The organism is Pseudomonas sp. B414, from assembly GCF_055408445.1.
The window spans coordinates 57,062-114,323 of the sequence record NZ_JBUZTQ010000014.1; the positions used below are offsets into that span (position 1 = coordinate 57,062).

General features: G+C 56.0%; 54 protein-coding genes (2 of these 54 cut by a window edge). 18 read left to right on the forward strand and 36 right to left on the reverse strand.

The annotated features are described in order from the left end of the window. Both zigA and ACZRMH_RS13860 read right to left on the reverse strand, forming a co-directional pair. Nucleotides 1-558: the 5' portion of a zinc metallochaperone GTPase ZigA gene (gene zigA, locus ACZRMH_RS13855; RefSeq protein WP_464013855.1), read on the reverse strand. It extends 651 nt beyond the left edge of the window; only the first 558 of its 1,209 coding nucleotides appear in the window; its start codon is at nt 556-558; the stop codon falls past the left edge of the window. Nucleotides 559-651: 93 nt separating this feature from the next. Then, nucleotides 652-1,872, reverse strand: a complete 1,221-nt coding sequence (locus ACZRMH_RS13860) for an N-acetylmuramoyl-L-alanine amidase (RefSeq protein WP_464013856.1) — start codon at nt 1,870-1,872, stop codon at nt 652-654. Nucleotides 1,873-2,000: 128 nt separating this feature from the next. Between ACZRMH_RS13860 and folE2 the strand changes: the two genes are divergently transcribed. Genes folE2 through ACZRMH_RS13885 form a run of 5 tightly spaced genes read left to right on the forward strand, consistent with a single transcriptional unit; the run spans nt 2,001 to nt 5,878 of the window. Beyond that, on the forward strand, nt 2,001-2,897 hold the full coding sequence (gene folE2 / locus ACZRMH_RS13865; RefSeq protein WP_464013857.1) for a GTP cyclohydrolase FolE2: 897 nt from the start codon (nt 2,001-2,003) through the stop codon (nt 2,895-2,897). Next, nucleotides 2,894-3,553 (forward strand): metal ABC transporter ATP-binding protein, encoded by a 660-nt coding sequence (locus ACZRMH_RS13870; protein ID WP_464013858.1) that lies wholly within the window; start codon nt 2,894-2,896, stop codon nt 3,551-3,553. Before folE2 ends, ACZRMH_RS13870 begins: the two co-directional genes overlap by 4 nt. After that, entirely contained in the window at nt 3,553-4,419 is an 867-nt protein-coding gene (locus tag ACZRMH_RS13875) for a metal ABC transporter permease (protein WP_464013859.1), read from the forward strand. Before ACZRMH_RS13870 ends, ACZRMH_RS13875 begins: the two co-directional genes overlap by 1 nt. A gap of 11 nt (nt 4,420-4,430) precedes the next feature. Continuing rightward, nucleotides 4,431-5,321: a metal ABC transporter substrate-binding protein gene (locus ACZRMH_RS13880; RefSeq protein WP_464013860.1), complete on the forward strand. Its 891-nt coding sequence runs from the start codon at nt 4,431-4,433 to the stop codon at nt 5,319-5,321. Beyond that, complete coding sequence (locus ACZRMH_RS13885; RefSeq protein WP_464013861.1) at nt 5,318-5,878, forward strand: gamma carbonic anhydrase family protein; 561 nt, start codon at nt 5,318-5,320, stop codon at nt 5,876-5,878. Before ACZRMH_RS13880 ends, ACZRMH_RS13885 begins: the two co-directional genes overlap by 4 nt. On the opposite strand, the gene ACZRMH_RS13890 is transcribed toward ACZRMH_RS13885, so the two are convergent. Further along, complete coding sequence (locus ACZRMH_RS13890; protein ID WP_464013862.1) at nt 5,879-6,397, reverse strand: DUF3617 domain-containing protein; 519 nt, start codon at nt 6,395-6,397, stop codon at nt 5,879-5,881. It abuts the gene before it with no gap. A gap of 136 nt (nt 6,398-6,533) precedes the next feature. On the opposite strand from ACZRMH_RS13890, the gene cls reads away from it, so the two are divergent. Both cls and ACZRMH_RS13900 read left to right on the forward strand, forming a co-directional pair. Beyond that, nucleotides 6,534-7,973 carry a cardiolipin synthase gene (gene cls / locus ACZRMH_RS13895; RefSeq protein WP_464013863.1) on the forward strand — a complete coding sequence of 480 codons (1,440 nt, stop codon included), beginning with the start codon at nt 6,534-6,536 and terminating at the stop codon, nt 7,971-7,973. 123 nt (nt 7,974-8,096) lie between these two features. After that, nucleotides 8,097-8,588 carry a hypothetical protein gene (locus tag ACZRMH_RS13900; protein WP_464013864.1) on the forward strand — a complete coding sequence of 164 codons (492 nt, stop codon included), beginning with the start codon at nt 8,097-8,099 and terminating at the stop codon, nt 8,586-8,588. Here the strand turns inward: ACZRMH_RS13900 and cfaB are convergent. The 4 genes from cfaB to ACZRMH_RS13920 form a co-directional block, all read right to left on the reverse strand. Continuing rightward, entirely contained in the window at nt 8,579-9,760 is a 1,182-nt protein-coding gene (gene cfaB, locus ACZRMH_RS13905; RefSeq protein ID WP_464013865.1) for a C17 cyclopropane fatty acid synthase CfaB, read from the reverse strand. The genes ACZRMH_RS13900 and cfaB overlap by 10 nt on opposite strands. Before the next feature lie 291 nt (nt 9,761-10,051). Beyond that, on the reverse strand, nt 10,052-10,399 hold the full coding sequence (locus tag ACZRMH_RS13910) for a DUF6124 family protein (protein WP_464013866.1): 348 nt from the start codon (nt 10,397-10,399) through the stop codon (nt 10,052-10,054). Between the two features lie 330 nt (nt 10,400-10,729). Further along, the gene (locus ACZRMH_RS13915; protein WP_464013867.1) at nt 10,730-12,061 is read right to left on the reverse strand and encodes a serine hydrolase domain-containing protein; all 1,332 of its coding nucleotides are present in this window, start codon (nt 12,059-12,061) and stop codon (nt 10,730-10,732) included. Between the two features lie 96 nt (nt 12,062-12,157). Next, nucleotides 12,158-13,072, reverse strand: coding sequence for a LysR substrate-binding domain-containing protein (locus ACZRMH_RS13920; protein ID WP_464013868.1), 915 nt, complete (start codon nt 13,070-13,072; stop codon nt 12,158-12,160). Nucleotides 13,073-13,328: 256 nt separating this feature from the next. Between ACZRMH_RS13920 and ACZRMH_RS13925 the strand changes: the two genes are divergently transcribed. After that, the gene (locus ACZRMH_RS13925) at nt 13,329-14,291 is read left to right on the forward strand and encodes a bifunctional GNAT family N-acetyltransferase/nucleoside diphosphate kinase regulator (RefSeq protein WP_464013869.1); all 963 of its coding nucleotides are present in this window, start codon (nt 13,329-13,331) and stop codon (nt 14,289-14,291) included. 104 nt (nt 14,292-14,395) lie between these two features. Here ACZRMH_RS13925 and glmS read toward each other — a convergent pair whose 3' ends face one another. The 22 genes from glmS to rpmH form a co-directional block, all read right to left on the reverse strand. Next, complete coding sequence (gene glmS / locus ACZRMH_RS13930; RefSeq protein ID WP_464013870.1) at nt 14,396-16,231, reverse strand: glutamine--fructose-6-phosphate transaminase (isomerizing); 1,836 nt, start codon at nt 16,229-16,231, stop codon at nt 14,396-14,398. A gap of 9 nt (nt 16,232-16,240) precedes the next feature. Continuing rightward, nucleotides 16,241-17,008: a DeoR/GlpR family DNA-binding transcription regulator gene (locus ACZRMH_RS13935; protein WP_464013871.1), complete on the reverse strand. Its 768-nt coding sequence runs from the start codon at nt 17,006-17,008 to the stop codon at nt 16,241-16,243. Nucleotides 17,009-17,278: 270 nt separating this feature from the next. Continuing rightward, complete coding sequence (glmU, locus tag ACZRMH_RS13940) at nt 17,279-18,646, reverse strand: bifunctional UDP-N-acetylglucosamine diphosphorylase/glucosamine-1-phosphate N-acetyltransferase GlmU (protein ID WP_464013872.1); 1,368 nt, start codon at nt 18,644-18,646, stop codon at nt 17,279-17,281. Between the two features lie 115 nt (nt 18,647-18,761). Further along, complete coding sequence (locus tag ACZRMH_RS13945; protein WP_095027836.1) at nt 18,762-19,181, reverse strand: F0F1 ATP synthase subunit epsilon; 420 nt, start codon at nt 19,179-19,181, stop codon at nt 18,762-18,764. Nucleotides 19,182-19,237: 56 nt separating this feature from the next. Then, on the reverse strand, nt 19,238-20,617 hold the full coding sequence (atpD, locus tag ACZRMH_RS13950; RefSeq protein WP_019828667.1) for a F0F1 ATP synthase subunit beta: 1,380 nt from the start codon (nt 20,615-20,617) through the stop codon (nt 19,238-19,240). Nucleotides 20,618-20,644: 27 nt separating this feature from the next. After that, entirely contained in the window at nt 20,645-21,505 is an 861-nt protein-coding gene (atpG, locus tag ACZRMH_RS13955; protein ID WP_019828666.1) for a F0F1 ATP synthase subunit gamma, read from the reverse strand. A gap of 50 nt (nt 21,506-21,555) precedes the next feature. Then, nucleotides 21,556-23,100, reverse strand: a complete 1,545-nt coding sequence (gene atpA, locus ACZRMH_RS13960) for a F0F1 ATP synthase subunit alpha (protein WP_086799496.1) — start codon at nt 23,098-23,100, stop codon at nt 21,556-21,558. Between the two features lie 21 nt (nt 23,101-23,121). Continuing rightward, the gene (locus ACZRMH_RS13965) at nt 23,122-23,658 is read right to left on the reverse strand and encodes a F0F1 ATP synthase subunit delta (protein ID WP_464013873.1); all 537 of its coding nucleotides are present in this window, start codon (nt 23,656-23,658) and stop codon (nt 23,122-23,124) included. Between the two features lie 12 nt (nt 23,659-23,670). Continuing rightward, nucleotides 23,671-24,141, reverse strand: coding sequence for a F0F1 ATP synthase subunit B (locus ACZRMH_RS13970; protein WP_016782874.1), 471 nt, complete (start codon nt 24,139-24,141; stop codon nt 23,671-23,673). Nucleotides 24,142-24,198: 57 nt separating this feature from the next. Beyond that, nucleotides 24,199-24,456: a F0F1 ATP synthase subunit C gene (gene atpE / locus ACZRMH_RS13975; protein WP_002555987.1), complete on the reverse strand. Its 258-nt coding sequence runs from the start codon at nt 24,454-24,456 to the stop codon at nt 24,199-24,201. A gap of 122 nt (nt 24,457-24,578) precedes the next feature. Beyond that, nucleotides 24,579-25,448, reverse strand: a complete 870-nt coding sequence (gene atpB, locus ACZRMH_RS13980) for a F0F1 ATP synthase subunit A (protein ID WP_086799500.1) — start codon at nt 25,446-25,448, stop codon at nt 24,579-24,581. A gap of 16 nt (nt 25,449-25,464) precedes the next feature. Next, entirely contained in the window at nt 25,465-25,872 is a 408-nt protein-coding gene (locus ACZRMH_RS13985; protein ID WP_003437994.1) for a F0F1 ATP synthase subunit I, read from the reverse strand. A 148-nt stretch (nt 25,873-26,020) separates the two neighbouring features. Then, nucleotides 26,021-26,893 (reverse strand): ParB/RepB/Spo0J family partition protein, encoded by an 873-nt coding sequence (locus tag ACZRMH_RS13990; protein WP_464013874.1) that lies wholly within the window; start codon nt 26,891-26,893, stop codon nt 26,021-26,023. A 9-nt stretch (nt 26,894-26,902) separates the two neighbouring features. Next, nucleotides 26,903-27,694: a ParA family protein gene (locus ACZRMH_RS13995; RefSeq protein WP_464013875.1), complete on the reverse strand. Its 792-nt coding sequence runs from the start codon at nt 27,692-27,694 to the stop codon at nt 26,903-26,905. Between the two features lie 18 nt (nt 27,695-27,712). Continuing rightward, entirely contained in the window at nt 27,713-28,357 is a 645-nt protein-coding gene (rsmG, locus tag ACZRMH_RS14000) for a 16S rRNA (guanine(527)-N(7))-methyltransferase RsmG (protein ID WP_046809501.1), read from the reverse strand. After that, the gene (gene mnmG, locus ACZRMH_RS14005; RefSeq protein WP_464013876.1) at nt 28,354-30,246 is read right to left on the reverse strand and encodes a tRNA uridine-5-carboxymethylaminomethyl(34) synthesis enzyme MnmG; all 1,893 of its coding nucleotides are present in this window, start codon (nt 30,244-30,246) and stop codon (nt 28,354-28,356) included. The genes rsmG and mnmG overlap by 4 nt, the downstream gene beginning before the upstream one ends. A gap of 504 nt (nt 30,247-30,750) precedes the next feature. Next, complete coding sequence (locus ACZRMH_RS14010) at nt 30,751-32,367, reverse strand: ABC-F family ATP-binding cassette domain-containing protein (RefSeq protein ID WP_464013877.1); 1,617 nt, start codon at nt 32,365-32,367, stop codon at nt 30,751-30,753. A gap of 208 nt (nt 32,368-32,575) precedes the next feature. Next, nucleotides 32,576-33,943: a tRNA uridine-5-carboxymethylaminomethyl(34) synthesis GTPase MnmE gene (gene mnmE, locus ACZRMH_RS14015; protein WP_464013878.1), complete on the reverse strand. Its 1,368-nt coding sequence runs from the start codon at nt 33,941-33,943 to the stop codon at nt 32,576-32,578. Nucleotides 33,944-34,022: 79 nt separating this feature from the next. Continuing rightward, complete coding sequence (gene yidC / locus ACZRMH_RS14020) at nt 34,023-35,705, reverse strand: membrane protein insertase YidC (protein ID WP_464013879.1); 1,683 nt, start codon at nt 35,703-35,705, stop codon at nt 34,023-34,025. A gap of 13 nt (nt 35,706-35,718) precedes the next feature. After that, nucleotides 35,719-35,952 carry a membrane protein insertion efficiency factor YidD gene (gene yidD, locus ACZRMH_RS14025; protein WP_464013880.1) on the reverse strand — a complete coding sequence of 78 codons (234 nt, stop codon included), beginning with the start codon at nt 35,950-35,952 and terminating at the stop codon, nt 35,719-35,721. Beyond that, a complete protein-coding gene (gene rnpA, locus ACZRMH_RS14030; RefSeq protein ID WP_464013904.1) occupies nt 35,945-36,346 on the reverse strand; it encodes a ribonuclease P protein component in 402 nt (133 codons plus the stop codon). Before rnpA ends, yidD begins: the two co-directional genes overlap by 8 nt. Nucleotides 36,347-36,362: 16 nt before the next feature. Beyond that, nucleotides 36,363-36,497: a 50S ribosomal protein L34 gene (gene rpmH / locus ACZRMH_RS14035; protein WP_003213577.1), complete on the reverse strand. Its 135-nt coding sequence runs from the start codon at nt 36,495-36,497 to the stop codon at nt 36,363-36,365. A gap of 563 nt (nt 36,498-37,060) precedes the next feature. Between rpmH and dnaA the strand changes: the two genes are divergently transcribed. From dnaA to ACZRMH_RS14065, 6 genes are all read left to right on the forward strand, one after another. Further along, complete coding sequence (gene dnaA / locus ACZRMH_RS14040; protein ID WP_464013881.1) at nt 37,061-38,569, forward strand: chromosomal replication initiator protein DnaA; 1,509 nt, start codon at nt 37,061-37,063, stop codon at nt 38,567-38,569. A 38-nt stretch (nt 38,570-38,607) separates the two neighbouring features. Beyond that, nucleotides 38,608-39,711 carry a DNA polymerase III subunit beta gene (gene dnaN, locus ACZRMH_RS14045; protein WP_016782864.1) on the forward strand — a complete coding sequence of 368 codons (1,104 nt, stop codon included), beginning with the start codon at nt 38,608-38,610 and terminating at the stop codon, nt 39,709-39,711. A gap of 21 nt (nt 39,712-39,732) precedes the next feature. Continuing rightward, complete coding sequence (gene recF / locus ACZRMH_RS14050; RefSeq protein WP_464013882.1) at nt 39,733-40,836, forward strand: DNA replication/repair protein RecF; 1,104 nt, start codon at nt 39,733-39,735, stop codon at nt 40,834-40,836. Nucleotides 40,837-40,841: 5 nt separating this feature from the next. Beyond that, nucleotides 40,842-43,259, forward strand: coding sequence for a DNA topoisomerase (ATP-hydrolyzing) subunit B (gyrB, locus tag ACZRMH_RS14055; RefSeq protein ID WP_464013883.1), 2,418 nt, complete (start codon nt 40,842-40,844; stop codon nt 43,257-43,259). Between the two features lie 179 nt (nt 43,260-43,438). Further along, entirely contained in the window at nt 43,439-44,596 is a 1,158-nt protein-coding gene (locus ACZRMH_RS14060; protein ID WP_464013884.1) for an XRE family transcriptional regulator, read from the forward strand. A gap of 67 nt (nt 44,597-44,663) precedes the next feature. Continuing rightward, nucleotides 44,664-45,191 carry a hypothetical protein gene (locus ACZRMH_RS14065; protein WP_464013885.1) on the forward strand — a complete coding sequence of 176 codons (528 nt, stop codon included), beginning with the start codon at nt 44,664-44,666 and terminating at the stop codon, nt 45,189-45,191. Between the two features lie 11 nt (nt 45,192-45,202). Here ACZRMH_RS14065 and ACZRMH_RS14070 read toward each other — a convergent pair whose 3' ends face one another. After that, on the reverse strand, nt 45,203-46,090 hold the full coding sequence (locus ACZRMH_RS14070; protein ID WP_464013886.1) for a LysR family transcriptional regulator: 888 nt from the start codon (nt 46,088-46,090) through the stop codon (nt 45,203-45,205). A gap of 131 nt (nt 46,091-46,221) precedes the next feature. On the opposite strand from ACZRMH_RS14070, the gene ACZRMH_RS14075 reads away from it, so the two are divergent. Together ACZRMH_RS14075 and ACZRMH_RS14080 are read left to right on the forward strand one after the other, a co-directional pair. After that, the gene (locus ACZRMH_RS14075; protein WP_464013887.1) at nt 46,222-47,883 is read left to right on the forward strand and encodes a GMC family oxidoreductase; all 1,662 of its coding nucleotides are present in this window, start codon (nt 46,222-46,224) and stop codon (nt 47,881-47,883) included. A gap of 90 nt (nt 47,884-47,973) precedes the next feature. Further along, entirely contained in the window at nt 47,974-49,596 is a 1,623-nt protein-coding gene (locus tag ACZRMH_RS14080) for an MFS transporter (RefSeq protein ID WP_464013888.1), read from the forward strand. Between the two features lie 188 nt (nt 49,597-49,784). On the opposite strand, the gene ACZRMH_RS14085 is transcribed toward ACZRMH_RS14080, so the two are convergent. The 4 genes from ACZRMH_RS14085 to glyQ form a co-directional block, all read right to left on the reverse strand. Next, a complete protein-coding gene (locus ACZRMH_RS14085) occupies nt 49,785-50,555 on the reverse strand; it encodes a lysophospholipid acyltransferase family protein (RefSeq protein WP_464013889.1) in 771 nt (256 codons plus the stop codon). Nucleotides 50,556-50,631: 76 nt separating this feature from the next. Continuing rightward, complete coding sequence (gmhB, locus tag ACZRMH_RS14090) at nt 50,632-51,171, reverse strand: D-glycero-beta-D-manno-heptose 1,7-bisphosphate 7-phosphatase (protein WP_464013890.1); 540 nt, start codon at nt 51,169-51,171, stop codon at nt 50,632-50,634. Between the two features lie 4 nt (nt 51,172-51,175). Beyond that, complete coding sequence (glyS, locus tag ACZRMH_RS14095) at nt 51,176-53,230, reverse strand: glycine--tRNA ligase subunit beta (RefSeq protein ID WP_464013891.1); 2,055 nt, start codon at nt 53,228-53,230, stop codon at nt 51,176-51,178. Next, nucleotides 53,227-54,180, reverse strand: a complete 954-nt coding sequence (gene glyQ, locus ACZRMH_RS14100; protein WP_029611650.1) for a glycine--tRNA ligase subunit alpha — start codon at nt 54,178-54,180, stop codon at nt 53,227-53,229. Before glyQ ends, glyS begins: the two co-directional genes overlap by 4 nt. An 81-nt stretch (nt 54,181-54,261) precedes the next feature. On the opposite strand from glyQ, the gene ACZRMH_RS14105 reads away from it, so the two are divergent. Both ACZRMH_RS14105 and ACZRMH_RS14110 read left to right on the forward strand, forming a co-directional pair. Next, complete coding sequence (locus ACZRMH_RS14105; protein WP_464013892.1) at nt 54,262-54,819, forward strand: DNA-3-methyladenine glycosylase I; 558 nt, start codon at nt 54,262-54,264, stop codon at nt 54,817-54,819. A 139-nt stretch (nt 54,820-54,958) separates the two neighbouring features. Further along, nucleotides 54,959-55,846, forward strand: a complete 888-nt coding sequence (locus tag ACZRMH_RS14110; protein WP_464013893.1) for a lysophospholipid acyltransferase — start codon at nt 54,959-54,961, stop codon at nt 55,844-55,846. Nucleotides 55,847-55,972: 126 nt separating this feature from the next. Here the strand turns inward: ACZRMH_RS14110 and ACZRMH_RS14115 are convergent, their stop codons facing one another. Together ACZRMH_RS14115 and trkA are read right to left on the reverse strand one after the other, a co-directional pair. Continuing rightward, nucleotides 55,973-56,287 carry a hypothetical protein gene (locus ACZRMH_RS14115; RefSeq protein WP_464013894.1) on the reverse strand — a complete coding sequence of 105 codons (315 nt, stop codon included), beginning with the start codon at nt 56,285-56,287 and terminating at the stop codon, nt 55,973-55,975. A gap of 10 nt (nt 56,288-56,297) precedes the next feature. Further along, on the reverse strand, nt 56,298-57,262 hold the 3' portion of the coding sequence (gene trkA, locus ACZRMH_RS14120) for a Trk system potassium transporter TrkA (protein ID WP_464013905.1). The gene runs 421 nt beyond the window's last position; 965 of the gene's 1,386 nt are visible here — the last part of the coding sequence; its start codon lies beyond the right edge, outside the window — the gene reads right to left on this strand; it ends in the stop codon at nt 56,298-56,300.

Below are 57,262 nucleotides of genomic sequence, written 5' to 3' on the forward strand. Positions count from 1 at the left end.
ATCAATTTTGCTGATCAAAATAACGTCCGCGAACTCGATTTGCTCGATCAACAAATCGGTAATTGACCGCTCGTCGGATTCTCCAAGCGTTTCCCCCCGGGAATCCAGGCTTTCCGCGGCCTGATAATCCTGCAAAAAATTGAGGCCATCCACCACCGTGACCATGGTGTCCAATCGGGCAATATCGGCCAGGCTTTGACCCGATTCATCGCGAAAAGTAAAGGTTTCTGCCACCGGTAGCGGCTCTGAAATGCCGGTTGATTCGATCAATAAATAATCAAATCTACCGTCCGTCGCCAAAGCGCTGACCTCTTGCAGCAAATCCTCACGCAAGGTGCAGCAGATGCAGCCATTGCTCATTTCTACCAGTTTTTCTTCAGCGCGGTTCAAGGTCACGTCGCGCTGAACCTCCCCACCATCAATATTAATTTCGCTCATGTCATTAACAATAACCGCCACCCGCAGGTTGTCGCGGTTACGCAAAATATAATTCAGCAGAGTACTTTTGCCTGCGCCTAAGAAACCTGAAAGCACAGTTACAGGGAGACGATTCGACATCGTGGTACTTCCTCATCAGGGTCGCAGGTCAAAATGCCCGCTTGGCAGTGCATTCGATAATGAATCTGCAAATGATACATTATAACAATGCCATTACGTCAAACCTGTTGAGGTAATTTCATCTCCACCCTGATCGCCGACCCAGGCCAGGTAACTGTTTGCAGGCGGTTTTTTCTCGAAATATTTTTTTAGTCCGTTAAATAAACCATCAGCCACTGCCTGCTGATGGCGGGCCGTGATCAAGCGATCGCTGTCGCGAGGGTTCGACATAAAACCCGTTTCAACCAGAATTGAAGGGATATCAGGCGACTTGAGCACAGCAAAACCCGCCTGTTCTACCCGTTTTTGATGCAGTGAAGTGATGCCCGAAAGGCTGCGCAGCACCGTATTGCCCAACTGCAAGCTGGCCGCAATGGTGGCGTTCATGGACATGTCGAGAATGACGCCGGCAAGCATCGGATCCTTGTCTTTGAGGTTCAAAAGGCGGGTTGCACCAAGCAAATCCACACCGTTTTCCCGTTGTGCCATATACCGCGCCGTGGCCGATGTAGCACCGCCCTCCGATAAGGCATAGACCGAGGCTCCGCAGGCCGTTAGACGCGGCGCAGCGTCCGCATGCACGGAAATAAACAGGTCGGCATTGTGCTTGTGGGCAACTTCAACCCGTTTGCGCAGCGGTACAAAAAAATCGTCATTGCGCACCAATCGCGCATCAAAGCCTTTTTCACGCTTGAGGCGCTTGGCCAGCAACTGCGCGATGGACAGCACCACATCCTTTTCGCGATGACCTTTAGCGCTGGTCGCCCCCGGATCCTTGCCGCCGTGGCCAGGGTCAATCACCACAATAATGTCGCGCTTGGGGTGGGCAGCCCGGGCTGACGCCGCAACCACGGGCGTAACGTTCTGTAGTGGCGCAGGCGCCTTGATCAGGTCAAGTACCAGCCGGTGGCCTTGTCCGTCCTTGGGCGGCAGCAGAAAGCTGCTGAGTTGAACCAGCTCATCCAGGTCCAGCACGATGCGGGTATCGCCCTGGCCAAAATGCCCGGAGCGGATGGCGCGAAGGCCCGTATTGGCGAGTTTCAACTCACTGAAATCGCCCCTCAAGCTGGCCCCGCTCACATCAATGATGAGGCGCTCGGGGGCCGTCAAAGAAAAAGTTTTGTACTGCACCGGCCCGCTCAAATCCAGAACCAGACGCAAGGTATTGCCGTTGCGCCATAGCCTTGCGTGCTGGATCTGGGCGGCCGAAACACCCAAGGGCAATGTGAGGACAGAACTGGCAAGCAGCCAGTTAAGCAATTGACGTCTGTGCATGGCATGTACCGCAGATAAGGGAGCGTCCGTACTCAACATTGCTGTGTGTTTGCTCCAGCAAAAAAAGCATCGTCGACCTAATCGTTATAATATAACATGTCGAAATACTCTGTAACGGGATCTCTCTTATGAATGCGCTGACTTTGCCGGATGTCGCCGCGCAGTCATCCCAGCAAGCCATTGCGCTTGAGTGGGTGGGCATGTGTGGCATTGCTTCCCCCGTGTTAATTGAAGGCCAACGTCTCAGCGCGAAAATTGACGCAGGGGTGAATCTCAAAGATGCCAGTGCCCGAGGGATTCATATGTCCCGCCTATATCTGGCGCTGGATATGCTGGAAACAGAAAACCTCTCACCTGCCCTGCTGAGAGGGCTTCTACATAGTTTTCTCGAAAGCCACCAAGGTTTATCGGATAAGGCTTATGTGCGAATTCACAGCGATTTACTGCTTAAACGACCCGCATTGGTCAGCCCATTGGCAGGCTGGAAAAGCTACCCGGTATGCATTGAAGCGCGTTTGAAAAACGGAATGTTCCACGTGGAACTAAAAATACACGTGAGCTACTCCTCCACCTGCCCCTGCTCAGCAGCACTGGCCCGGCAATTAATTCAGCAACAATTCATCGATGATTTTGCCAACCAGTCTCTACAGCACGCCGATGTCCTGGCATGGCTTGGCAGTTCTAAAGGCATCGTAGCCACGCCACACAGCCAACGTAGCTCCGCAGATTTGACGATCCTTTTGGATCATCAGTACTCGCACCTGCCCCTGATAAACATTATCGACGAGGCCGAAAGCTCGCTGGGCACTGCCGTGCAAACCGCAGTTAAGCGTGCAGATGAACAAGCCTTCGCCCTGGCCAACGGGCAAAACCTGATGTTCTGTGAGGACGCTGCTCGACGGCTCAACACTGCATTGCAGAAAACTCAGGGGGTAGAAGCCTTCAAACTTAAAGTTACTCACGCTGAAAGTTTGCACAGCCATGACGCCGTAGCTGAAAGCTTCTGGAACTGGGAGGCTGCATGATCCGCTGCCGGAACTTGACCTGGGGCGCGCCCGGTCAGCCGCTGACCCCGGCACTTGATGTGGCGTTGGACAAAGGCAGTCTTACAGCCGTAATTGGCGCCAACGGATGCGGTAAAAGCAGTTTGCTTAAAGTCCTGGCAGGGTTGCAAAAACCGCTCACGGGCAAAGTTCTGCTGGATGTTCCACGCCGTGGCAACGTGGCCTTTTTGCCACAGCAGCAATTTTTGGATAGGCAGTTCCCCATCAGTTTGCAAGAGTTGGTAGCCGCAGGTTTTTGGGGGAAGAAGCAAACAGCCCAGCAGCGAAGTGCTCGATTAGAAGCGGTGTTGCAAGACTGGCATTTGAATGGCCTGGAACATCGCCCGCTGATGGCCTTGTCAGGTGGTGAATTACAGCGCTCATTACTGGCTCGTTTATGCGTGGCTGACGCGCCGTTGTTATTGCTCGATGAGCCCCATGCGGCTCTGGATGAACTGGGCCAAAAGCTGCTCTGGCAACACATCCAGACCTGGCACACCGAGGGTCGAACAGTGATCGTGGTCTGCCATGATCTGGCCGCAGTACGAAAACACATTTCCCAAACGCTATTAATCAAAAGCAGCGGCAGCGTCCTGGCGCCAAGTAGCCAACTGATAAAACCACCGCAGGTGGCCTGATGATTATCGCCAGCCAGTTATGGCAGCCGTTTCAAGAATTTGTATTTATGCGCCGCGCATTATTCGGCGGCCTGGTTCTGGCCTGCAGTACCGCACCTCTTGGCGTGTTTCTGATCCTGCGCCGCATGAGCCTGATTGGCGATGCCGTTGCACACGGGATTCTCCCCGGAGCAGCTTTGGGGTTCTGGTTCGCCGGGTTGAGTTTGCCCGCTCTTACCTTTGGCGGCCTGGGTGCAGGTTTAGGGATGGCCGGCCTTGCGGCCTGGATCACACGGCGTACGGGCTTACGAGAAGATGCCAGCCTCGCCGCGATTTATCCGATCTCATTGGCCAGCGGGATTTTGATCCTGGGGATCGCGGGCAAACGTCTGGACTTGCTACATCTGTTATTTGGCTCGGCATTGGCGGTCGACAGTCAGACGTTGACAGGCATGCTCTGGGTAACCGGGTTCAGCACACTGCTGATGGGAGCGATCTACCGCCCACTCTTACTCGACACCCTCGACCCGTTGTTCCTGCGCAGTGTTAGCCGATTGGGACCGCTAGCCCATGGTCTATTCCTGACCTTGGTGGTGCTGAACCTGGTGATCGGCTTTCAAGCCATCGGCGCACTGATGGTGGTGGGCCTGATGATGCTACCCGCAATCGCCTCACGCTTCTGGAGCCGGCGGCTGCCGGTGCTGATTCTGATCTCGGCGGGCATTGGCTGTATTTCAGTTTGGCTGGGGCTACTGCTGTCGTTTCATTACTCACTGCCCAGCGGTCCGGCCATCGTGCTGATAGCTGGCAGCATGTACCTGCTGTCTGTGATTTTCGGTCCGGTACACGGTTTGTTGCGCCGACCGCCTTTGCTGTCATCCCCATGAGGTGCTACACGATGCGCGCTCTACCCGTGATATTCAGTGTGTTTCTGGTAATGGGTTCTTCGCTCTCATTCGCCACAGAAAAACCAAAAATCCCTGTGGTCACCAGCTTCAGTATTCTTGGAGACATCACCCAAAAAATTGGCGGTGAACATATTCAAGTCATCGCGTTAGTCGGCCCCGATGAAGATGCTCATACTTACGAACCCTCACCGGACGATGCCAAGGCGCTGCTCAATGCCAAAGTGATTGTCAAAAATGGCTTGGGCTTTGAGCCCTGGCTCGATCGCCTGATAACCAGCACTGAAACCAAAGCCACGGTAGTCACCGCCAGCGAGTGTGTTGCCGCACACTCAATGGAGGACGATGGCGAAGTCATTCCGGACCCCCACGCCTGGCACGATCTGGCGAACGCCAAACTGTATGTAAACAACATTACCCGGGCGCTGATCAAAGCGGACCCTGCCGACCAGGCCGACTACACCCGCAACAGCCAGACTTATCTAAAAGCACTTGATAGCCTGCAAGCCCAAGCAAAAATCAAACTCAGCGGGCTGCCCGCAGGCAATCGGCGCATCGTGACGTCCCATGATGCCTTTGGCTATTTAGGCCAGGCCTATGGCATCGACTTTATGGCACCTCAAGGTCTGTCGACTGAGCGAGAACCCTCTGCTGCCGAAGTCGCGGCACTGATTCGCCAGATCCGCGACGACAAGGTCAAAGCCGTATTTATGGAGAACATCAAAGACTCGCGCCTGCTGCAACAAATCGCGGATGAAAGTGGCGCTCACATAGGTGGCACGCTTTACTCCGATGCTCTGGCCAGCAAAGGTCCCGCCAGTACCTTTCTGGGTCTCTTCGAGTACAACCTCAACACCCTGCACACTGCGTTGAGCCAGCCATGATCCGAAAAAACCCGTCGGGTGATTTGCCCGTGATTGCAGAGTCCGCCTATGTAGACCGTACGGCCATCATCTGCGGCAAGGTGGTGATTGGCGAGAACGTGTTTGTCGGCCCCTATGCGGTGATCCGCGCAGACGAGGTAGACCAGGACGGCGGCATGCTGCCGATCACCATTGGCGCGAATTCCAATATTCAGGACGGTGTGGTTATTCACTCGAAGTCGGGGGCTGCGGTGACTATCGGTGAAAGCACTTCCATCGCGCACCGCTCTATCGTTCACGGGCCATGCCGTGTGGGCGACCGAGTATTTATCGGTTTCAACAGTGTGCTGTTCAATTGCGAGCTGGGTGATGGTTGCGTGGTGCGGCATAACTCGGTCGTCGATGGCCGCGACCTGCCGGAGAATTTTTATGTACCGTCCACAACCCGTATCGGACCAAACACTGACCTGAGCCAGTTCGCTCCAGTCAGTGTCAGTGCATCGGAATTTTCAGAGGATGTAGCGCGCACCAATGTCGATCTGGTACGCGGCTATAAAGCGCTGCAAAACGAGTTTTGATCAGGTACGCGGTTTGACTGTTCCACAGTTTTGCCCCAACCAAACAGCACGGGTATCCATGCTGCCCTTCTGCTGAATCCCGGTCGCATTAAAGGTGCCATTCACTTGGGTGGTGAACTCCCGATCACTGGCAAAAGTTGCCACACCTGCGCCCTGGGCTTTTGGACAACTAAAGCGAAACTTCCACTGATTTCCACTACGCTCAGTGATCTGCTGGTTGCACCCTGACTTGGGGTCCGTCAGCGGAATGTTGTCCGTCTTCACCTGTTCGGGTGTCAGGCACACCCGAACACCTTTGCCGGCCATAGTCAGCCCCTGGCTTTCCAGCTGGGCTTTTTGTTCCGGAGTCAGCATATTCTGTAACTGGCCTAACATTACCTGCAGTTCAGGTAACTGTTGGCCATCTACCTGCATATTGCTGGAGCTCAGTTCCCAAAGCCCCGGTTGCAGCATTTGGGCCTGAGCCACCGGGATCGACAAACCACAGGCCATGAACAGCCCAAGCAGACGAACATTCATCAAGTAACTCCTACGCAGTTGTCAGCGTTAGACGTCGAAAATGGGCGAGTGTTGCACTCGTAATTAAATAGGGACACTTCACTGCAGAGCCTGGTCTGTTAGAACTGGCATTGAACATTTAGGAGCAAGGATACGCATGGATTATCTAGGCCCGCACGTATTTGGTTATCTGATTTTATTAATCCACAGCTTAGGCTTGATTGCCGCCGTGCACGCAGTGTTAACCGTCAGGACGGCGCAGGGTTCGATTGCATGGGCCATGTCATTGTTCTTTATTCCTTACCTTACGCTGATCCCGTATCTGATTTTTGGCCGCAGCACTTTTGACGATTACATACGCGCCCGGCGCGATGCCAACCAGGAAATGCGCGAAGCCATCACTCACCTGAGCTGGCGCCCCTGGGTAGAAGAAGCACTTGCGGCACGCAACTCCAAGGCGTACGCCTCGCTACGGGCAATGCCAAGGCTGGGGCGCATGCCGTGTCTGGCTAACAACTCGGTACGCTTGCTGATCAATGGCACGGCCACTTTCGACGCGATCTTCGCTGCCATCCGTGGTGCGAAAGAAGTCGTACTGGTGCAATTTTTTATCGTCCACGACGATGACCTGGGCATGAAGCTGCACGCACTGCTCCTTGAAAAAGCCGCCCAAGGGGTCGCGGTGCATCTGCTCTATGACAGCATCGGTAGCCATGCGCTGCCCAAGAGTTATGCCGAGACCTTGCGCGCCGGTGGTGTCCAGACCTATGCCTTTGCCACCCGTGGCGGCTGGATCAGTCGCTTCCAGGTGAACTTTCGCAACCACCGCAAAGTGGTGGTCGTGGATGGTGTGCGCGGATTTGTCGGCGGGCACAACGTAGGGGATGAATACCTGGGGGCCAAACCACCTCTGGCACCGTGGCGCGATACTCATGTGGAAGTGACCGGGCCAGTGGTTGCCTGCCTGCAGGAATCCTTTGCCGAAGACTGGTTCTGGGCCGCACGCAAACTGCCACCCCTGCTCCTGCCACAGAGCTACCCCGACGGTGGTGTGCTCTGCCAGTTTCTGGCCAGCGGCCCGGCCGACCCGTATGAAACCTGTTCGCTGTTTTTCGTGGAAGCCATCCACGCTGCCAACCAACGGGTATGGATAACCAGTCCCTACTTTGTACCCGACGAAGCCGTGTTCTCCGCGCTCCGACTCGCCGTTCTGCGGGGTGTGGATGTACGCATCCTGATCCCTTCGCGCCCGGACCATAAGATTGTTTACGCAGCCTCCAGCCTCTATGCCTTTGAAGCCGTACGCGCAGGCGTGCGGATCTTCCGCTACCAGCCCGGTTTTGTGCATCAGAAAGTGGTGTTGGTGGATGACGAGATCAGCGCCATTGGCAGCGCCAATATGGACAACCGCTCGTTCCGTCTCAACTTTGAAGTGATGTTGCTTACCGTCGATCAAACCTTTGCCAGAGAGGTCGAGCACATGCTGCTCGATGACTTCGCCCTGGCCCGAGAAATCACGGAAGCAGATATCAAGTCAACTCACCGATTGCAGCAACTGGGCATGCGAGTGGCCCGTCTGGTTTCGCCTGTTTTATAGGCTGGGTAAGCAGTAACTGTAGGAAGGGTCTGAATCGCTCGGAGCAGTCAAAAGAGTCAAACAGGATTCCATAAACTGAGCGGCCCGGAATCATCCGGCCGCTCAGTTCAAGGAATAACAACAATGAAGTTCTCGTTTATGGGTTTGCTCTTCAGCATCAGCGCACTGGCTCCCGTTCAAGCCAAGACAACTGCCGCAGCGCCTTCATCTCCTTTTATCAACGTCGAAGTCGGTCAGCCGACGTATATCCACCGGCTGCACTACAAGAAAATGTACAGCGAAAAACCCTTCGAAGAAGCGGTGTTGTATTACTACGACAACGGCCTCTACAAAATCATTTCTCCTGGCGAGAACCACTACGGCGTGTATGTGGTAGAGGGAGACTTCACTGACGAGCAGTACCGCATCAGCTACATCTCCCTCCCCTCAGCGGACTGGGGCGGCAACGTTGCCCGCCACGACCTTGTGTTCAACAAGAGCGCACTGACGTTTGAGCAGAAAGCCCTGGCCAAGGTTGATCAAAACATTGGCCTGCAGGACGGGCGCTTCGTCCTGGACAAAAACCCGGTCCAGGACCCGCAACCCATCACATGGGAAAACCACACTCAGCGATAAATATCCGCCCGGGTCGGTGGCAGCTCCAGCGAGCCATCGGCATGGGGCTTGGTCGCCAGGATCTGGTCGATGTTGATCCAGCCATGAGCGAAAGCGTAGGCACAACCTGCCAGATACAGGCGCCAAATCCGCAGGGCCTGTTCCGGGACTTGTTTGGCTGCGGCGTCCAGCTTTTGCTCCAGACGCTGGCTCCAATGATCCAGCGTGCGCGCGTAATGCAGGCGCAGGCTTTCAACATCGACCACTTCCAGCCCGGCTTCACTGATCTCGGCAGTCATCATCGACAGATGGGGCAACTCGCCGTTAGGGAACACATAGCGATCGATAAAATCCCCCGCACCCCGGCCCACCTGACGACCATCAGTGTGCTTGGAGGTGATGCCGTGGTTCATCACCAGCCCGCCTTCGCGCACGGCCCGGGACAGGATCTCGCAATACTCACGCAGGTTGGCGTGCCCTACGTGCTCGAACATGCCGACACTGACGATTTTATCGAAGCGGCCATCTTGGGGCAGATCACGATAATCGAGCAGCTGCAGGTCGACCTTGTCTTGCAGGCCTTCTGCCTTGACCCGCTCGCGAGCCAATTTGAGTTGCTCTTTGCTCAAGGTAATCCCGAACACCTTGACGCCGAATTCCCTCGCAGCAAAACGCGCCAGCCCGCCCCAACCACACCCCACATCCAATAAGTATTCACCGGGTTTGAGCCGCAGCTTTCGACACAAGAGACGAAACTTGGCTTGCTGCGCTTCATCCAGGCTTTCCTCCCCGGTTTCAAAATACCCACAGGAATAGGCCATGTCGCGGTCAAGCCACAGCTGGTAGAAGTCGTTGGACAGGTCATAGTGATAAGAGATCGACTCGGCGTCGGTAGCCTTGTCGTGATACACGCGAGGGGGCGTGTTGTCTTCATCGTCAACCAGCGCCTGGCTCAGCTCATCACAGACCCGGATCGCTTCGCTGATTGAGCCTTCTAGCTCAAGGCGGCCCTCAACAAAAGCGCTGCCCAGCAAGTCGAGGCTGGGCCTCGTAAATTGCGACACCAGGGCCGGGTCTTTGACCACGATCGTGACGCTGGGCGTCGGGCCGAAATTGAACTCGTGTCCGTCCCACAGCCTTAGCCGTAATGGAAGTTGAAGTTTCTGTAAGGCCGGCGGAAGTTGCGCGAGCATCTGTGTTCCTCCTTCATTTCAGATAACAAAACTATAGGTTAGACGAATAACGAAAACTGTCAGCTTCGCAGACAAGAGGTAGGTATTAGAGCCTGCGCGACCGTTTATCTGGATCAATCTCCAACCTGTTAGAGGGCGGGATCAGCGCGTATGCAAGCGCTAGCTCTGAAGTATCTCGTTTCGATGGAGTAGAAATGATGAAACCTTTGTCGAGCCCAGGGTTGCTTCATTCTGATTAATGCAAGGAGGGGTAATCAATGACGCGCCTGCCGCACTCAGGCGCGTGCTGCTTCAGTGCGTTGCCAGTGTATCCAGCGATTTGTCGACATAACCCTTGGCCAGCTCCACCAAGTGCATGACCGACAACACCAGGTCGCGCGCAGGCCCGCTCAAGCCATTCCCCGCCTCATTCGCGCAGGCGCCAGCACAGCGCAACAAGTCTGACGCTTGGGCCAAAGCCGCTTCTGAATTGACACTGTCCGGGATGGCATACATCGCCGTGCCCATTGGGCGAACGGGCTTATGGCCCTGCAGGTAGAAATTGAGTGCACGTTCGGTGGCGGCACGATCCAGCAACGGTTCGTTACTGCCAGCAGCAGCAAGGGGGACAGCAGGTGGATCGGGGGTGATCTTTTTCATGGGGTTCTCCAAATTTATGGAGCTGCCACGTATCGCTACTAAACGAATGGAGAGGCAGCCGTACGCAGGTTAGTAGACCGGAAAACTTGGAAACCGGCGCACACAAAGGTGCCCTACGCACGGCCACCATAACGATGGCACTTTGCGTCAAGTTTACCAGCCGGGCTACTAAACCCGACCGCTGATTGGCAGCGATAGGCCGAGACTATTCCCCGATTTGGACAGGCGCAAGCGAGCTGGATTTTCTCGGATGTTTCACGACAATGAAAGCGAAACGTCGTACGAAACAGCTGATATTCAACGCCAAATAACGTGTCGATACCGTCGTAATTACGGGTGGGCGATCAACTGCTTGGCCAAGGCTTCAAATGCCGGAATGGTCACCGGATCATTCGCCGAGTTGCTGGCAATCGGGTTGGAGGCATAACGCACGATAACCATTTCAGCTTTCGGGTCGATGTACGTGCGTTGGCCGTAAACACCGCGCGCCATAAAGGCACCGTCAGCGTTGTGCGTCACCCACCACATATCGCGATAGCTGCTGCCCTTGAGCAGGTCATAGCCAGCTTTGGAAAACGCAGTTTTATCACCACCGGCACGAATATCATCGACCACCGACTTTGGCACAATTTGCTGGCCCAGATACTGGCCGTCGTTGCGGATCATTTCACCAAACCGTGCCATATCACGCAGCCCGGTGTTCAGGCCGCCGCCCGCGAACGGAGTGCCGATGGAGTCGACGGTGAAATAAGCGTCCTGTTCAACGCCCATACGCTGCCAGATTTTTTCCGACATCAACTGCGCCACATTACGCCCGGTTACCTTGGCAATTACCCAACCCAGCACATCGGTGTTCACGGTTTTGTAAGCGAAGGCCTCGCCGTGCTCCCCTTGCGGTTCAACGGTCTGCAAATATTCCATATAGCTTTGCGGGCCGGTGTAATCCTTGGGCTTGGGTAGAGGGTTGCCCGCCTGTGCGTGCTTCCAGACCTCAGCATTGGGGTCTGCGTAGTCTTCGCTGTATTTGAGCCCGGTGGTCATGTCCAGCACCTGGCGCAAGGTGGCGCTGCCAAAGGCGGATTTGGCCAGTTCCGGTACATAATCGGCAATTTTCTTATTGGCATCCAGGGTGCCATCGGCCACCAGCATCGCCCCCATGGTGCCCACTACTGATTTGGTCATCGACATTGCGCCGTGCTGACCTTGGGGGTTCAACACACCAAAGTAGCGCTCATAAATTATTTTTCCGCGATGCAGCACCACAATGCCATCGGTGTAGTTCGCTGCCAGTGACTGCTCCCAGGTCATTGGCTGCTTGCTGCCCAGCGGCACGAAGGTCAATGCGTCGATATCCGTACGCAAGGCTTTCTCCAGCGGCACCGGCGCACCCAGGCCACGGGAAACGTTGGTGGTGGGCATCAATTGGCGAAAGTTGGACACGCTCCAGCGCATGGCCGGGAACTTGAAATAACTGCCATCGGCAAAACGTACGATGCGATCAGGCGGTGGTGGCGCACCTACCATCCAGCCCATGGTCGCCGGGTCGCTGGCGGCGGCATCGGGGTAGCTGGTTTTATCGGCGGCGCAGGCAATGGAGGCTGCCAGGCAAGACAGCAAAAAAACCGCGCTGGCGCGGGCGGGTTTGATAATTTTTTTAAACATTGAATATTCCTTTTCAGCCCAAGGCCACACACATCACCTTGCGGTATAAACAGTCGGAATGTATAGCGCACTGCGGGTTGTTCTGCGGAACGAGATTTAAATTTTTATTTTTTCAATCAACGCTTCCAGCTGATGGAAGTCGTTGTGGATATGTCTTTCACGGCTCCAGATCATATCCAGAGTAAAAGTCGGAAAACCTGTTGGCGGTTCGAGAACTTTTATTTTTGGAGAAATATTCAGGGTGGCTACTATTTTTTTTGGGATCACGATCAGGGCAGGCACTGACAATAAAATATTGACCCCGGCGTGATAGGAGTTGGCCCGGGTAAAAATATTTCTGCGGCGCGACTGTTTTTCCAACCAGCCATCCACCATGTTTTTTTCCGACAGCCACGGCGTTGGAAATATGTGCGGCGCGTCACAAAACTCATCAATATCCAAAGCGGATTTTGGCTGATGTTTTGCCACGCTGGACAAGCACACAAAAGAATCTTCATTCAGGCTGCGATAGCCCAGCAGCGGATGGCGCTGGTGATATCCCGGGCCGAAGCCAAAGCAAACGTCGATGTCTGAGGCCAATAGCTCATTGATCGGTAAATCCTTGCCAAGACGGCTCACACTCAACGACCCGTTACGCCCGCTTGATCGCACGTGCTGCAACAACGTGGGCAGCATCAGGATTTCGAAATATTCGGGAGCGGTAATGTTCCACTGCCGCAGCACGCTGCCCTGATCGGCCCCCTCTTTGGCGCACTGATTAATGCACTGCATGATGTTTTGCAGATAAGGCTTGATCGCCAGCACCCGAGCCGTGGGTTGCATGGCGCCATCACTGTTTTCGAACAGTTTGTCGTCGAAACAGTGTCTGAGTTTTTTCAGGCTGTAGCTGATGCTCGACTGACTTAGATTCAACATCTCGGCAACGCGCTTGGCACTGCGGTTTTCGATCAATAACAAGACAATCGAAATATCCTGCATATCCAATTGTTTTAGCGCATTGGTGTAAAGCATGTCAGCTCCTTGCTGAGGTTATCCACAGGCCAGAAACCACTCGACCCGCAGTGCGGGTCGAGTGGGTGCTGAATGTAGAGAATTAAAACTGTTGCTCCCCGTAATCACAAGACATCCACGTACATTTGATGGAACCGCTTGCGGCGAACCTCTGAGGCGGATCAAGGGGGCAAAACGATGATTTCCTCGAACGCCCCAGGCTGTTCGGCTTTACGCGCGTAATGTCTTAAAATAGCCGGTTGCCGAAAGAACCGTCATGGCCATAGCCATGAAGGGCTTTCATCCCTTGAAAATAAGTGTGGTGAAGATGAACAAGCCTTTCATTTCGCTGTGCCCTGAAATTACTCGGGCACATGCGTTGACGTTGATGGACTGGTTGGAGGATGAGCGCGTCACCTGCTATCTGAGCGATTCACGTCATGTCTCCCGCTCCATCGAGCAAGCCATCGATCGGACCCAATCGCCAATCCTGACCCATCTGTTCAACCAGGGCGGTCGATTCTTCATGGCTTATGACCGGCATGACGCCCCGGTGGGCTTTGTCCGCTTAATCAAGACTGGCTCAAATTGCGAGATAGTCCTGGTCATCGGAGACAGCGACAAATGGGGCCGAAACCTTGGCGCCCGCACGATCCGCGAAGGCATGAAACTGGCCTTCCTCGACATGCGGGCCAAGAAGCTCATCGCCAAGATCCACCCGGACAATGCGCGCTCGCTGAAAGCCTTTCTGCGCAGCGGCTTTGTGCTTGAGAGCGAAACGCCGACATTGAAGTCATTTTCCATGACGTTGGGCCGCTATCTTCAGTACTTGCGCGAAGGTACCGTTGGCGACGCCAACAGGATCTACATCACTGAAATCGACAAGGCCAGGCTCGAGAGTCTGATCGCGCTCGAGCAAGGCCCGACCGTTGTTGAACTCGAACATGAGCTTGAGCGAGCGATTGTGGTCACGCCGCAGCAGGTGGCGTGCAATGTCGTCACGATGAACTCCAGGGCGTTGCTGCAGCTGGACGACGAAGAGATCGAAGTGGCCTTGGTCTACCCTGAAGACGCGGACAGCAACGCAGGGAAGCATTCCGTGTATTCCGACATTGGCGCTGCCATTCTGGGCTATCAGGAGGGGGACGCCATCGACTGGCGAATTGCTGATCGGACCCGCCGGATTGAGATCAGGAAAGTGCTTTACCAGCCGGAGGCTGCAGGCGATTTCCACCTGTAATTGCTGCGCTTTTTGCTCAGTGGCAGGAGGCGGTAGGTCAGACCTGACCGGCTCCTGCGACAGTTTTAACTCTCTAAATCCACTATTGAATTTCGCAGTGGAATTTATTCCACGGTAACCGATTTGGCCAGGTTACGTGGCTGGTCAACGTCGGTGCCTTTGAGCACGGCAACGTAGTACGACAGCAATTGCAGCGGGATGGTGTAGAGGATCGGCGCCAGCACATCGTGGATATGCGGCATGTTGATCACGTGGGTGCCTTCACCATTGGTCATGCCGGCTTGCTCGTCGGCAAACACGATCAGCTCGCCACCGCGGGCACGCACTTCCTGCAGGTTGGATTTAAGTTTCTCCAACAGCTCGTTGTTCGGTGCCACAGTCACTACCGGCATATCGTTATCCACCAGCGCCAGAGGGCCGTGCTTCAACTCGCCCGCCGGGTACGCTTCAGCGTGGATATACGAAATTTCTTTGAGCTTGAGTGCGCCTTCCATTGCCACCGGGAACTGAGCCCCACGGCCCAGGAACAGGGTGTGGTGTTTGTCGGCGAACAATTCAGCGACTTTTTCGACAATCGAATCCATCGCCAGGGCTTCGCCCAGACGCGCTGGCAAACGACGCAATTCTTCAACCAGCTGAGCTTCAACGCCCGCTTCCAGCGTACCGCGAACCTGGCCCAGGGACAGGGTCAGCAGCAACAGGCCTACCAGTTGGGTGGTGAAAGCCTTGGTAGATGCCACGCCAATTTCACGACCAGCCTGGGTCAGCAGAGTCAGATCAGACTCACGCACCAACGAGCTGATACCTACGTTGCAAATCGCCAGGCTGCCAAGGAAGCCCAGTTCTTTGGCATTGCGCAGTGCAGCCAGGGTGTCAGCGGTTTCGCCCGATTGCGAGATCGAAACAAACAGGGTGTCCGGTTGCACAACAACTTTGCGATAACGGAACTCGCTCGCCACTTCAACCTGGCACGGGATACCCGCCAGGCTTTCCAGCCAGTAACGGGCAACCATACCGGCGTGGTAGCTGGTGCCGCAGGCAACAATCTGCACATTGCGTACTTTGGCGAACAATTCCTTGGCTTGCGGGCCAAAGGCTTGCACCAGTACATGGTCAGCGCCCAGGCGGTTTTCCAGAGTGCGCTGTACCACGGCTGGCTGCTCGTGGATTTCCTTGAGCATGTAGTGGCGATATTCACCTTTGTCGGCCGCTTCTGCGCCATCGCTGTATTGCACGGTTTCGCGCTGAACGCTTTGGCCATTTACATCCCAGATCTGCACGCTGTCACGGTGGATTTCAGCGATGTCACCTTCTTCCAGGTACATAAAACGGTCAGTGACCTGGCGCAGTGCCAATTGGTCGGAAGCCAGGAAGTTTTCACCCAGGCCCAGACCAATCACCAGCGGGCTGCCGCTACGTGCAGCAACCAGACGGTCCGGCTGTTTGGCGCTGATCACAGCCAGACCGTAGGCACCGTGCAGTTCTTTGACGGTGGCCTTGAGGGCCGAGGTCAGGTCGCTGTTGTCCTGCAGTTTGTGATTGAGCAGGTGGGCAATGACTTCGGTGTCGGTGTCCGACGTAAAGACATAACCCAGGCCTTTAAGCTGCTCACGCAGGGCTTCATGGTTCTCGATGATGCCGTTATGCACTACGGCCAGATCAGAGCCGGAGAAATGCGGGTGAGCGTTACGCTCGCACGGCGCGCCGTGGGTGGCCCAACGGGTGTGGGCAATACCCAGGCGACCGACCAGAGGTTCACCGGCCAGGGCTTGTTCCAGCTCGGCCACTTTACCGTTGCGGCGCATGCGCTCCAGGGTGCCGTTATTGGTGAAAACAGCTACGCCTGCGCTGTCGTAACCACGGTATTCAAGACGTTTCAGGCCTTCCAGCAGAATGGCCGTGATATTACGTTCAGCGACTGCGCCAACGATTCCACACATAAAGTTCTCCTAGCTTAGGGCCGCGCATAACAGTGTTATGCCCCGGGCCTGAATCTGTTCGCGTGCCTCTTGCGGCAGGCGATCATCGGTAATAAGGGTATGGACGCTGCTCCAGGGCAGTTCCAGGTTGGGTATCTTGCGACCAATCTTGTCCGACTCGACCATCACGATCACTTCACGCGCAACGTCAGCCATGACCCGGCTCAGACCCAACAACTCGTTAAAAGTTGTCGTGCCGCGCTGCAGGTCTATGCCGTCAGCACCGATGAATAGTTGATCGAAGTCGTAGGAGCGCAACACCTGTTCAGCAACCTGTCCCTGAAAGGACTCCGAATGCGGATCCCAGGTGCCCCCGGTCATCAGCAACACAGGCTCGTGTTCAAGCTCGCTGAGTGCGTTGGCGACGTGCAGGGAGTTGGTCATCACTACCAGGCCGGGCTGCAGGCCCAGTTGTGGAATCATCGAGGCGGTAGTGCTGCCGCTGTCGATGATAATGCGCGCATGCTCTTTGATCAGGGCAACCGCCGCTCGGGCAATGGCTTGCTTATAGAGAGAAACTGGCTGGGGGACATCACTGACCAGTTCTTGCGGCATGGTGATCGCGCCGCCATAACGGCGCAATAAAAGCCCGTTACTTTCGAGTGCAGCCAGATCCTTGCGAATCGTAACCTCGGAGGTTTCGAAGCGCTTGGCCAGTTCATCCACACTGACTTCGCCTTGCTCGGCAAGCAGGGCCAGAATGTTGTGTCTGCGTTGTGGCGTATTGCGTTTAGACATAACGGGCTTAAGTTTCGTTTCGAAAGATAACGAAAGCAATGAAACCTTATCTCGAAATCTTCGTCAAGAAAATATTGCTGGTTATTTTCTGTGGGTAACTCGTTTCAGCCCTGTATTTATTGGCTAAATAAGCAATTTATCATGGCCAAAAATAAAGCCTTATCCACAGATAGTCGATAAGGCTTTAGGTAACTTATTGATTTAAAACAGTTATAGGATGACTTGTTAATAACCACAGATCACGGGATGCTATCTGTGGATAACTTCAAATCAAGACTTTGGCTGCTTTACCGGACGCTTCCATCCATCAATATTGCGCTGGCGCGCACGACCAACGGCCAGTTGCTGCGGGGCAACATCCTGGCTGATGGTTGAACCGGCTGCGGTGGTTGCACCATTGGAGATATCCACAGGTGCGACCAGCGAGTTGTTGGAACCGATAAACACATCAGCCCCCATCACGGTCTTCCACTTGTTGGCGCCATCGTAGTTACAGGTGATGGTGCCCGCGCCAATGTTGGTGCGTGGCCCAACTTCGGCATCCCCCAGGTAAGTCAGATGGCCGCACTTGGCATCTTCACCCAGATGGGCGTTTTTCAATTCGACAAAGTTACCCACATGCGCGCGGGCATCCAGCACGCTGCCCGGACGCAAACGGGCAAATGGACCAGCATCGCTGTTCTCGCCCATTACGGCACCGTCGAGATGGCTGTTGGCCTTGACCACCACACCTTTGCGCAAGGTGCTGTCCTTGATCACGCAGTTAGGGCCAATGATTACGTCATCTTCAATGACCACACGGCCTTCAAGTATCACGTTGATATCAATCAGCACATCACGGCCAACGGTCACTTCACCGCGTACATCGAAACGGGCCGGGTCACGCAAGGTCACACCCAATGCCATCAGGCGGCGCCCTTCACGCAACTGGTAATGACGCTCCAGCTCGCTGAGCTGCTTGCGGTCATTAGCGCCCTGCACTTCCATCGGGTCCAGTGCATGCTCAGTGGCCACCACCAGCCCATCGTTCACCGCCATTGCGATCACATCGGTCAGGTAATACTCGCCCTGTGCATTGTTGTTGGACAGACGGCTCATCCAGTCAGCCAGACGCTGGGTCGGCAATGCCAGAATCCCGGTGTTGCCTTCGGTGATGGCACGTTCAGCTTCGGTCGCGTCCTTGTGCTCAACGATGGCGCTGACCTTGCCGCTGGCGTCGCGCACGATACGGCCATAGCCGGTCGGGTCTGCCAGGTTAACGGTCAGCAGGCCCAGTTGCTCGGAGCCAACTTGCTTGAGCAGACGCTGCAAGGTCTCAACTTCGATCAGCGGCACATCGCCGTACAGGATCAACACATTCTGCGCAGTCAGAAACGGCAGTGCCTGAGCCACGGCATGGCCGGTGCCCAGTTGCTTGTCTTGCAACACAAAGTTCAGATCATCAGCGGCCAGACGTTCACGGACCAATTCGGCACCGTGGCCGATAACGACATGGATACCGGTCGGCTTGAGCTGACGGGCGCTGTGGATAACATGCCCGAGCATGGAATTGCCTGCCACGGGGTGCAGAACCTTGGGCAGGGCAGAACGCATGCGGGTGCCCTGACCTGCTGCGAGAATAACGATATCGAGAGACATGACTGGCTACCAATCCTGGGTGGTCAGCGGGTGCGACCAAAAAGTATTTCGCGGAAAAAGAAAAAGGGTAGCCGAGGCTACCCTTTTTAATCAATCACACAATAAGACAGGAGGCTTAGCCGCCGAACTTTTTGCGGATTTGCTGGACGGTGCGCAGCTGAGCTGCGGCCTCGGCCAGACGTGCAGCAGCAGATCCGTAATCGAAGTCTGCGCCTTTTTCGTTCAGTGCCTTCTCGGCAGCCTTGACGGCTTCCTGAGCGGAGGCTTCATCCAGGTCGGCAGCACGTTGCACGGTGTCGGCAAGAACCTTGACCATGTTCGGCTGAACCTCGAGGTAACCACCGGAGATGTAAAACACCTCGGCTTCACCGCCCAGCTTGATCAGGCGGATCGGGCCCGGCTTGAGTTCAGTGATCAGCGGAGCATGACCCAGAGCGATACCAAGATCACCCAGGCTGCCGTGCGCAATCACCATCTCGACCTGACCGGAAAAGATTTCTCCTTCCGCACTGACGATATCGCAATGGACTGTCATCATATTAGCCATCTGATTGCCTCAACCTGATTAGCGCCCGTTGCCGGGCGCTGGAATTACAGTTTCTTGGCTTTCTCGATCGCTTCTTCGATGCCGCCGACCATGTAGAACGCTTGTTCTGGCAGGTGGTCGTAGTCACCGTTGAGGATGCCTTTGAAGCCAGCAATGGTGTCTTTCAGGGAAACGTATTTACCCGAAGCGCCAGTGAAGACTTCAGCCACGAAGAACGGCTGAGACAAGAAACGCTGGATCTTACGAGCGCGGGATACCAACTGCTTGTCGGTTTCCGACAGCTCGTCCATACCCAGGATCGCAATGATGTCCTTCAGTTCTTTGTAACGCTGCAACACGTACTGAACGCCGCGAGCGGTGTCGTAGTGTTCCTGGCCGATTACGTTCGGGTCCAGCTGGCGCGAAGTCGAGTCCAGTGGATCGACCGCTGGGTAGATACCCAGGGAGGCGATGTCACGGGACAGTACAACGGTAGCGTCCAAGTGGGCGAACGTGGTCGCAGGCGACGGGTCAGTCAAGTCATCCGCAGGTACGTATACCGCTTGGATCGAAGTGATCGAACCGTTCTTGGTCGAAGTGATGCGCTCTTGCAGAGTACCCATCTCTTCAGCCAGAGTCGGCTGGTAACCTACTGCCGAAGGCATACGGCCCAGCAGTGCGGATACTTCAGTACCGGCCAAGGTGTAACGGTAGATGTTGTCAACGAACAACAGTACGTCGTTACCTTCGTCACGGAACTTCTCGGCCATGGTCAGGCCGGTCAGTGCTACGCGCAGACGGTTACCCGGCGGCTCGTTCATCTGACCGTAAACCAGTGCCACTTTGTCCAGTACGCTGGAATCCTTCATCTCGTGGTAGAAGTCGTTACCCTCACGGGTACGCTCGCCCACACCAGCAAACACAGAGTAACCGCTGTGTTCCATGGCGATGTTACGGATCAGTTCCATCATGTTTACGGTTTTGCCTACACCGGCACCACCGAACAGACCAACCTTACCGCCTTTTGCAAACGGGCAGATCAGGTCGATAACCTTGATGCCTGTTTCCAGCAGGTCGTTGCCGCCAGCTTGCTCAGCGAAGGACGGTGCAGGACGGTGAATGCCCCAGCGCTCTTCGGTGTCAATCGGGCCAGCTTCGTCGATCGGGTTGCCCAGAACGTCCATGATCCGGCCCAGAGTCGCTTTACCGACTGGAACGGAGATGGCTGCGCCAGTGTCGGTGACTTCCAGACCGCGCTTCAAGCCCTCGGTGGAACCCATCGCAATGGTACGAACCACGCCGTCGCCCAGCTGCTGCTGAACTTCCAGAGTGGTCCCGGCCGCGCTTTGTACTTTCAGCGCGTTGTAGATGCTCGGTACGTTTTCGCGTGGAAATTCCACGTCGATCACGGCGCCGATGATTTGAACGATACGTCCGCTACTCATAGCTGGATCCTCTGAATATTTGAACCGTTAAACCGCGGCAGCGCCGCCGACGATTTCCGAGATCTCTTGGGTGATCGCAGCCTGACGCGCCTTGTTGTAGATCAGCTGCAAATCGCTGATCAAATCACCGGCGTTATCAGTGGCGTTCTTCATTGCGATCATCCGCGCAGCTTGTTCAGCTGCACTGTTCTCGACCACCGCCTGGTACACCTGCGACTCCACGTAGCGCACCATCAAGCCGTCTAGCAGCTCTTTGGCATCCGGTTCGTAGAGATAGTCCCAGTGGTGCTTGAGTTTTTGATCCGGGGTCGCCACCAGTGGAATCAATTGTTCCACAGTAGGCTGTTGCGTCATGGTGTTGATGAACTTGTTGGATACCACGGACAGGCGGTCAATACGGCCTTCCAGGTAAGCATCCAGCATCACCTTAACGCTGCCGATCAAATCATTGATCGACGGTTCTTCACCCAGATGGCTGATAGCAGCGACGACGTTACCGCCGAAGTTACGGAAAAATGCCGCACCTTTGCTGCCGACCACGCACAGATCAATCTCGACGCCGTTTTCACGGTTTACCGCCATGTCCTTGACCAAAGCCTTGAACAGGTTGGTATTCAAACCACCGCACAAACCACGGTCACTGCTCACAACCACATAACCCACACGCTTAACTTCGCGGTCGATCATGAACGGGTGGCGGTATTCCGGGTTGGCGTTGGCCAAATGCCCAATAACCTGGCGGATACGCTCCGCATAAGGACGGCTAGCAGCCATGCGCATTTGTGCCTTGCGCATTTTGCTGACCGCCACTTTTTCCATGGCGCTGGTAATCTTTTGCGTGCTTTTGATGCTCGCAATCTTACTGCGAATCTCTTTTGCGCCTGCCATGTAACACCTATCAGGTTAGCAAGCGGGAGCCTTGCGGCTCCCGCTGCGGCTTACCAGGTTTGGGTGGCCTTGAACTTCTCGATACCGGCTTTGATGCCAGCGTCGATTTCGTCATTGAAGTCACCTTTAACGTTGATCTTCGCCATAAGCTCGGCGTGATCGCGGTTGAAGTAAGCAATCAGCGCTTGTTCAAAGCTACCGACCTTGGTGATTTCGACGTCAGTCAGGAACCCACGCTCAGCGGCATACAGCGACAGCGCCATGTCAGCGATCGACATTGGTGCGTATTGCTTCTGCTTCATCAGCTCGGTAACGCGCTGACCATGCTCAAGTTGCTTACGGGTCGCTTCGTCCAGGTCAGAAGCGAACTGGGCAAATGCTGCCAGTTCACGGTACTGAGCCAGAGCGGTACGGATACCACCGGACAGCTTCTTGATGATCTTGGTCTGAGCGGCACCACCCACACGGGATACCGAAACACCGGCGTTCACTGCAGGACGGATCCCGGAGTTGAACATGGCCGATTCCAGGAAGATCTGACCGTCAGTGATGGAAATCACGTTGGTCGGAACGAACGCGGAAACGTCGCCAGCCTGGGTTTCGATGATCGGCAGTGCGGTCAGGGAACCGGTTTTGCCGGTCACTGCGCCGTTGGTGAACTTCTCTACGTACTCTTCCGAAACGCGGGATGCGCGCTCCAGCAGACGGGAGTGGAGATAGAACACGTCGCCTGGGTAAGCTTCACGGCCTGGTGGACGGCGCAGCAGCAGGGAAATCTGGCGGTAAGCCACTGCTTGCTTGGACAGATCGTCATAAACGATCAGCGCGTCTTCACCGCGGTCGCGGAAGTATTCGCCCATGGTGCAACCGGAGTACGGTGCCAGGAACTGCAGCGCTGCGGATTCGGAAGCACTGGCAGCAACGACGATGGTGTTAGCCAACGCGCCGTTTTCTTCCAGCTTGCGAACCACGTTGGCGATAGTCGATTGCTTCTGACCGATCGCTACGTATACACAGAAAATGCCGCTGTTCTTCTGGTTGATGATCGCGTCGATCGCCAGAGCGGTTTTACCGATCTGACGGTCACCGATGATCAGCTCACGCTGGCCACGACCGACAGGGATCATGGCATCGACAGCCTTGTAGCCAGTCTGTACAGGCTGGTCTACCGACTTACGCCAGATCACGCCTGGAGCAACTTTCTCGACTGCATCAGTCTCGGTGTTGCCCAGTGGACCTTTGCCATCAACTGGGTTACCCAGTGCGTCGACAACGCGACCCAGCAGTTCCTTACCAACCGGAACTTCCAGGATGCGGCCAGTGCACTTGGCGCTCATGCCTTCAGCCAGAGTCGTGTATGCGCCCAATACTACGGCACCTACAGAGTCTTGCTCCAGGTTGAGAGCCATACCGAAGACGCTGCCCGGAAACTCGATCATCTCGCCGTACATTACGTCGGCCAGACCGTGAATCCGCACAATGCCGTCAGATACGCTGACGACAGTGCCTTCGTTACGGGCTTGGGAGGTCACATCGAGTTTTTCGATGCGGCCCTTGATAATTTCACTTATTTCGGAAGGATTGAGTTGCTGCATTGCTCTGCTGCCCCTTCAAACTCAAGATTTCAATGCTTCGGCAAGGCTTGCGAGTTTTCCGCGAACCGAGCCATCGATAACCAGGTCGCCGGCGCGGATGATGACACCACCTATAAGGCTGGCATCCTCCGCAACTTGCAGGCGCACTTCCCGGTTGAGTCGTGCACTGAGAACCTTGGCGAGTTTGTCTTGCTGTTCTTGGTTCAATGTAAAAGCACTGGTCACTTCTACGTCTACCGACTTCTCTTGTTCAGCCTTGTACAGGTCAAACAGAGCGGCGATCTCCGGCAATAGCGGGAGACGGTCGTTTTCGGCAACGACGTGGATGAAGTTCTGTGCTTCTACAGTGAACTTGTCGCCGCACACATCAATAAATGTGGCGGCCTTTTCTGCGCTCGTCAGTCGCGGGGCCTTGAGCACGCGCTGCATAGTGTCGTCTTGCGACACTGCTGCAGCCAGGCCGAGCATGGCTGACCAAGAGGCCAGTTGCTGGTGGGCCTGGGCGTGCTCGAAGGCTGCCTTAGCGTAAGGTCGGGCCAACGTGGTCAATTCTGCCATGATCGCCCTCGCTTAAATTTCAGCAGCCAGTTTAGTAACCAGCTCCGCGTGCGCGTTTTGATCGATTGTGGCACCCAGGATCTTCTCTGCGCCTTCAACAGCCAAGCTACCCAATTGGGCACGCAGGGCGTCTTTAACGCTGTTCAGTTCCTGTTCGATCTCGGCCTGAGCCTGAGCCTTCACACGGTCAGCTTCAACGCGAGCCTGTTCACGGGCTTCGTCTACGATCTGAGTACCGCGTTTCTTGGCTTGCTCAATGATTTCAGCTGCTTGAGCCTTAGCTTCGCGCAGTTGTTGACCCGCTTTATCTTGGGCCAACTCCAGGTCGCGAGCTGCTCGGTTAGCAGCGTCCAGTCCAGCCGCAATCTTCTTCTGACGTTCTTGCAATGCCGCGATGACCGGAGGCCACACGAACTTCATGCAAAACAGTACAAAAATGAAGAACGCAACGGACTGGCCAATCAGGGTTGCATTAATGTTCACGCCAACACCTCGCTCGTTCGTTGTCCATCACTCTAATCAACTCGAAAATTCGAGTGATTAGCCAGCGAGTTGACCAACGAAGGGGTTCGCGAAGGTGAAGAACAGTGCGATACCAACACCGATCATGGTTACGGCGTCGAGCAGACCGGCAACGATGAACATTTTAACTTGCAGCATTGGGACCATTTCTGGTTGACGCGCTGCGCCTTCCAGGAACTTGCCACCCAACAGGCCGAAACCAATTGCGGTACCCAGTGCGCCCAGGCCGATCAACAGTGCAACAGCGATAGCGGTTAGACCAACTACAGTTTCCATCTTTCCTCCCGACTTTTACGTCGTATGGTTTAGGTTTTTAGATTAAAGCGGTAAAACAAAATCATTTTGCGACGCCCTCTCACCCGAAGGTGAGAGGAGCACCAGACTCGCCGAAGCGGATCTTAGTGGTTATCTTCGTGTGCCATCGACAGGTAGACGATGGTCAACATCATGAAGATGAACGCTTGCAAGGTGATGATCAGGATGTGGAATACAGCCCACGCCCATTGCAGCACCACGCCCAGACCGCTAAGCCAAAGCAGGCCGCTGCCGAACATTACGGCGATCAGGATAAACACCAGTTCGCCAGCGTACATGTTGCCGAACAGACGCAGAGCCAACGAAATAGGCTTGGCAATCAACGTCACGAATTCGAGCAGGAAGTTCACCGGAATCAGCAGCGCCTGAACAAAGATGTTCTTGCTGCCGAACGGGTGCAGGGTCAGTTCGCCGATAAAACCGCCGATACCCTTGATCTTGATGCTGTAGAAGATGATCAACGCGAATACCGACAGGGCCATGCCCATGGTCGCGTTTGGATCAGTCGTCGGTACGGCACGGAACGGGAAGTGCTCATCGCCGGTGATCAGGATCGCCAGCTGAGGAATCCAGTCAACCGGGATCAGGTCGATGGCGTTCATCAGGAACACCCACACGAAAATGGTCAGCGCCAGCGGTGCGATAACTGCACTGCGACCGTGGAAACTGTCTTTTACGCTGCCATCAACGAATTCCACCAGTACTTCGACGAAGTTCTGCAGTGCGCCTGGTTGCCCGGAAGTTGCCTTCTTGGCCGCCATGCGGAATACGAGGATGAAGATCAGACCAACAAACAGCGACCAGCCGAGGGTATCGACGTGGAACGCCCAAAAACCCATTGCTTTAGCTTCTGCAACGGTGTGGGCAAAGCCCCAGCCGCCATCAGGTAGCTGCCCAAAGGTCAGGTTCTGTAAGTGGTGCTGGATATAGCCCGAAGCGGTTGTTTCTGCCATGGTTGCCTCAAACGCCCTAAGGTCTCGAAAGTGTTGTTCTCATTAGCAGGGGAGCGAACCAGCTGACCAGTTGGGTCAACACGAAGACGCCGAATACTGCTAACGGCGCCAATGGCTTCACACCTGCAAACGTCAGCGCGAACAGCACTGCCGTCAAAATTAACTTGCCTGCCTCGCCGGCGTAAAACGACCGGACGATGGCTTGCGCTGCTCGGGCGCCGGAAAACCGAAAAGCCCTGTGAGCAAAATACACATTGGGTAGCAAAGCTATCAGGCCTCCGCAGAGTCCTGAATATCCGGCGACGACTCCATGCCATTGCCAGAGCCCCAGAGCAGCCAGCAATAAAACGACAAATTGAGCCAGCAAAACCGGAAAAACCGCCAAGCGATGGAACGGCAAGCGGTTTGGCGTGCGGGTTTCCATCACAACTGCTCCTCAAAGGTCGGCTACCAAAAACAGAAAACTTGGCATAATTTGTGCCGACAAAATGCGCGCAGAGTATAGGGGCGCTTAAGCCCCTATTCAACTGTCAGGTAGTGATTTCCGACTGCGCGCTACATGGGGAATTGTTTCAGCGGATGTGAGCAAGCACTCCTTGCAGCTCATCCAGAGAATTGTAACCAATCACTAACTGGCCTTTTCCCTTCTTTCCGTGGCGGATCTGCACCGCAGAGCCTAGGCGCTCAGCCAGGCGCTGTTCGAGCCTGGCAATGTCCGGATCGGTTTTAACCGGTTCAGCGGGCTCCTGTTTGCCGCTCAGCCACTGGCGAACCAGGGCTTCGGTCTGACGTACGGTCAGGCCGCGTGCGACAACGTGTCGCGCCCCTTCAACCTGCTGGGTTTCAGGCAAACCGAGCAATGCCCGCGCATGACCCATTTCCAGGTCACCATGGGACAGCATGGTCTTGATCACTTCCGGCAAGGAAATCAATCGCAACAAGTTAGCCACAGACACTCGGGACTTACCCACAGCGTCGGCCACTTGTTGCTGAGTCAGCTGGAACTCTTGCTGCAAGCGCTGCAAGGCGACGGCTTCCTCGATCGGATTGAGGTCTTCACGCTGGATGTTTTCGATCAGCGCCATCGCAATGGCGGTTTCATCCGGCACGTCTTTGACCATCGCCGGGATGGTGTCCTTGCCTGCCTGTTGGCTGGCGCGCCAGCGGCGCTCACCGGCAATGATCTCAAAACGATTGCCTTCAATCGGGCGAACCACGATCGGCTGCATCACGCCCTGAGAGCGGATCGAGCTGGCGAGCTCTTCGAGCGCCTGCGGATCCATGTCACGACGAGGCTGGTACTTGCCGCGCTGGATCAGGTCCAGGGGCAAGTGTTGCAGTTCGCTTTGATCAACCTTGACCGCTTGCTCTTCCAGCGAGCTGACCGTAGGACCACTCAGGAGTGCATCCAGTCCGCGTCCGAGACCTCGTTTCTTGACGGCCATGGGATTTCCTTAAGTTGGCTGAGGCGTGCGGGTGGAACGACGTTGACGGCGAACCAGCTCGCCCGCCAGGGCGAGGTAAGCAATCGCGCCACGGGAATTTTTGTCGTAGGCCAATGCAGGCATGCCGTAGCTCGGCGCTTCGGCCAGACGAATATTGCGCGGGATCACCGTGTCGTAGAGCTGCTCGCCGAAGTGTTCCTTGAGCTGCGCCGAAACGTCGTTCATCAGGCTCAGGCGCGGGTCATACATGGTCCGCAGCAGGCCTTCGATCTTCAGGTTCGGGTTCAGCAGTTCGGCGATGCGCTTGATGTTATCCACAAGGTCGCTGAGACCTTCGAGTGCGAAGTACTCACACTGCATGGGGATAATTACGCCATCGGCAGCCACCAGCGCGTTCAGGGTCAGCATCGACAGTGACGGCGGGCAATCGATCAGGATGTAGTCGTAGCTCTCGCGAACCGGCGCCAAAGCCGTACGCAGACGACTTTCCTTCATCTGCATTTCCAGCAGCACGACTTCGGCCGCAGTCAAATCGCGGTTGGCAGGCAGCAACTGGTAACCACCGTGTTCGGAGACGTGCATGGCCTGGGCCAGGTCGCATTCGCCGATCAACAGGTCGTAGACCGAATTCTCCAGAGCGTGTTTATCCACACCGCTACCCATGGTGGCGTTGCCCTGTGGATCGAGGTCGATCAGCAGCACGCGGCGCTTGGTAGCGACCAGCGATGCTGCGAGGTTGATACAGGTGGTGGTTTTACCCACACCACCCTTTTGGTTCGCTATTGCGAATACCTTAGCCATTCTTGCTTGCGTTCCCAATCATGCCGTGCGGCGCAGTATCAGCAGATGGCGTTGGCCTTGGCAACCCGGAACGGTCAAGGCGTGTTCGCTATCTAGACGAAAATCAGACGGCAATGCTACCAGCTCATCGGCCGGATGAACGCCCTTCATTGCCAACCAGCGCGTTTCGCTGTTGCCCAGGTGACGCGTCCAGTTGCTGAAGTTTTCCATGCTGCTGAAAGCCCTGGAAACAATTCCGTTGAATGGCAGCTCAGGCTGGAACTCTTCAACGCGGCTGTGGATAACTTGCAGGTTGTCCAGCTTCAGCTCGAGTTTGACCTGGGTCAGAAAACGGGTTTTCTTGCCGTTGCTGTCCAGGCAGGTCACTTGCGACTCGGGAAACAGGATCGCCAGGGGAATGCCTGGCATACCGCCACCACTGCCTACATCCAGCCAGCGGCCGTTTTCGATGAAGGGCATCACGCTGAGGCTGTCGAGCAAATGGCGTGAGACCATTTCGTCCGGGTTACGCACAGCCGTGAGGTTGTAGGCCTTGTTCCATTTGATCAACAGGGCCAGATAACCCAGCAATTGCTGATGCTGGCTTTCGGTCAGTGCAACGCCCAACTGGCGAGCACCTGTGGATAACTCTTCGGCGTGTTGTGCGGTAACCAGCGAACTCAAGCGTTTTGCTCCAACGTGCGGCCAGCGCCGCGCTTTTTCAGGTGAATCATCAACAGGGAAATCGCCGCCGGCGTCACGCCGGGAATCCGCGATGCCTGGCCCAATGTCTCAGGGCGGGTGGCGCCGAGCTTGCTCTGGATCTCTTTCGACAGACCGGAGATGGTCGTGTAATCGATATCCACAGGCAGTTTGGTATTTTCACTGGCGCGCAGACGGGCAATTTCGTCCTGTTGACGATCGATATAACCGGCGTACTTGGTCTTGATCTCAACCTGTTCGGCCACCAACGGATCTTCAGCGCCCTGCCCGGTGACTTCAACCAGGCCGGCGTAGTCGATTTCAGGGCGGGTCAACAGGTTGAGCAAGTTGTATTCGTGGGTCAGCGGCGTACCGAACTTGGCTGCAATGGCATCACCCTGTTCGGTACCCGGGCGCACCCAGGTACTTTTGAGTCGTTGTTCTTCCTGGGCGATGCTTTCGCGCTTGGTGCAAAAAGCCGCCCAACGGGCATCGTCGACCAGACCCAATTCGCGGCCTTTTTCGGTCAAACGCATGTCAGCGTTGTCTTCGCGCAGGATCAGACGGTATTCGGCACGGGAGGTGAACATCCGGTACGGTTCTTGAGTACCCAGGGTAATCAGGTCATCGACCAATACCCCGATGTACGCCTCATCGCGACGCGGGCACCAGCTTTCCTTGCCCTGTGCGAGCAATGCAGCGTTGGCGCCAGCCAGCAAACCTTGGGCGCCGGCTTCTTCGTAACCGGTTGTGCCGTTGATTTGCCCTGCAAAGAACAACCCGCCAATCACTTTGGTTTCGAGGCTGTACTTCAGGTCTCGCGGATCGAAGTAGTCGTACTCGATGGCGTAGCCCGGACGCACGATATGGGCGTTTTCCATGCCGCGAATCGATTGCACGATCTGGATTTGCACGTCGAACGGCAAGGATGTGGAAATCCCGTTCGGGTACAACTCGTGTGTGGTCAAACCTTCCGGCTCGATAAAGACCTGATGGCTTTCCTTGTCGGCAAAGCGATGGATCTTGTCTTCGATCGACGGGCAATAACGTGGGCCAATTCCTTCGATCACGCCTGAATACATCGGCGAGCGATCAAGGTTGGAGGCAATGATTTCGTGGGTGCGAGCGTTGGTATGGGTAATCCAGCAGCTGACCTGGGCCGGGTGCTGTTGCTTGTTGCCCATAAACGACATCACTGGAATCGGGGTATCGCCCGGTTGTTCGGTCATCACCGAGAAATCCACAGAACGACCATCGATACGCGGTGGTGTACCGGTTTTCAGGCGGCCCACTCGCAGCGGCAATTCACGCAGACGGTGTGCCAGGGCGATCGAAGGAGGATCACCGGCCCGGCCGCCCGAGTAATTCTGCATCCCGATGTGGATAAGTCCACCGAGGAAGGTACCTGTGGTCAAAACCACGGCATCCGCCATGAAACGCAGGCCCATTTGGGTCACTACGCCGCGTACTTGATCCTGTTCAACGATCAGGTCATCAGCAGCCTGTTGAAATATCCACAGGTTGGGCTGGTTTTCCAGAATTTCGCGTACTGCCGCCTTGTACAGGATGCGGTCGGCCTGTGCGCGGGTTGCCCGTACTGCCGGGCCTTTACGCCCGTTGAGTACACGGAACTGGATACCGCCTTTATCGGTGGCAATCGCCATCGCGCCGCCGAGGGCGTCGATTTCTTTAACCAGATGGCTTTTACCAATCCCGCCGATTGCAGGATTGCAGCTCATTTGCCCGAGGGTTTCCACGTTGTGGGTCAACAGCAGGGTTTTTACGCCCATACGTGCTGAAGCAAGTGCAGCCTCGGTTCCGGCGTGACCGCCGCCGATGACGATCACTGCAAAACGGGAAGGGAAATTCACCACGCACCTCGTGCCTGTTACTAGGGGTTTTTTAGATAGACCGCGAAGTATAGGGACTTCGCCCTTCTTAAAGAACCCTTTGCACAAAATTTAACCAGCTGTGGATAAGGGCAAGATAGATAAATAAATAGAGAAGAAATTTATAAAGCTTTGTTTTTATGTTTATTTCTATTGAGCCACCTTTCTGTGGATAGATTGCTACAGGCTATATTCTACGTACTGTACAGAGATTCAAAAGTCTGTGGTTATGCACCGATGAGGGGTTGGGATAAGTGCTTTAAGCCTGTGGGTAAAACAGGTACTTATCCACAGGGGTGGTTATCTTCAGTTTTCAGACCTACTTACCCACTGACCTGAAGGCCAGTTATGCACAGGGCTTATTCCAGTGTTTATGTGCTTTTTGGCTAATAATCAGGCAGCCGAAAACCGCTTGGAGGAGCAATCCAGCAAGCGTTCGGACGATCGGTCAGTGGTTTTGGTGATAGACGGTAGCAACCCGCCCCACTAAACGGCAGTTTGTAGCCAGCCTGTGGGCGATGCCTTTAGCCTGTGGGTAATTCCGATCGAGGCCAGAAACTCTTCATCGTGGGAAGTGACTACCAGAGTGCCCGGGTACTGGTTGAGCATGGTATCCAGTGCTTGAACGGAAGGTAGATCCAGGTGATTGGCCGGCTCATCGAGCAGCAACAACTGTGCTGGGGATTGGGCATAAAACACGCAGGCCATCGCAGCCTTCAAGCGTTCCCCCCCACTGAGCCGATGGCATGGCAGGTTGACCCGGTCGGCGTTGAGGCCCAATTGCGCCAGGCGAGTGCGTAATTCGCCTTCACTCAGTGACCGGTTAAGTGACTGCAACTGCTCAAGAACTGATCGATCAGGTGCCAAACCCCCCAGGTGCTGGTCGAGGTAAGCGCTGGTTACCAGGGTCTTGGCCAGACCGGACATAACCGCAAGTTGCCCGGCTAGTACCTTGAGCAAGGTCGATTTGCCGCAACCGTTAGGGCCGGTCAAGGCAATGCGCTGACCTCGTGTGATGGTGAGATTGATCAGGCGCAGTTGCTCTGCGCCTTGAGGCAGGCGAGCATCTATCAGTTCGGCGATTTGAACCGGTGCGTTCACACAGGCCTGAGGTGGATAGACAACAATGGCCTGCTGCTCTTCTACCTGACTCGCAGCCTGACGGACTTGAATAGATAATTGCTCACGGGCCGCATCCTGTTGTACCCGCAGCTTGCCGCTGCTGGCCTGGCTGCGTTGCTTTTGCCGGTCCAGCAGAATTTTCGCCTGATTGGTGTCAGCGGCCTGTTTGTGCCCACGGGCTTGTCTGCGTTCAAGGCTTTCCCTTTGCTCGCGCAGCGCATGTTCCTGGCGTTTGCGCTCTAGCCTGGCTGATGCCAGCTGCTGTTGCGCGGTTTGCAGTTGCTCGGCTTTTGCCTGTGCATAAAACGAGTAGCTGCCGCCGTAACTGGTGAGGCAGAGGGATGACAGTTCAACGATGCGCTCCATGTGTTCCAGCAAGCAGCGATCATGGCTGATAACCAGCAATCCCCTTGGCCACTGCTGCAACTGTGCATGAAGGGCAAGCCGATGCTGGTGATCCAGATGATTGGTGGGCTCATCCAGTATCAACAGGTCGGCTTGCGACAAAAAGGCGCCCATCAAGGCAACGCGCATGGCTTCGCCACCGCTGAGTGCTGATGCAGGAGTCGAGAGGGTCAGGTGGGCGAGCTTGTTGCGGCTTAGCTGATCGAGCAATTGCTGACGAATATTCCAGCGCTCGCCTACACAATCAAAGTCCGCTTGCGCGCTGCTGCCCTGCTCTATTCGCTCAAGGGCGCTAATGACGGGCTGCACACCGGCAAGGTCGGCAAGGGTGTGATTGGGGTCCTGGCTGACTTGCTGCGTCAGGAAATACACAGTGCCATTACGGGTGCAGCGGCCGTTCGAGGGCAAGATATCCCCAGCCATGATGCGCGCCAATAGGCTTTTGCCCACACCATTGCGCCCTACCAGGCCGGTGCGGCGCTGGTCGAGATGCAGATCAAGATCTGAAAACAGAGAACTGCCATCGGGCAGATGATAAGAAACGCCTTGCAGCGTTACACAGGTAACGTGAGTCATACGCACTCCAGAGATGCACAGATCTACCCCCTGTTGCAGGGGAATCGAGAACTGGCCGCAAGCATCGCGGCGGCATCAATGGCGCATTGGACTAATACCTCGGTGGGAATGTGGATAACTGTAGTCGCTACCGAGGAACGAAGGCTGCGATGGCGCTACGTCACCTTCGCAGCCTTCGTTCCTCGTCAGCGACTACAAGAGTACGCCGTCATTTACCGATACAGAAGCTGGAGAAAATTCGCCCCAGCAAATCATCGGAGCTGAATGCCCCGGTAATCTCGCCCAGCGAATGCTGCGCCTGACGCAGATCCTCGGCCAGCAACTCCCCGGCGCCTGCCAGGGTCAGTTGTGCCCTGCCATGTTCAAGTGCCTTGCTGGCGTGCTGCAACGCCTCCAGATGGCGACGGCGTGCGCTGAAGCTGCTTTCAGAGGTCTGTTCATAACCCATGCAAGCCTTGAGGTGTTCTCGCAGCAAGTCCAGGCCTTCGGTTGATCGGGCGCTCAAGCTGATCGTCACATGGCCATCTTCGCTCACTTCCAGGGCGATGTTCTCGCCGCTGAGGTCTGCCTTGTTGCGGATCAGGGTCACTTTCGCCGGATCCGGGCGCTGCTCCAGAAACTCCGGCCACAGGGCGAACGGGTCATCCGCTTCCGGAGCGGTGGCATCTACCACCAACAACACCCGGTCAGCTTCGCCAATGGCCTTGAGTGCCCGCTGCACACCAATTTTTTCCACATGATCGTCGGTATCGCGCAAACCAGCGGTGTCGACCACATGCAACGGCATGCCATCGATGTGGATATGTTCGCGCAGCACGTCACGGGTAGTACCGGCAATCTCGGTCACAATCGCCGCTTCACGCCCGGCCAGGGCGTTGAGCAAACTCGACTTACCGGCATTGGGCCGGCCTGCAATGACCACGGTCATGCCGTCGCGCAGCAAGGCACCTTGCCCTGCTTCGCGCTGAACGGTGGATAACTCTTCGCGAACCTTGTCGAGCATGCCAAGCACATGGCCATCGGCCAAAAAGTCGATTTCCTCTTCCGGGAAGTCAATCGCCGCCTCGACATAGATGCGCAAACCGATCAGTTGCTCGGTCAAGTTATGCACACGCTGTGAGAAAGCGCCCTGCAAGGAGCGCAATGCGTTACGCGCAGCCTGTGCAGAACTTGCCTCGATCAGGTCGGCAATCGCCTCGGCCTGGGCCAGGTCGAGTTTGTCATTTAAAAATGCCCGTTCGCTGAATTCACCCGGGCGAGCCAGGCGGCAGCCTAACTGGATGCAACGCTGCAGCAGCATATCGAGAACGATCGGGCCGCCGTGGCCCTGTAGTTCCAGTACATCTTCGCCGGTAAAAGAGTTGGGGCCGGGGAAGTACAGCGCAATGCCTTCATCCAGCACTTCGCGGTTCTCACCGTAAAAAGGGCCGTAATGGGCATAGCGCGGTTTCAGCTCGCGTTCGCTGAACGCTTGCGCCGCAACACGGGCGAGCGGGCCGGAAATCCGTACGATCCCCACACCACCTCGGCCTTGGGCGGTTGCTACTGCGGCAATGGTCTCAGCCGGAACACTCATATACAGGCCTCAAAACAAAAGTGACGGATAGCAAAACGCCCCACTAGGGGGCGTTTTGAGTGGTGTTCACCAGAGTAAGTTACTCGGCTGCTTTTTTGGTAGCAGCTTCAACTTTACGCGTGATGTACCACTGTTGAGCGATGGACAGGCAGTTGTTCACAACCCAGTACAGCACCAGACCAGCCGGGAACCACAGGAAGAAGAAGGTGAAGATGATTGGCATCAGCTTCATCACCTTGGCCTGCATCGGGTCCGGCGGAGTCGGGTTCAGACGCTGCTGGATAAACATGGTTGCGCCCATGATGATCGGCAGAATGAAGAACGGGTCTTTGATCGACAGGTCGGTAATCCAGAGCATGAACGGCGCCTGGCGCATTTCAACACTTTCCAGAAGTACCCAGTACAAGGACAGGAAGACCGGCATCTGCACCAGAATCGGCAAGCAGCCGCCCAGTGGATTGATCTTCTCTTTCTTGTACAGCTCCATCATCGCTTGCGACATTTTCTGGCGATCATCACCGAACTGCTCTTTCAGAGCAGCCAGTTTTGGTGCCACGGCGCGCATGCGAGCCATCGACTTGTAGCTGGCGGCCGACAGAGGGAAGAAGATCCCTTTGATCAGCATGGTCAGGAAGATGATCGACCAGCCCCAGTTACCGACCAGGCTGTGGATATGTTGCAGCAGCCAGAAGATAGGCTGGGCAATGAACCACAAGATGCCGTAGTCGACTGTCAGTTCCAGGCCTGGGGATAACTCTTTGAGTACACCCTGGCTTTTCGGACCGGCGTACAGGGTAGCGCTGGTTTCAGCAGTTTTGCCCGGCTCAACGGTCAAGGTTGGGCCAGTAAAACCGATGATGTAGTTGCCCTGGTTGTCTTTGCGGGTCTGAACGACGTTGTTATCGCCTTTCTGAGGGATCCACGCGGTCACAAAGTAGTGCTGCAACCAGGCAACCCAGCCGCCTTGTACGGTTTCTTTCAGCTGAGCCTTGTCGATATCTTTCATCGACACTTTTTTGTACGGCTCTGCACTTGTCCACAGGGCAGCGCCCAGGTAAGTCGCAGTGCCAGTGGCGGTGCTGGAAGAAGGATCGGAGCTGGCGTCACGCTTCAATTGCGCGAACAGGTTGCCGTTCCACGGCTTGCCGCTCTCGTTATCAATCAAATAGCTGACTTGTACATCGTACAAACCACGCTTGAGCGTGAAACGCTTGATGTAATTGACGCCGTTTTCGCTGAATTTCAGATCAACAACCAGTTGATCCTGGCCTGGGGCCAGTTCGTAGGTCTTTTTCTCAGTGCTGAAAACAGGACGACCTGACGGACGGGCGTCCGGGCCATCAACGCCTGTCAGGCCACTTTGTGCCAGATAGGTACGTTCGTTGCCGTTATCGAACAACTGGAAAGGAACATCCGGGTGATCCTGGCGACGCGGGTAAAGCGGCAGACGCAGTTGGGCAATGTCACCACCCTGTGGATCAATCGCGATATCCAGAACATCCGTTTTTACGTGGATGAGGTCTTTGCTTGCAGCCACCGGAGTTTCGGTCGGTGTGCTGGTATCAGTATTGGCGCTGGGTACATCGGCACTGTTCGAAGCGTTGTTACCTGAAACCGTGTCGGGCAAAGCCGGCGCGGTGGTGCTGGCGGCAACATTCTGAGTCGGCAGGGCAGCTTGGCCGTAATCCTGGTTCCATTTCAGAACCATAACGTAGGACACGACTGCTAGAGCGACGATCAGGATCGTGCGTTTAATATCCATGATTACTCGGCCATCAAGAAGAACGGGAGGTAGGGATAGGCGGAACCGGGTCGTAACCACCGGGATTCCACGGGTGACAGCGACCTAAACGACGAAAGGTCAGCCAGCCGCCGCGAAGAACGCCATGATTTTCGATGGCTTCCAACGCGTAGCAGGAACAACTGGGGTAGAAACGGCAGTGGCTGGCCATCAAAGGACTAATGGCATAGCGATAAAACTGGATCGGAATGAGCGCCAGTTTACGCATCAGGACTGCCTACCCCTACAGTTTCGGTTTTAACCGCTGGAACTGGCGTGTTACGGGCCAGACGCTTCCAGAGTTTGCCGAAATGCTGAATCAATTCGGGGTTCTCTACGTCACCCAAACCTTTGCGCGCGACGATAACGATATCCCAACCAACCAGTAAATCCTGGTGGAGACGAAACGATTCACGCATCAAACGCTTAAGGCGATTGCGCTGAACGGAGAGCTTTACGCTCTTTTTCCCGATCACTAACCCCAGGCGGGGGTGATCAAGATCGTTGCTGCGCGCAAGGAGCAGGAGATTTTTCCCCGGAACCTTGCCGGTGGGGGAGTCAAAGACTGCCTTGAAATGTCGGGGAGTGAGTAACCGCTTTTCCCGACTGAAGTCCTGACTCACCACCATTGTCTGATTATCAAACTGCCAGACGTGCACGGCCTTTGGCGCGGCGACGCGACAGGACTGCACGGCCGTTTTTGGTTGCCATGCGAGCACGGAAACCGTGAGTGCGGGCGCGTTTGATAGTGCTTGGTTGGAAAGTACGTTTCATGTCGTGCTACCTGGTTCGTCCACAACGGGCCGGAATGGCCCCCGTTTTAAGAGACCGGCGATTCTAGAGAAAGCAAGCCGATAGGTCAATTTCCAACCAACGTTTACTGCTAAATAGATGTTTGCCGTTTTGCACAAGCCTTGGGCCTGCCAGTTATAGAAATAAAAAAACGAAGTATTTAAAGCTTTTTAAAAGATGTAACTACTCTTACACAGGCCATTATCTGTGGATAACTCTGTGTAGCCCTTATGCAGTAAGGTTTTCAGCGATCTGAAAGGTTGTCCACAAACCGTGCTCCACCTGTGCTGCACCTTCGGATAAGCTGTGTATGAAAGGGCTCTTTATCCACAGGCCAGTTATGCACAGACTTTTAACCCCACTTGTGCAACGAGCTCAGGCCCGCTTATCCACAGACCTTATGCACATACCATTTGTCGCTTTGTTCACAGCAAAAAGCCTGTTGTCTCCTTAAAGGCAGGTCAGCTACATGTGGATAAGTGGGCCAGCGGTCGCTACAATGGCGCCTGTTTTTGCCTCACCGGCTTTCAACTTAGGGGATATCCGTGTCAGTGGAACTTTGGCAGCAGTGCGTAGAGCTTTTGCGCGATGAGCTGCCTGCCCAGCAATTCAACACCTGGATCCGTCCACTACAGGTCGAAGCCGAAGGCGACGAGTTGCGTGTGTATGCACCCAACCGATTCGTTCTCGACTGGGTCAACGAAAAGTATCTGAGCCGTTTGCTCGAACTGTTGAACGAGCACAGCAATGGCATGGCGCCTGCGCTGTCCTTGTTAATAGGCAGCAAACGCAGCTCGGCGCCTCGTGCTGCCCCGAATGCGCCATTGGCTGCTGCGGCTTCTCAACAACAAGCCCCGGCGCCAAGCGCACCGGCTAGCACGCCAGCGGCCCCAGCTCCTGCCCTCAAGCAGTCCGAGCCCGCCAGCGAAGAGCCTTCGCGTGCCAGCTTCGACCCAATGGCCGGCGCCAGCTCGCAGCAAGCCCCGGTACGCGCCGAGCAGCGCACCGTGCAGGTAGAAGGTGCGCTCAAGCACACCAGTTACCTGAACCGTACTTTTACCTTCGAGAACTTCGTTGAGGGCAAGTCCAACCAACTGGCCCGCGCTGCGGCGTGGCAAGTGGCGGACAACCCCAAGCACGGTTACAACCCGCTCTTCCTCTATGGCGGCGTTGGCTTGGGTAAGACTCACTTGATGCACGCGGTGGGCAACCACCTGTTAAAGAAGAATCCGAATGCCAAGGTTGTGTACCTGCATTCCGAGCGTTTTGTAGCTGACATGGTTAAAGCCTTGCAGCTCAACGCTATCAACGAGTTCAAGCGCTTCTACCGTTCGGTCGACGCCTTGCTGATCGATGACATTCAGTTCTTTGCGCGCAAGGAACGGTCCCAGGAAGAGTTTTTCCACACCTTCAACGCCCTGCTTGAAGGTGGTCAGCAAGTGATTCTGACCAGTGACCGTTACCCGAAAGAAATCGAAGGCCTGGAAGAGCGCCTCAAATCGCGCTTCGGCTGGGGTTTGACGGTTGCCGTAGAGCCGCCAGAGCTTGAAACCCGTGTGGCGATCCTGATGAAGAAGGCCGACCAGGCCAAAGTCGATCTGCCCCACGATGCGGCCTTCTTTATTGCCCAGCGCATTCGCTCCAACGTGCGTGAGCTTGAAGGCGCGCTCAAGCGTGTTATCGCTCACTCGCACTTTATGGGCCGTGACATCACCATCGAGCTGATCCGCGAGTCCCTTAAAGACCTGCTGGCGCTGCAAGACAAACTTGTCTCTGTGGATAACATTCAGCGCACCGTGGCTGAGTATTACAAGATCAAGATTTCGGACCTGCTGTCCAAGCGCCGCTCGCGCTCGGTTGCGCGACCTCGCCAGGTTGCCATGGCTTTGTCCAAAGAGCTGACCAACCACAGCTTGCCGGAGATCGGCGATGTGTTTGGCGGTCGCGACCACACCACGGTCTTGCACGCATGCCGCAAGATCAACGAGCTCAAGGAATCCGACGCGGACATCCGTGAGGACTACAAGAACCTGCTGCGAACACTGACAACCTGATGACACCAGCGCAGCTTATTAAGGCAAGGGACTAGACCATGCATTTCACCATTCAACGCGAAGCCCTGTTGAAACCCCTGCAACTGGTCGCAGGCGTCGTTGAACGCCGCCAGACCTTGCCGGTATTGTCCAACGTGCTGTTGGTTGTCGAAGGCCAGCAACTGTCGCTGACCGGTACCGACCTTGAAGTCGAACTGGTTGGTCGCGTGCAACTTGAAGAGCCGGCCGAGCCAGGCGAAATCACTGTGCCTGCGCGCAAGCTGATGGATATCTGCAAAAGCCTGCCCAACGATGCCTTGATCGACATCAAGCTCGATGACAACAAACTGGTAGTAAAGGCAGGCCGTAGCCGCTTTACCCTGTCGACCTTGCCGGCCAACGATTTCCCGACGGTTGAAGAAGGCCCGGGTTCGCTGACGTGCAGCCTGCAGCAGAGCAAGTTGCGCCGCCTGATCGAGCGCACCAGCTTTGCCATGGCCCAGCAGGATGTTCGTTACTACCTCAACGGCATGCTGCTGGAAGTGTCGGCCGGGATCATCCGTGCCGTGGCCACCGACGGTCACCGTCTGGCCATGTGCTCGATGAAAGCCGATATCGGCCAGCCAGACCGTCACCAGGTGATCGTACCGCGCAAGGGTATCCTGGAGCTGGCGCGCCTGCTGACCGAGCCTGACGGCGAAGTGAGCATCGTTCTGGGCGCACACCATATCCGTGCTACGACTGGCGAGTTCACGTTCACCTCCAAGCTGGTTGACGGCAAGTTCCCGGACTACGAGCGCGTACTGCCTAAAGGCGGTGACAAGGTGGTGATCGGGGACCGTCAGGCGCTGCGTGAAGCATTCAGCCGTACCGCGATCCTGTCCAACGAGAAGTACCGCGGTATCCGTCTGCAGCTGGCCAATGGCCAGCTGAAAATCCAGGCCAACAACCCGGAACAGGAAGAAGCGGAAGAAGAAGTGGGCGTTGACTACAACGGCGGCTCGCTGGAAATCGGTTTCAACGTAAGCTACCTGCTGGACGTGCTGGGCGTAATGACCACTGAACAAGTGCGTCTGATCCTGTCGGACTCCAACAGCAGCGCTCTGGTCCAGGAGTCGGATAACGACGACTCGGCCTACGTTGTCATGCCGATGCGCCTGTAACTTATGCACAGCCCAAGCTAAATGTCCCTCAGTCGTGTCACAGTCACCGCGGTGCGTAACCTGCACCCGGTGACCTTCTCCCCCTCCCCCCGCATCAATATCCTGTACGGCGCCAACGGCAGCGGCAAAACCAGCGTGCTGGAAGCTATCCACCTGCTGGGGCTGGCCCGTTCGTTCCGCAGTGTGCGACTTAACCCGGTGATCCAGCACGAGCAGCAAAGCTGTACAGTTTTTGGCCAGGTCGAACTGGCTGAAGGCGGGCACAGCGCGCTGGGTATCTCGCGGGACCGTCAGGGGGAGTTCCAGATTCGCATCGATGGCCAGAATGCACGCAGTGCAGCGCAACTGGCCGAGATCCTGCCTCTGCAATTGATCAACCCGGACAGCTTCCGCCTGCTGGAAGGCGCGCCAAAGATCCGTAGGCAGTTTCTCGACTGGGGCGTGTTCCATGTTGAGCCGCGCTTCATGTCGACCTGGCAGCGGCTACAGAAGGCCCTGCGGCAGCGGAACTCATGGCTGCGGCATGGTACACTTGACGCCGTTTCACAAGCGGCCTGGGACCGGGAACTGTGCCTGGCCAGTGCTGAAATTGATGAATACCGCCGCGCCTACATCAAAGCCTTGAAACCAGTCTTTGAGCAGACCTTGAGTGAGCTACTTGATCTCGAAGGGTTAACGCTGAGTTATTACCGTGGTTGGGACAAAGACCGTGAGCTGAGCGCTGTACTCGCCGCGTCTGTCCACCGGGACCAGCAAATGGGTCATACCCAGGCCGGGCCACAACGTGCTGATTTGCGCCTCAAGCTGGGTGCGAACAACGCTGCAGATATCTTGTCGCGGGGGCAGCAGAAGTTGGTGGTCTGCGCGCTGCGCATTGCTCAAGGGCACTTGGTCAGCCAGGCCCGGCGTGGCCAATGTATTTATCTGGTGGATGACTTGCCGTCTGAACTGGACGAGCAGCATCGCCACGCACTGTGTCGCTTGTTGGAAGACTTACGCTGCCAGGTATTCATTACCTGTGTAGACCACGAATTATTGAGGGAAGGCTGGCAGACGGAAACGCCAGTTGCCCTGTTCCACGTGGAACAGGGCTGTATCACCCAGACCCACGACCATCGGGAGTGAAGGCATTGAGCGAAGAAAACACGTACGACTCAACGAGCATTAAAGTGCTGAAAGGCCTTGATGCCGTACGCAAACGTCCCGGTATGTACATTGGTGATACTGACGATGGCAGCGGTCTGCACCACATGGTGTTCGAAGTAGTCGACAACTCCATCGACGAAGCGCTGGCTGGCCATTGCGACGACATCACCATCACGATCCACCCGGACGAGTCCATCACCGTGCGCGACAACGGCCGCGGTATTCCGGTGGATGTGCATAAAGAAGAAGGCGTTTCTGCGGCCGAGGTCATCATGACCGTGCTGCACGCCGGCGGTAAGTTCGATGACAACTCCTACAAAGTATCCGGCGGCTTGCACGGTGTAGGTGTTTCGGTGGTAAACGCCCTGTCCGAACTGCTGGTCCTGACTGTGCGTCGCAGTGGCAAGATCTGGGAACAGACCTATGTTCACGGTGTGCCTCAGGCGCCAATGGCTATCGTGGGCGAAAGTGAAACCACCGGTACCCAGATCCACTTCAAGCCTTCGGCTGAAACCTTCAAGAACATCCACTTCAGCTGGGACATTCTGGCCAAGCGGATTCGTGAACTGTCCTTCCTTAACTCCGGTGTGGGTATCGTCCTCAAGGACGAGCGCAGCGGCAAGGAAGAGCTGTTCAAGTACGAAGGCGGCCTGCGTGCATTCGTTGATTACCTGAACACCAACAAGAACCCGGTTAACCAGGTGTTCCACTTCAATGTTCAGCGTGAAGACGGCATCGGCGTAGAAATCGCCCTGCAGTGGAACGACAGCTTCAACGAGAACCTGTTGTGCTTCACCAACAACATTCCGCAGCGCGATGGCGGTACGCACCTGGTGGGCTTCCGCTCTGCCCTGACGCGTAACCTCAACACCTACATCGAAGCTGAAGGCCTGGCCAAAAAGCACAAAGTCGCCACCACCGGTGATGACGCCCGTGAAGGCCTGACCGCGATCATCTCGGTAAAAGTGCCGGACCCGAAGTTCAGCTCCCAGACCAAAGACAAGCTGGTGTCTTCCGAAGTGAAGACCGCTGTTGAACAGGAAATGGGCAAGTTCTTCTCTGACTTCCTGCTTGAGCACCCGAACGAAGCCAAGCTGATCGTTGGCAAGATGATCGACGCCGCTCGCGCTCGTGAAGCTGCGCGTAAAGCCCGTGAGATGACTCGCCGTAAAGGCGCGCTGGACATCGCAGGCTTGCCGGGCAAACTGGCTGACTGCCAGGAAAAAGACCCGGCGCTGTCCGAACTGTACCTGGTGGAAGGTGACTCTGCTGGCGGTTCCGCCAAGCAGGGTCGCAACCGCCGTACTCAAGCCATCCTGCCGTTGAAAGGTAAAATCCTCAACGTTGAGAAAGCACGTTTCGACAAGATGATCTCTTCGCAAGAAGTCGGCACCTTGATCACCGCGCTGGGCTGCGGCATCGGCCGCGAAGAGTACAACATCGACAAGTTGCGCTATCACAACATCATCATCATGACCGATGCTGACGTCGATGGTTCGCACATCCGCACCCTGCTGCTGACCTTCTTCTTCCGTCAGTTGCCGGAGCTGATCGAGCGCGGCTATATCTACATCGCTCAGCCGCCGTTGTACAAAGTGAAAAAGGGCAAGCAGGAGCAGTACATCAAAGACGACGAGGCCATGGAAGAGTACATGACCCAGTCGGCTCTTGAAGATGCCAGCCTGCACTTGAACGACGAAGCCCCAGGTATCTCTGGTGAAGCGCTGGAGCGTCTGGTGTACGACTTCCGCATGGTGATGAAGACTCTCAAGCGTTTGTCGCGCCTGTACCCACAGGAGCTGACCGAGCACTTCATCTACCTGCCAGCCGTGACCCTTGAGCAGTTGGGCGACCACGCGGCCATGCAGGACTGGATGGCCAAGTTCGAAGAGCGCCTGCGTCTGGTCGAGAAGTCGGGTCTGGTCTACAAAGCCCGCCTGCATGAAGACCGTGAGCGTAATGTCTGGTTGCCAGAGGTTGAACTGATCTCCCACGGCCACTCGACCTTTATCACCTTCAACCGCGACTTCTTCGGCAGTAATGACTACAAAACAGTCGTGACTCTGGGCGCACAGTTGAGCACCTTGCTCGACGAAGGCGCATACATCCAGCGTGGCGAACGTAAAAAAGCCGTAGTTGAGTTCAAAGAAGCACTGGAATGGCTGATGGCCGAAAGCACCAAGCGCCACACCATCCAGCGCTACAAAGGACTGGGCGAAATGAACCCGGATCAACTCTGGGAAACCACAATGGACCCAAGCCAGCGTCGCATGCTGAAAGTCACCATCGAAGACGCGATCGGTGCCGATCAGATCTTCAACACCTTGATGGGCGACGCCGTAGAACCGCGCCGTGAGTTTATCGAGAGCAATGCGCTGGCAGTGTCCAATTTGGACTTCTGATGGTTACAGGTAGGGAAACTCTCTACTTTGATCACAGAAAACAGCTTGGGTAGGTAGAAGTATTTCCCCATGCTGAAAAAGCCCCGGCAGACTAAAGTCTGTCGGGGCTTTTTCTTTGTTGGGGTCCCGTGTGTTCTCTTGCCGGTGTAATGCATTCATAAATGGTAACTTGATTAAACTTGATTTTGCTGGATCAAGGTACTACATTTGTTGTTATGCAAAATACCCTAAACATCGAGTCGCTTCGTGCGGCCCTCGTTCAGCGTGGCTGGACACAAAAATACCTCGCGGATCAGCTCGGAGTATCGGCGCAGTCCGTTACCAACTGGTTTAAAGGCAAGGACTTTCCTCGTCCTGATAAGTTGCTCAAGCTGGCTACGATGCTGCAGCTTTCATTTTCGCAGTTAGTGGCTCCGCCTGAGGATCAGCCCGTGGTGGCGTTTCGCAAAAAGGCGGGAACCAAAACCACCGACGAACACATTTTGAAAGCAATCGGTATCGGCGGTTTGCTAAAACCCTTGGTCGATTTTTTACCGGAGCTGCCTACTTTACGCACCAAGATTTCTTCGCCTTCCACCAGTTACGCGCGTTTGCAAAGCGATGCGTCCCAGGTCCGCAGCAAATTGGGATCGGGTGAGCGCAGCGTGCTGGGTTATGAAGCGCTGATCTCCGAGTTCAAAGCCTGCGGGGCGGTTCTGGTGCCCGTCCTTTGGGGGCAAAAGCAACAACACAAGAATGCGTTACACATTCTATTGCCAGCGTTGGATGTCACCTTTGTCTTCGTCAATCTGGACACCAAGCTGGAAGACTTCAAGTTTTGGATGGCCCACGAGCTAGCGCACGTCTACACCCCAGAGCTTGCAGGTACTGAAGAGGGTGAAGATTTTGCGGATGCCTTTGCCGGTGCCTTGCTGTTTCCTGAGGGGTGTGTGCGGTTGGCGTATACCGAGGCGGCGCAAGCGCCTAACGCAGCCGGGGAGATAAGTGCACTTCAGCAGCATGCCAGGCATCACCAGATTTCGCTGAACACGGTATTCAAGCAGACACAAGGATATGCGGCGCAAAACAATCTGCCTCCATTGCGGGTACTGGAGAAGACCATTCACGCGGTGCGCAACAGTTCCCCGCCGCAATTGGTCAGTGCGATTCTGTTCGATCCGATGCCGCCCAAACCCGCGCAATACATTGCCGCAGCATCGAATGTGTTTCAGTCAGAGTTCTTCATGGCCCTGAAACGCATGATCCGCGAGCACGGGACAGGCCCGTCCTATGTTCAACAAATCATGGATATATCACTCAGTGATGCCAGTGCCCTTTACGGAGAACTTACGCGTTGAGTGCGGCGTCCACGCTCGTATTGCTGGATACCACGCGTATCTACGGCTGGCGAAGCGTGTACGTCCAATGCTGGGGGTTGGATTTGGGCAGAAAAATTATGTCCTGACCATTTTGAAAGATGTTGAGGAAGAGGTGCATCGTAGTGGTGCGCTGAAATTCAAGTTTCCCTGGTTCGACGGCGAGGATCTTGCCGCTGAGCGAGTTGCGAAGCAGATTCGCTTGAGTGCTGACGAGAAAGGCCAGCTAGAAGCTGCTCAAAGCGTGCTACGTGGTTGGGTATTAATGAATCCTGCTGCCTACACTACGGCTGGCCGCTCTCCTCCTTCCTCGACTGACTGCAGAGTCTTGGCGTTTGGCCAAATCCGAGAGGCAATTGTGGTCACGGATGATCTTGGTATGCACAAGCTGGCTCAAGACTTCGGAATCACTATTTGGCATGGGCACGAATTGCTCAAGAAAATGCTTACGGCAAAGTTGATAACAAATGAGCAGGTCAAAAGCATCTTTGAAGCCCTTGAACTCAACGGTGACTTGACTGAAACCTGGCGGCAGGCGAAGCACACATCTTTCCAAAAGTTTTTTGGCAAGGGCTGAGGGCGGCTCTACTACGGCGCCAACAAAACCCCCTGCTCTTCTCTGCACAACTCCAGCAAAAAATCCCACACCACTCTTAACCTTACCGACTTGTGCAGTTCCCTGCGGGTGCTGATCCAGTAGCTGCGCTGCACCGACTCTTCAGGCAGTACACGCACCAGTTCCGGATCGTTGCTGGCCATATAGTTAGGCAGCACGGCAATGCCCAGGCCTGCGCGGGCTGCTTGTTGCTGGGCTATCACGCTGGTGCTGCGAAAGGTCACGGTCGGGGTGCGGCAGAAGTTGTTGAGGAACAGCAGTTCCTGGCTGAACAACAAGTCGTCAACGTAGCCAATCCAGTAGTGATTGGCCAGGTCATCGCGGTTGTTCAGGGGCGGTGCCCTGTCGAGGTACTCGCGGCTGGCATACAGCGCCAGGCGGTAGTCGGTGAGTTTGCGAGTTATCAACAGGTCGGCGTTGGGCCGGTCCAGGTGGATGCTGATTTCCGCCTCGCGGTTGAGGATGCTGACAAAGCGCGGCACTGCTACCAATTCCACTTCTAGCCCAGGGTAGCGCTCAAACAAGCCGCGTAACCGCGAAGTGATAAACATGATGCCAATTCCCTCCGTGACCCCAAGACGGATTTTGCCCATGGGGGCGATGGCCTGGCTGATTTCTTCCTGCGCCAGCAAGGCGACGTTTTCCATGGCTTCAGCATGTTTGAGCAGTGCCTGACCGGCAGGCGTCAGTTCGTAACCCTGGGCATGTTGCACAAACAGCGATGCACCCAGGTGCTGCTCGATGCTCTCAATATGCCGGGCAACCGTGCTGTGGGTGGTGTTGAGGCGTTTTGCGGCCGTAAGCAGGCGACCACTGCGCTGTAACTCCAGAAAGTAACGCAGGTCATTCCAGTCGAACATGTCTGCCCCCAGGCGATATTGATCAGCGGGCTGTGCAAAAACGCACAAGCCATGGGTGAAATCACGCGTTTCAAACTCGAAATTAATCAATAGGATGGTGCAGGACAAGAATAATAAAGGCGAGGTGATCAATGCCATCTGCCAATAAGGTGTACGACTACATCATTGTGGGCGCCGGACCTGCGGGTTCTGTGCTGGCAAATCGGCTGTCTGCCGATCCACGTCACAGCGTATTACTGCTTGAAGCGGGTGGGCAAGATAACTATCCGTGGATCCATATTCCCGTGGGTTACCTGTATTGCATCGGTAACCCGCGCACCGACTGGTGCTTCAAGACCGAGGCGCAGGCCGGACTGCAAGGCCGTAGCCTGAGCTACCCTCGGGGCAAGGTGTTGGGCGGCAGTTCGTCGATCAACGGCATGATCTATATGCGCGGCCAGGCGGGCGACTATGACCGTTGGGCCGAGCTGGGCAATGCTGGTTGGGCCTGGAAGGATGTGCTGCCCCTGTTCAAACGCAGTGAAAAACATTTTGCTGGCAACACGGACCTGCATGGCGGTGATGGCGAGTGGCGGGTCGAGCAGCAGCGTTATACGTGGCCCATTCTGGATGCATTCCGCGACGCAGCCGCGCAAAGCGGTGTCGCCAGCGTCAATGACTTCAACGGTGGTGATAACCAGGGCTGCGGATACTTTCAGGTCAATCAGCGCTCCGGTGTGCGCTGGAACGCTTCCAAGGCTTTTTTACGTCCTGTGCTCAAGCGTGCGAACCTGACGGTGATGACCGATGTACAGGTCGACAAGGTGTTGCTTGAAAACGGTCGGGCAACTCAGGTCAGCGCTCGCTGGCAAGGCGCTCATCATGCCTTCACGGCAACTCGCGAGATTATCCTGTGTGCTGGCTCCATTGGCTCACCCGGCATTCTGCAGCGCTCGGGCATTGGCCCGCGGCCCCTGCTGGAAAGCCTGGGGATAACTGTGCAGCACGAGCTGCCGGGGGTGGGTGGCAACTTGCAGGACCATCTGCAACTACGGCTGATCTTCAAGCTGACCAAAGCACGCACCCTTAACCAGGTGGCCAATAGTCTGTGGGGAAAAGTCGGCATGGGTCTGCGTTATGCCTACGACCGTAGTGGTCCCTTGGCCATGGCCCCTAGCCAGCTGGGGGCGTTTGTAAAGTCCGATCCCGATCAACCTTCGGCCAACTTGCAGTACCACGTTCAGCCGTTGTCCCTTGAGCGCTTTGGTGAGCCGCTGCATACCTTCCCTGCTTTTACCGCTTCGGTGTGCAACCTGCGGCCAAAAAGCCGGGGCCGGGTTGATATCCGCTCGGCCAACCCCGATGACGCGCCGCTGATCGATCCCAATTACTTGAGCCATCCAGACGATTTGAAGGTCGCCGCCGATGCTATACGCCTGACCCGGCGCATCGTCGACAGCGCAGCCTTGCAGGCCTTTACACCGCAGGAATACCTCCCGGGTAAAGAGCTGCAAACAGAGCAACAGTTGTACGAAGCCGCCGCCCGCATTGGTACGACCATCTTTCACCCGGTGGGCACTTGCCGTATGGGGCAGGACGCCGAGGCCGTGGTCGATGCCCAATTATGTGTCCATGGTGTAGCAGGACTAAGGGTGGCAGACGCATCGATCATGCCGAGCATCGTGTCGGGTAATACCTGTTCACCGACCCTGATGATTGGCGAAAAAGCCGCGCAGTTGATTTTGCAGGCGTCTCTTCATGCACCGGAGTCAGCAGCAGACGCCAACCGCACGGCAGCAACACCGGTCGCCTGAGGACGATCGTGGTTTCGGGCGCAGTCATCCGGAACCGACAGTGGACAACAACAATAATCACTGTGGCCCACAGGGCCGAGGACTTTGCACATGTCAGACGCAATTGCACAACAGGCGGCTCCCGCCAAGGGAACCACCGGGCGCGAAGAGCGCAAAATCATTTTTGCGTCATCCCTCGGGACAGTTTTCGAGTGGTATGACTTTTTCTTGTATGGCGCATTGGCTACCGTGCTCAGCAAGCAGTTCTTTGCTGGGGTAAACGACACCACGGCGTTCATTTTTGCCCTTATGGCTTTCGCCGCCGGCTTTTTGGTGAGACCGTTCGGGGCACTGGTATTTGGCCGATTGGGTGACATGATTGGGCGCAAATACACCTTCCTTATGACCATCATTCTGATGGGCTTATCGACCTTTGCTGTGGGCCTGCTGCCCACTTATGCCAGTATCGGCATCGCAGCACCGATCATGCTCGTGGTACTGCGCATGCTCCAGGGGCTGGCGCTGGGCGGTGAGTACGGTGGCGCTGCTACCTACGTGGCCGAGCACGCTGCTCCTGGTAAGCGCGGCTTCAACACCAGCTGGATTCAGTCCACCGCTACCCTGGGCCTGCTGCTGTCGTTGCTGGTGGTACTGGGTTGCCGATACCTGACCGGTGACCAGTTTGAAGTCTGGGGCTGGCGCCTGCCGTTCCTGCTGTCCATCGTGCTGCTGGGTATCTCGACCTGGATCCGCATGAGCATGCACGAGTCGCCTGCTTTCGTGAAAATGAAAGCCGAAGGCAAAACCAGCAAATCGCCGATCCGTGAATCGTTCGGTAAATGGGAAAACCTCAAGATCGTGCTGATTGCCCTGTTCGGCATTAACGCCGGGCAAGCGGTGACCTTCTATACCGCGCAGTTCTACGTGCTGTTCTTCCTCACACAGATGCTCAAGATGGACCCGGCCCAGGCCAACTTACTGCTGATTATCAGCGTGGTTATCGGCGCGCCGTTCTTTATCTTCTTCGGCTGGCTGTCGGACCGTGTGGGGCGCAAGCCGATCCTGATGCTTGGCCTGTTGCTGGCCACGGTGCTGTACTTCCCGTTGTTCAAAGCATTGAGCCATTACGCCAACCCGCAGATTGATACCGCCAGCCGCCAGTCACCGATTGTGGTGATGGCTGATCCGTCCACTTGCACCTTCCAGTTTGACCCGGTGGGCAAGGCGCGTTTTGACAGCCCGTGCGACAAGGTCAAAACCTTCCTGGTCAAACAGGGCTTGCCATACACCTCGCAAGCCGCCGCACCGGGCACTGAAGTACAAGTGTCGGTAGGCGAGCAAAAAATCAGCGGCTTTGATGAAGCGGCCATGCGCGCGGCTATCACTGACGCGGGCTATCCGGCCAAGGCCGATGCGAGCTCGGTCAACCAGCCAATGGTGGTGTTGATCATGGTAATGCTGACCCTTATCGCCACCATGACCTACGGGCCGTTGGCAGCGGTGATGGTCGAGCTGTTCCCGACCCGTATACGCTATACCTCGATGTCCCTGCCCTACCATATCGGTAATGGCTGGTTCGGTGGCTTCCTGCCCACCGTGTCGTTTGCGCTGGTGGTCTACACCGGGGATATCTTCTATGGCCTGTGGTATCCGGTGGTGATTACCGGGGTCAGCCTGGTGGTGGGCATGATCTGCCTCAAGGAAACCAGGAATGTGAATATCGATAAGGTCTAAAGCCAATTTCTGGTGGACTGACAGACATAAAAAAACCGGCTTATATGCCGGTTTTTTTAGGTGCTTAGAAAAACTTATGCACGTTTTTCGGTAAAAAGTCACAACTCGAAATAAGCATTTAAATCATGAGGTTATGACGATTTTTTGAAAGAAATTGAAAACTTGTGCACAAGTTATCCACAATTTGCTTAGCTCACAACCGTTTCAGCAGGTTCGGCAACCGGAGGCAGCGAACCCATGTTGCGCTGAGCCTGCTCATTCCAGGCCTGTACCCGGTCGTTCAACTCGGCAATGGCTCGCGGCCCAGTGCCGTTGGCGTACATCGGCTCGCCAATGACCAGCTCGATTGTGCCGGGCTTTTTCGCCCAGCCAGTCTTGGGCCAATACTTGCCCGCATTGTGGGCAATCGGCAGTACCGGCAGTTCGGCGTTGACCGCCAGAGCCGTGCCACCGCGCGAAAACTTGCCCACCTGGCCAAAGGGCACGCGTGTGCCTTCCGGGAAAATAAGCACCCAGATATTGTCCTTGAGCAGCTCATCGCCCTTTTTGGCGATGTGTTTGAGCGCCGCTTTCGGGTTGTCACGGTCGATGGCAATTGGACGCAGCATCGCCATTGCCCAGCCAAAGAACGGTACGTACAGCAGTTCACGCTTGAGTACTTGGCTCAACGGCTGAAAGTAGGCCGAGAGGAAGAATGTCTCCCAGGTACTTTGATGGTTGGCCAGAATCACGCAGGGTCGTTGCGGGATGTTTTCAGCGCCCGTGATGCGTACGTCAATTTTCAGGAACACCCGTGTCAGCCACAGGGCGCAGCGGCACCAGTACACGTTGATAAACCGATAGCGTGCACGGAACGGCAAAAAGGGCGCGACAAAAAAGCTCAGCGAGCACCACAGCAGAGAGCTGGTGCCCAGCAGCAGGTAAAAGAAGAAGGTTCTGATGGCCTGCAGTATCGACATAGCGACTTTTACCGTTGCGGATAAAGCACGACTGAACAGCTACGCACACAGAGTGCGGCGAATGTTCAGGTCGGCTCTATTTGTGAATAAGTTCTGCGGCAACTGCCGCCAGATCGTCAAATATTAGGGTATTAACCGGCAAAACTTTGGCAAAAGTTTGTAGGCCTTTTCCGGTTTTTACCAAAACGGGCTGAGAATCGACGGCTTGCGCAGCCTGCAAGTCACCCAAACTGTCACCGACAAACCAACATTGGGTCAAATCAGCGCCGTAATGGGCGGCAATCGTCTGCAGCATGCCCGGCTTGGGCTTGCGGCAGGCGCAGCCCTCGTCGGGCCCGTGGGGGCAATACACAATCAGTCCTACCTCACCACCCTGCTCTGCCACCAGCGCCCGTAAACGGGCGTGCATGGCGTCCAGGGTGGCGATATCGTAGTAGCCGCGGGCAATGCCGGACTGGTTGGTGGCAATCGCCACCGTCCAGCCAGCCTTGCTTAACTGCGCAATGGCCTCGATCGCACCGGGTAGCGGAATCCACTCCTCGACTGACTTGATGTAAGCGTCGGAGTCGTAATTGATTACCCCGTCCCGATCGAGAATCAGCAGTTTCAACGGCAACCCCTTAGCCCAGCAGTGAAATATCGGCAACACCGAGGAACAGGCCGCGCAAGCGCGCCAGCAATGCGTAGCGGTTAGCCCGCACGCTCGGGTCTTCGGCGTTGACCATCACTGCTTCAAAGAACGCATCCACCGGCTCGCGCAGCGAGGCCAGGCGGGTCAGCGCTTCGTTGTACTGACGGGCAGCGGCCATTGGCTGTACGGCTTCGTCGGCTTTCTGAATGGCCGAGAACAGCGAAAACTCACTGGCATTGTCGAAATAGCGGGCTTCAACCTGGGTCGAAACCGTGCCTTCAACCTTGCTCAGCAGGTTCGATACACGCTTGTTCACGGCAGCCAGTGCGCCTGCTTCCGGCAATTGACGGAACGCTTGCACTGCTTGCACGCGCTGATCGAAATCCAGTGCCGAAGTCGGGTTCAGGGCACGTACCGACAAGTAAGTGGCCACGTCCACGCCTTCGTCTTCGTAGCGCGCACGCAGGCGGTCGAAGATAAATTCCAGGACCTGATCAGCCAAACCGGCCGACTTGATCTTGGCACCGAAAGCGCTTACCGCGAATTTCACGGCTTCTGTCAGGTCGAGGTCGAGTTTCTTGTCGATCAGAATGCGCAGGATACCCAGCGCGGCCCGACGCAGTGCGTACGGGTCTTTGCTGCCGGTAGGCAGCATGCCGATGCCGAAAATACCCACCAGGGTGTCGAGTTTGTCAGCGATGGCTACCGCAGCGCCGGTCAGGGTGACTGGCAATTCGGCGCCAGCGCCGCGCGGCATGTACTGCTCGTTCAACGCCAGGGCGACGTCTTCAGGCTCGCCGTCGTTCAGCGCGTAGTAGTAGCCGGCGATGCCTTGCATCTCCGGGAACTCACCGACCATTTCAGTGGCCAGGTCGCATTTGGACAGCAAACCGGCACGGGCTGCACGTGTAGCGTCGCCGCCAATGCGTGGAGCAATAAATGCTGCCAGCTTGGAAACACGCTCGGCCTTGTCGTAAACGCTGCCCAGTTGAGCCTGGAACACCACGTTTTGCAGGCGCAGGTTGAAGCTTTCGAGCTTCTGCTTCTTGTCTTGCTTGAAGAAGAACTCGGCGTCAGTCAGGCGTGGACGAACCACTTTCTCGTTACCCGAGATGATCTGCTGTGGGTCTTTGCTTTCGATGTTGGCCACGGTAATAAAGCGCGGCAGCAACTTGCCATCAACGTCCAGCAGGCAGAAGTACTTCTGGTTGTCCTGCATGGTGGTGATCAGGGCTTCTTGCGGCACATCGAGGAAGCGCTCCTCAAACGAGCACACCAGCGGCACCGGCCATTCAACCAGCGCGGTCACTTCGTCGAGCAGGCTTGGTGGCACGATTGCAGTGCCTTCCTGCATGGTCGCCAACTCGGCTACACGCTTGGAAATCAGCTCGCGACGCTCATTGAAGTCGGCCAGCACGTAGGCTTTGCGCAGGTCTTCGAGGTAGTTGGCTGGCGCGCTGATGCGCACGCTTTCCGGGTGATGGAAGCGGTGACCGCGGGATTCACGACCGGCTTTTTGCGCGAGGATCGTGCAGTCGATCACTTCGTCGCCCAGCAGCATGACCAGCCATTGGGTTGGACGCACGAACTCGACCTTGCGTGCACCCCAGCGCATGCGCTTGGGAATCGGCAGGTCGTTGAGCGAGTCTTCAACGATGGTTGGCAGCAAGCTGGCAGTCGGCTTGCCGACAATTACCTGGCTGAAACGCAGTTTCGGGCCGCTCTGGTCGATTTCGCTCAGCTCAACGCCGCATTTTTTGGCGAAGCCAAGGGCGGCCTGGGTCGGGTTGCCTTCAGCATCGAAAGCCGCCTGACGTGGCGGGCCGTCGATATTGATGCTGCGATCCGGTTGCTGGGTTTCCAGCTGGGTCAGCAGTACGGCCAGCCGACGCGGTGCGGCGTAGACTTTTTTCGCGCTGAATTTCAGGCCGGCTGTTTGCAGGCCTTTTTCAATCCCGGCGAGGAATGCATCGGCCAGGGTATTGAGGGCTTTTGGCGGCAGTTCTTCAGTGCCCAGTTCAACCAGAAAATCTTGAGCACTCATTGTACTGCCTCCAACTTGGCCAACACTTCATCACGCAAATCAGGTGGAGCCATCGGGAAGCCCAGCTTGGCGCGAGCTTCGAGATAGGCCTGTGCCACGGCACGGGCCAGGGTTCGCACACGCAGGATGTACTGCTGACGCGCTGTCACGGAAATCGCGCGGCGGGCATCGAGCAGGTTGAAGGTGTGGGACGCTTTGAGCACCATTTCGTAGCTTGGCAACGGCAGCGGCTGGTCGAGTTCGATCAGGCGCTTGGCTTCGCTTTCGTAGAAATCGAACAGCTCAAACAACTTGTCGACGTTGGCGTGTTCAAAGTTGTAGGTCGATTGCTCGACTTCGTTCTGATGGAACACATCGCCGTAGGTCACTTTGCCGAACGGGCCGTCAGTCCATACCAGGTCGTAGACGGAATCCACGCCTTGCAGGTACATCGCCAGACGCTCAAGGCCGTAGGTGATTTCGCCGGTAACCGGGTAGCACTCAATGCCGCCTACTTGCTGGAAGTAGGTGAACTGGGTGACTTCCATACCGTTGAGCCAGATTTCCCAGCCCAGACCCCAGGCGCCCAGAGTTGGCGATTCCCAGTTGTCTTCAACGAAACGGATATCGTGGACCAGCGGGTCCAGGCCGATATGTTTCAGCGAGCCCAGGTACAGCTCCTGGAAATTAGGTGGATTTGGCTTCAATACCACCTGGAACTGGTAGTAGTGCTGCAAACGGTTCGGGTTTTCGCCGTAGCGGCCGTCAGTCGGGCGACGACTGGGCTGCACATAAGCGGCGTTCCACGTTTCTGGGCCCAGAGAGCGCAAAAAGGTAGCGGTATGGAATGTGCCGGCGCCCACTTCCATATCGTAGGGCTGAAGCACCACACAACCTTGCTCGGCCCAGTATTGCTGGAGGGCGAGGATCAAGTCTTGGAAGGTACGCACTGCTGGCGTAGGCTGGCTCACAAATTCACCTGTTTCTTGGGCTGCGATTTAAAGAGCGGGAGTATACCCGATTCGGTCGCCCCTCCACCTCTTGGAGCCTGTATGGCACGTTGTTTCTGGTGTTCGGATGACCCTTTGTATGCGGCTTATCACGATCAAGAGTGGGGCGTACCGTTGCGCGATGCGCATGGGCTGTTCGAGTTGTTATTGCTCGAAGGGTTCCAGGCGGGGTTGTCCTGGATCACGGTTTTAAAGAAGCGCGAGCACTATCGCAAGGTCATGTTCGGCTTCGATGTGCAGCGTTTGGCGGTGATGACAGATGCTGAAATAGAGGTCTTGCTGCTGGATCCGGGGATCATTCGCAACCGTTTGAAAGTGGCTGGTGCACGGCGTAATGCCCAGGCCTGGCTGGCGCTGGACAACCCGGTCGAGTTTTTATGGTCGTTTGTGGGCGGTAAACCAAAGATCAACCATTTCACCGAACGCCACGAGTTTCCTGCGGTGACGCCCGAAGCCGAAGCCATGAGCAAGGGGCTGAAAAAAGCTGGTTTTACTTTTGTCGGTCCGACCATTTGCTACGCCTTTATGCAGGCCAGTGGCATGGTCATGGACCACGCCACCTATTGCGACCGTTACGCTGAATTGGCAAACGGCGGTTAGAATACTGGCCATTGGCAGTACCCCATGTGGGAGCGGGCTTGCTCGCGATGCAGGCAACACGGTCAGTCAGCAAGACCGCAGTGATGCAATCGCGAGCAAGCCCGCTCCCACAGAGCCCTTATTTTTGTGAGAAAACCCTGTGGAAAAGTTTAAAGGCGCCTTGCTGGTCGGGGCTTTGCGGTTGTTTGCCATGCTCCCGTGGGGCGCGGTGCAACGCGTGGGGTCGGCCATTGGCTGGCTGATGTGGAAATTGCCCAATCGCTCCCGCGATGTGGTGCGTATCAACCTGGCCAAATGCTTCCCTGAAATGGACCCGGTTGCCCGCGAGCAACTGGTGGGCCAAAGCCTCAAGGACATTGGCAAAAGCCTGACCGAGAGCGCCTGCGCCTGGATCTGGCCGGCCCAGCGCTCCATTGATCTGGTGCGTGAAGTCGAAGGTCTGGACGTGCTCAAGGAGGCTCTGGCCTCTGGCAAGGGCGTGGTGGGTATTACCAGCCACCTGGGCAACTGGGAAGTGCTTAACCACTTTTACTGCAGCCAGTGCAAACCGATCATTTTCTATCGCCCGCCCAAGCTCAAGGCTGTGGATGAGTTGCTGCAAAAGCAACGCGTGCAGTTGGGTAACCGCGTTGCGGCATCGACCAAAGAAGGCATCCTGAGTGTTATCAAGGAAGTGCGCAAAGGCGGTCAGGTAGGTATTCCGGCAGATCCGGAGCCGGCAGAGTCGGCCGGTATTTTCGTGCCGTTTCTGGGCACCATGGCCCTGACCAGCAAGTTTGTACCCAATATGCTGGCGGGCGGCAAAGCGGTCGGGGTGTTCCTGCACGCGCTGCGCCTGCCGGATGGCTCGGGCTTCAAGGTGATCCTGGAAGCTGCGCCTGAAGAGATGTACAGCACCGACACGGCAACCTCGTGCGCGGCCATGAGTAAGGTGGTCGAGAAATATGTGCGGGCTTACCCGAGCCAGTACATGTGGAGCATGAAACGCTTTAAAAAGCGTCCGCCGGGCGAGGCGCGCTGGTACTGAGTTAGCAGCTAAGGCACCCACCTTTGTGGGAGCGGGCTTGCTCGCGATTGCATCTCCTCGGTATTGCAGTTTCACCGAGTTTTTCTGCATCGCGTGCAAGCCCGCTCCCACAGGAGATTTGAGGTGTTAAGGCTGCTGCTTATCCAGCTTCTTCAAAAACACTGTCATTTCCTTCTCGGCCTGCTTGTCGCCGTGGGCCTGCGCCGCGGCAATGCCCTGCTCCCAGGCCACACGCGCCGCCGCACGATCGCCTGCCGCCAGCTGCGCCTTGCCCAGCAGCTTCCAGGCTGCGGAATACTTGGGGTCAAAGCCTACACAACATTGCAGATGCTCTGCCGCCTTGAGGTTATCCCCAAGGTCGAGATAACCCTTGCCCAGGCCAAAGCGCAGCAATGAGTTATCCACACCCTTGGCGAGCATTTTTTCCAGTGACTCCAGCATCCCTGACTCCTTAGAAAAAACTCAAACCCACGTGGAACAGCTTCTCTACGTCGCGAATATGCTTTTTATCCACAAGGAACAAAATCACGTGGTCGCCAGCGTTGATTACGGTCGAGTCGTGGGCAATCAGTACTTCTTCGTCGCGAATGATCGCGCCAATGGTGGTGCCCGGCGGCAGGTTGATTTCGCCGATGCTGCGGCCAATCACCTTGCTTGACTTCGAGTCACCGTGGGCAATCGCCTCGATGGCTTCGGCCGCACCCCGGCGCAGTGAGTGCACGCTGACAATATCGCCACGGCGCACGTGGGCCAGCAAGGTGCCGATGGTGGCCAACTGCGGGCTGATGGCGATATCGATTTCACCGCCCTGGATCAGGTCCACATAAGCCGGGTTGTTGATGATGGTCATCACCTTCTTCGCACCCAGGCGCTTGGCCAGCAGCGAGGACATGATATTGGCCTCGTCGTCGTTGGTCAGGGCCAGAAACACGTCGGCGTCGGCGATGTTTTCTTCGAGCATCAGGTCGCGGTCCGAAGCGCTGCCTTGCAGCACGACGGTGCTGTCCAGGGTGTCGGACAAATAGCGGCAACGTGCCGGATTCATCTCGATGATCTTGACCTGATACCGGCTTTCAATGGCTTCGGCCAGGCGCTCACCGATCTGCCCGCCACCGGCGATCACAATGCGTTTGTAGCTTTCGTCGAGACGGCGCATTTCGCTCATTACCGCACGAATATTGGCCTTGGCGGCGATGAAAAAGACCTCATCGTCGGCCTCGATAACTGTATCGCCACGAGGTGTGATCGGTCGATCACGTCGGAAAATCGCGGCCACTCGTGTATCTACATTCGGCATGTGCTCGCGTAGCTGGCGCAATTGCTGACCAATCAGCGGGCCACCGTAGTACGCCTTGACTGCAACCAACTGCGCTTTGCCTTCGGCAAAGTCGATCACCTGCAAGGCACCGGGGTGTT

What these genes read in the sequence shown, in the direction of transcription:
- ACZRMH_RS13860 (WP_464013856.1), bottom strand. Translation starts at nt 1,872, where the DNA reads ATGCACAGACGTCAATTGCTTAACTGGCTGCTTGCCAGTTCTGTCCTC.
- folE2 (WP_464013857.1), top strand. Translation starts at nt 2,001, where the DNA reads ATGAATGCGCTGACTTTGCCGGATGTCGCCGCGCAGTCATCCCAGCAA.
- ACZRMH_RS13870 (WP_464013858.1), top strand. Translation starts at nt 2,894, where the DNA reads ATGATCCGCTGCCGGAACTTGACCTGGGGCGCGCCCGGTCAGCCGCTG.
- ACZRMH_RS13875 (WP_464013859.1), top strand. Translation starts at nt 3,553, where the DNA reads ATGATTATCGCCAGCCAGTTATGGCAGCCGTTTCAAGAATTTGTATTT.
- ACZRMH_RS13880 (WP_464013860.1), top strand. Translation starts at nt 4,431, where the DNA reads ATGCGCGCTCTACCCGTGATATTCAGTGTGTTTCTGGTAATGGGTTCT.
- ACZRMH_RS13885 (WP_464013861.1), top strand. Translation starts at nt 5,318, where the DNA reads ATGATCCGAAAAAACCCGTCGGGTGATTTGCCCGTGATTGCAGAGTCC.
- ACZRMH_RS13890 (WP_464013862.1), bottom strand. Translation starts at nt 6,397, where the DNA reads ATGAATGTTCGTCTGCTTGGGCTGTTCATGGCCTGTGGTTTGTCGATC.
- cls (WP_464013863.1), top strand. Translation starts at nt 6,534, where the DNA reads ATGGATTATCTAGGCCCGCACGTATTTGGTTATCTGATTTTATTAATC.
- ACZRMH_RS13900 (WP_464013864.1), top strand. Translation starts at nt 8,097, where the DNA reads ATGAAGTTCTCGTTTATGGGTTTGCTCTTCAGCATCAGCGCACTGGCT.
- cfaB (WP_464013865.1), bottom strand. Translation starts at nt 9,760, where the DNA reads ATGCTCGCGCAACTTCCGCCGGCCTTACAGAAACTTCAACTTCCATTA.
- ACZRMH_RS13910 (WP_464013866.1), bottom strand. Translation starts at nt 10,399, where the DNA reads ATGAAAAAGATCACCCCCGATCCACCTGCTGTCCCCCTTGCTGCTGCT.
- ACZRMH_RS13915 (WP_464013867.1), bottom strand. Translation starts at nt 12,061, where the DNA reads ATGTTTAAAAAAATTATCAAACCCGCCCGCGCCAGCGCGGTTTTTTTG.
- ACZRMH_RS13920 (WP_464013868.1), bottom strand. Translation starts at nt 13,072, where the DNA reads ATGCTTTACACCAATGCGCTAAAACAATTGGATATGCAGGATATTTCG.
- ACZRMH_RS13925 (WP_464013869.1), top strand. Translation starts at nt 13,329, where the DNA reads ATGGCCATAGCCATGAAGGGCTTTCATCCCTTGAAAATAAGTGTGGTG.
- glmS (WP_464013870.1), bottom strand. Translation starts at nt 16,231, where the DNA reads ATGTGTGGAATCGTTGGCGCAGTCGCTGAACGTAATATCACGGCCATT.
- ACZRMH_RS13935 (WP_464013871.1), bottom strand. Translation starts at nt 17,008, where the DNA reads ATGTCTAAACGCAATACGCCACAACGCAGACACAACATTCTGGCCCTG.
- glmU (WP_464013872.1), bottom strand. Translation starts at nt 18,646, where the DNA reads ATGTCTCTCGATATCGTTATTCTCGCAGCAGGTCAGGGCACCCGCATG.
- ACZRMH_RS13945 (WP_095027836.1), bottom strand. Translation starts at nt 19,181, where the DNA reads ATGACAGTCCATTGCGATATCGTCAGTGCGGAAGGAGAAATCTTTTCC.
- atpD (WP_019828667.1), bottom strand. Translation starts at nt 20,617, where the DNA reads ATGAGTAGCGGACGTATCGTTCAAATCATCGGCGCCGTGATCGACGTG.
- atpG (WP_019828666.1), bottom strand. Translation starts at nt 21,505, where the DNA reads ATGGCAGGCGCAAAAGAGATTCGCAGTAAGATTGCGAGCATCAAAAGC.
- atpA (WP_086799496.1), bottom strand. Translation starts at nt 23,100, where the DNA reads ATGCAGCAACTCAATCCTTCCGAAATAAGTGAAATTATCAAGGGCCGC.
- ACZRMH_RS13965 (WP_464013873.1), bottom strand. Translation starts at nt 23,658, where the DNA reads ATGGCAGAATTGACCACGTTGGCCCGACCTTACGCTAAGGCAGCCTTC.
- atpE (WP_002555987.1), bottom strand. Translation starts at nt 24,456, where the DNA reads ATGGAAACTGTAGTTGGTCTAACCGCTATCGCTGTTGCACTGTTGATC.
- atpB (WP_086799500.1), bottom strand. Translation starts at nt 25,448, where the DNA reads ATGGCAGAAACAACCGCTTCGGGCTATATCCAGCACCACTTACAGAAC.
- ACZRMH_RS13985 (WP_003437994.1), bottom strand. Translation starts at nt 25,872, where the DNA reads ATGGAAACCCGCACGCCAAACCGCTTGCCGTTCCATCGCTTGGCGGTT.
- ACZRMH_RS13990 (WP_464013874.1), bottom strand. Translation starts at nt 26,893, where the DNA reads ATGGCCGTCAAGAAACGAGGTCTCGGACGCGGACTGGATGCACTCCTG.
- ACZRMH_RS13995 (WP_464013875.1), bottom strand. Translation starts at nt 27,694, where the DNA reads ATGGCTAAGGTATTCGCAATAGCGAACCAAAAGGGTGGTGTGGGTAAA.
- ACZRMH_RS14010 (WP_464013877.1), bottom strand. Translation starts at nt 32,367, where the DNA reads ATGACTCACGTTACCTGTGTAACGCTGCAAGGCGTTTCTTATCATCTG.
- mnmE (WP_464013878.1), bottom strand. Translation starts at nt 33,943, where the DNA reads ATGAGTGTTCCGGCTGAGACCATTGCCGCAGTAGCAACCGCCCAAGGC.
- yidC (WP_464013879.1), bottom strand. Translation starts at nt 35,705, where the DNA reads ATGGATATTAAACGCACGATCCTGATCGTCGCTCTAGCAGTCGTGTCC.
- yidD (WP_464013880.1), bottom strand. Translation starts at nt 35,952, where the DNA reads ATGCGTAAACTGGCGCTCATTCCGATCCAGTTTTATCGCTATGCCATT.
- rpmH (WP_003213577.1), bottom strand. Translation starts at nt 36,497, where the DNA reads ATGAAACGTACTTTCCAACCAAGCACTATCAAACGCGCCCGCACTCAC.
- dnaN (WP_016782864.1), top strand. Translation starts at nt 38,608, where the DNA reads ATGCATTTCACCATTCAACGCGAAGCCCTGTTGAAACCCCTGCAACTG.
- recF (WP_464013882.1), top strand. Translation starts at nt 39,733, where the DNA reads ATGTCCCTCAGTCGTGTCACAGTCACCGCGGTGCGTAACCTGCACCCG.
- ACZRMH_RS14065 (WP_464013885.1), top strand. Translation starts at nt 44,664, where the DNA reads ATGCTGGGGGTTGGATTTGGGCAGAAAAATTATGTCCTGACCATTTTG.
- ACZRMH_RS14070 (WP_464013886.1), bottom strand. Translation starts at nt 46,090, where the DNA reads ATGTTCGACTGGAATGACCTGCGTTACTTTCTGGAGTTACAGCGCAGT.
- ACZRMH_RS14075 (WP_464013887.1), top strand. Translation starts at nt 46,222, where the DNA reads ATGCCATCTGCCAATAAGGTGTACGACTACATCATTGTGGGCGCCGGA.
- ACZRMH_RS14080 (WP_464013888.1), top strand. Translation starts at nt 47,974, where the DNA reads ATGTCAGACGCAATTGCACAACAGGCGGCTCCCGCCAAGGGAACCACC.
- ACZRMH_RS14085 (WP_464013889.1), bottom strand. Translation starts at nt 50,555, where the DNA reads ATGTCGATACTGCAGGCCATCAGAACCTTCTTCTTTTACCTGCTGCTG.
- glyS (WP_464013891.1), bottom strand. Translation starts at nt 53,230, where the DNA reads ATGAGTGCTCAAGATTTTCTGGTTGAACTGGGCACTGAAGAACTGCCG.
- ACZRMH_RS14105 (WP_464013892.1), top strand. Translation starts at nt 54,262, where the DNA reads ATGGCACGTTGTTTCTGGTGTTCGGATGACCCTTTGTATGCGGCTTAT.
- ACZRMH_RS14115 (WP_464013894.1), bottom strand. Translation starts at nt 56,287, where the DNA reads ATGCTGGAGTCACTGGAAAAAATGCTCGCCAAGGGTGTGGATAACTCA.